General features: G+C 59.2%; 54 protein-coding genes and 1 pseudogene (1 of these 55 only partly in view). 29 read left to right on the plus strand and 26 right to left on the minus strand.

What is annotated here, in order from left to right; genetic code table 11:
• Window positions 1–172: 172 nt before the first annotated feature.
• On the minus strand, window positions 173–553 hold the full coding sequence (locus L0976_RS25895) for a hypothetical protein (RefSeq protein WP_234189799.1): 381 nt from the start codon (window positions 551–553) through the stop codon (window positions 173–175).
• Window positions 550–1,233 carry a ParA family protein gene (locus L0976_RS25900; protein ID WP_234189800.1) on the minus strand — a complete coding sequence of 228 codons (684 nt, stop codon included), beginning with the start codon at window positions 1,231–1,233 and terminating at the stop codon, window positions 550–552. The genes L0976_RS25895 and L0976_RS25900 overlap by 4 nt, the downstream gene beginning before the upstream one ends.
• A gap of 485 nt (window positions 1,234–1,718) precedes the next feature.
• Here L0976_RS25900 and L0976_RS25905 point away from each other — a divergent pair, with 485 nt between their 5' ends.
• The gene (locus L0976_RS25905) at window positions 1,719–2,087 is read left to right on the plus strand and encodes a MobC family plasmid mobilization relaxosome protein (RefSeq protein ID WP_137935216.1); all 369 of its coding nucleotides are present in this window, start codon (window positions 1,719–1,721) and stop codon (window positions 2,085–2,087) included.
• The gene (locus L0976_RS25910) at window positions 2,077–4,647 is read left to right on the plus strand and encodes a relaxase/mobilization nuclease domain-containing protein (protein WP_234189801.1); all 2,571 of its coding nucleotides are present in this window, start codon (window positions 2,077–2,079) and stop codon (window positions 4,645–4,647) included. The genes L0976_RS25905 and L0976_RS25910 overlap by 11 nt, the downstream gene beginning before the upstream one ends.
• Window positions 4,648–4,654: 7 nt before the next feature.
• Here the strand turns inward: L0976_RS25910 and L0976_RS25915 are convergent, their stop codons facing one another.
• The gene (locus tag L0976_RS25915; protein WP_137935218.1) at window positions 4,655–4,873 is read right to left on the minus strand and encodes a hypothetical protein; all 219 of its coding nucleotides are present in this window, start codon (window positions 4,871–4,873) and stop codon (window positions 4,655–4,657) included.
• 404 nt (window positions 4,874–5,277) lie between these two features.
• Here L0976_RS25915 and L0976_RS25920 point away from each other — a divergent pair, with 404 nt between their 5' ends.
• Together L0976_RS25920 and L0976_RS25925 are read left to right on the plus strand one after the other, a co-directional pair.
• Complete coding sequence (locus tag L0976_RS25920; protein WP_234189802.1) at window positions 5,278–5,580, plus strand: hypothetical protein; 303 nt, start codon at window positions 5,278–5,280, stop codon at window positions 5,578–5,580.
• Window positions 5,581–5,988 (plus strand): helix-turn-helix domain-containing protein, encoded by a 408-nt coding sequence (locus tag L0976_RS25925; protein WP_234189803.1) that lies wholly within the window; start codon window positions 5,581–5,583, stop codon window positions 5,986–5,988. It begins immediately after the preceding gene.
• A gap of 69 nt (window positions 5,989–6,057) precedes the next feature.
• Here the strand turns inward: L0976_RS25925 and L0976_RS25930 are convergent, their stop codons facing one another.
• Window positions 6,058–6,675 (minus strand): TetR/AcrR family transcriptional regulator, encoded by a 618-nt coding sequence (locus tag L0976_RS25930; protein WP_234189804.1) that lies wholly within the window; start codon window positions 6,673–6,675, stop codon window positions 6,058–6,060.
• Between the two features lie 333 nt (window positions 6,676–7,008).
• Between L0976_RS25930 and L0976_RS25935 the strand changes: the two genes are divergently transcribed.
• The 4 genes from L0976_RS25935 to L0976_RS25950 all read left to right on the plus strand — a co-directional run bounded on the left by L0976_RS25935 (window position 7,009) and on the right by L0976_RS25950 (window position 11,396).
• Entirely contained in the window at window positions 7,009–7,758 is a 750-nt protein-coding gene (locus tag L0976_RS25935) for an electron transfer flavoprotein subunit beta/FixA family protein (RefSeq protein ID WP_234189805.1), read from the plus strand.
• A gap of 22 nt (window positions 7,759–7,780) precedes the next feature.
• Complete coding sequence (locus L0976_RS25940) at window positions 7,781–8,713, plus strand: electron transfer flavoprotein subunit alpha/FixB family protein (protein WP_234189806.1); 933 nt, start codon at window positions 7,781–7,783, stop codon at window positions 8,711–8,713.
• Between the two features lie 49 nt (window positions 8,714–8,762).
• Window positions 8,763–9,638, plus strand: a complete 876-nt coding sequence (locus L0976_RS25945) for an aminotransferase class IV (RefSeq protein WP_234189807.1) — start codon at window positions 8,763–8,765, stop codon at window positions 9,636–9,638.
• Window positions 9,639–9,725: 87 nt separating this feature from the next.
• Window positions 9,726–11,396: an FMN-binding glutamate synthase family protein gene (locus L0976_RS25950; RefSeq protein ID WP_234189808.1), complete on the plus strand. Its 1,671-nt coding sequence runs from the start codon at window positions 9,726–9,728 to the stop codon at window positions 11,394–11,396.
• A 146-nt stretch (window positions 11,397–11,542) separates the two neighbouring features.
• Here the strand turns inward: L0976_RS25950 and pcaF are convergent, their stop codons facing one another.
• The 7 genes from pcaF to L0976_RS25985 form a co-directional block, all read right to left on the minus strand.
• On the minus strand, window positions 11,543–12,745 hold the full coding sequence (pcaF, locus tag L0976_RS25955; RefSeq protein WP_234189809.1) for a 3-oxoadipyl-CoA thiolase: 1,203 nt from the start codon (window positions 12,743–12,745) through the stop codon (window positions 11,543–11,545).
• A 28-nt stretch (window positions 12,746–12,773) separates the two neighbouring features.
• Entirely contained in the window at window positions 12,774–14,798 is a 2,025-nt protein-coding gene (locus L0976_RS25960; RefSeq protein ID WP_234189810.1) for a 3-hydroxyacyl-CoA dehydrogenase NAD-binding domain-containing protein, read from the minus strand.
• Window positions 14,799–14,896: 98 nt separating this feature from the next.
• A complete protein-coding gene (locus L0976_RS25965) occupies window positions 14,897–16,048 on the minus strand; it encodes an acyl-CoA dehydrogenase family protein (protein WP_234189811.1) in 1,152 nt (383 codons plus the stop codon).
• Window positions 16,049–16,266: 218 nt separating this feature from the next.
• Entirely contained in the window at window positions 16,267–17,637 is a 1,371-nt protein-coding gene (locus L0976_RS25970; RefSeq protein ID WP_234189855.1) for an aspartate aminotransferase family protein, read from the minus strand.
• 68 nt (window positions 17,638–17,705) lie between these two features.
• The gene (gene tcyJ / locus L0976_RS25975) at window positions 17,706–18,503 is read right to left on the minus strand and encodes a cystine ABC transporter substrate-binding protein (protein WP_234189812.1); all 798 of its coding nucleotides are present in this window, start codon (window positions 18,501–18,503) and stop codon (window positions 17,706–17,708) included.
• 87 nt (window positions 18,504–18,590) lie between these two features.
• Complete coding sequence (locus L0976_RS25980) at window positions 18,591–19,436, minus strand: transporter substrate-binding domain-containing protein (protein WP_137935352.1); 846 nt, start codon at window positions 19,434–19,436, stop codon at window positions 18,591–18,593.
• A 152-nt stretch (window positions 19,437–19,588) separates the two neighbouring features.
• Complete coding sequence (locus L0976_RS25985) at window positions 19,589–20,239, minus strand: TetR/AcrR family transcriptional regulator (protein ID WP_151652876.1); 651 nt, start codon at window positions 20,237–20,239, stop codon at window positions 19,589–19,591.
• Between the two features lie 386 nt (window positions 20,240–20,625).
• Between L0976_RS25985 and L0976_RS25990 the strand changes: the two genes are divergently transcribed.
• From L0976_RS25990 to L0976_RS26090, 21 genes and pseudogenes are all read left to right on the plus strand, one after another.
• Window positions 20,626–21,333: an ABC transporter permease gene (locus L0976_RS25990; protein WP_234189813.1), complete on the plus strand. Its 708-nt coding sequence runs from the start codon at window positions 20,626–20,628 to the stop codon at window positions 21,331–21,333.
• Between the two features lie 6 nt (window positions 21,334–21,339).
• Window positions 21,340–22,059, plus strand: coding sequence for an ABC transporter permease (locus L0976_RS25995; RefSeq protein WP_093744157.1), 720 nt, complete (start codon window positions 21,340–21,342; stop codon window positions 22,057–22,059).
• Window positions 22,056–22,850: an ABC transporter ATP-binding protein gene (locus L0976_RS26000; protein ID WP_234189814.1), complete on the plus strand. Its 795-nt coding sequence runs from the start codon at window positions 22,056–22,058 to the stop codon at window positions 22,848–22,850. Before L0976_RS25995 ends, L0976_RS26000 begins: the two co-directional genes overlap by 4 nt.
• Window positions 22,851–23,113: 263 nt before the next feature.
• Window positions 23,114–24,331: a CaiB/BaiF CoA-transferase family protein gene (locus L0976_RS26005; RefSeq protein ID WP_234189815.1), complete on the plus strand. Its 1,218-nt coding sequence runs from the start codon at window positions 23,114–23,116 to the stop codon at window positions 24,329–24,331.
• Window positions 24,332–24,336: 5 nt separating this feature from the next.
• The gene (locus tag L0976_RS26010; RefSeq protein WP_234189816.1) at window positions 24,337–25,092 is read left to right on the plus strand and encodes a TetR/AcrR family transcriptional regulator; all 756 of its coding nucleotides are present in this window, start codon (window positions 24,337–24,339) and stop codon (window positions 25,090–25,092) included.
• Between the two features lie 2 nt (window positions 25,093–25,094).
• Window positions 25,095–26,333 carry a pyridoxal phosphate-dependent aminotransferase gene (locus tag L0976_RS26015; protein WP_234189817.1) on the plus strand — a complete coding sequence of 413 codons (1,239 nt, stop codon included), beginning with the start codon at window positions 25,095–25,097 and terminating at the stop codon, window positions 26,331–26,333.
• A 116-nt stretch (window positions 26,334–26,449) separates the two neighbouring features.
• Entirely contained in the window at window positions 26,450–27,451 is a 1,002-nt protein-coding gene (locus tag L0976_RS26020) for an Ldh family oxidoreductase (protein WP_255696216.1), read from the plus strand.
• 167 nt (window positions 27,452–27,618) lie between these two features.
• A complete protein-coding gene (locus L0976_RS26025) occupies window positions 27,619–27,861 on the plus strand; it encodes a hypothetical protein (protein ID WP_234189818.1) in 243 nt (80 codons plus the stop codon).
• Window positions 27,825–28,418: pseudogene (locus L0976_RS26030) on the plus strand (transporter substrate-binding domain-containing protein); the annotation flags it as partial. The gene L0976_RS26025 and the pseudogene L0976_RS26030, both read left to right, overlap by 37 nt.
• 45 nt (window positions 28,419–28,463) lie before the next feature.
• Window positions 28,464–29,132, plus strand: coding sequence for a cystine ABC transporter permease (gene tcyL, locus L0976_RS26035; RefSeq protein WP_234189819.1), 669 nt, complete (start codon window positions 28,464–28,466; stop codon window positions 29,130–29,132).
• A 19-nt stretch (window positions 29,133–29,151) separates the two neighbouring features.
• On the plus strand, window positions 29,152–29,892 hold the full coding sequence (locus tag L0976_RS26040; RefSeq protein ID WP_234189857.1) for an amino acid ABC transporter ATP-binding protein: 741 nt from the start codon (window positions 29,152–29,154) through the stop codon (window positions 29,890–29,892).
• A gap of 265 nt (window positions 29,893–30,157) precedes the next feature.
• The gene (locus tag L0976_RS26045; protein WP_234189820.1) at window positions 30,158–31,441 is read left to right on the plus strand and encodes an FAD-binding oxidoreductase; all 1,284 of its coding nucleotides are present in this window, start codon (window positions 30,158–30,160) and stop codon (window positions 31,439–31,441) included.
• 17 nt (window positions 31,442–31,458) lie between these two features.
• A complete protein-coding gene (locus tag L0976_RS26050) occupies window positions 31,459–33,027 on the plus strand; it encodes an acetolactate synthase large subunit (RefSeq protein ID WP_234189821.1) in 1,569 nt (522 codons plus the stop codon).
• A 63-nt stretch (window positions 33,028–33,090) separates the two neighbouring features.
• Complete coding sequence (locus L0976_RS26055; protein WP_234189822.1) at window positions 33,091–34,539, plus strand: aldehyde dehydrogenase family protein; 1,449 nt, start codon at window positions 33,091–33,093, stop codon at window positions 34,537–34,539.
• A 73-nt stretch (window positions 34,540–34,612) separates the two neighbouring features.
• Window positions 34,613–35,863 (plus strand): sarcosine oxidase subunit beta family protein, encoded by a 1,251-nt coding sequence (locus L0976_RS26060; RefSeq protein WP_234189823.1) that lies wholly within the window; start codon window positions 34,613–34,615, stop codon window positions 35,861–35,863.
• 24 nt (window positions 35,864–35,887) lie between these two features.
• Window positions 35,888–36,160: a sarcosine oxidase subunit delta gene (locus L0976_RS26065; protein ID WP_234189824.1), complete on the plus strand. Its 273-nt coding sequence runs from the start codon at window positions 35,888–35,890 to the stop codon at window positions 36,158–36,160.
• The gene (locus L0976_RS26070) at window positions 36,157–39,117 is read left to right on the plus strand and encodes a sarcosine oxidase subunit alpha family protein (RefSeq protein WP_234189825.1); all 2,961 of its coding nucleotides are present in this window, start codon (window positions 36,157–36,159) and stop codon (window positions 39,115–39,117) included. The genes L0976_RS26065 and L0976_RS26070 overlap by 4 nt, the downstream gene beginning before the upstream one ends.
• Window positions 39,110–39,643, plus strand: a complete 534-nt coding sequence (locus L0976_RS26075) for a sarcosine oxidase subunit gamma family protein (protein WP_234189826.1) — start codon at window positions 39,110–39,112, stop codon at window positions 39,641–39,643. The genes L0976_RS26070 and L0976_RS26075 overlap by 8 nt, the downstream gene beginning before the upstream one ends.
• Before the next feature lie 29 nt (window positions 39,644–39,672).
• Window positions 39,673–40,833: a cystathionine beta-lyase gene (gene metC, locus L0976_RS26080; RefSeq protein WP_234189827.1), complete on the plus strand. Its 1,161-nt coding sequence runs from the start codon at window positions 39,673–39,675 to the stop codon at window positions 40,831–40,833.
• Window positions 40,830–42,494 carry an electron transfer flavoprotein-ubiquinone oxidoreductase gene (locus tag L0976_RS26085; RefSeq protein WP_234189828.1) on the plus strand — a complete coding sequence of 555 codons (1,665 nt, stop codon included), beginning with the start codon at window positions 40,830–40,832 and terminating at the stop codon, window positions 42,492–42,494. Before metC ends, L0976_RS26085 begins: the two co-directional genes overlap by 4 nt.
• Before the next feature lie 113 nt (window positions 42,495–42,607).
• Window positions 42,608–43,372: an SDR family NAD(P)-dependent oxidoreductase gene (locus tag L0976_RS26090; RefSeq protein ID WP_234189858.1), complete on the plus strand. Its 765-nt coding sequence runs from the start codon at window positions 42,608–42,610 to the stop codon at window positions 43,370–43,372.
• Between the two features lie 92 nt (window positions 43,373–43,464).
• Here the strand turns inward: L0976_RS26090 and L0976_RS26095 are convergent, their stop codons facing one another.
• The 15 genes from L0976_RS26095 to L0976_RS26165 all read right to left on the minus strand — a co-directional run.
• Window positions 43,465–45,588, minus strand: a complete 2,124-nt coding sequence (locus L0976_RS26095; RefSeq protein ID WP_234189829.1) for a type IV secretory system conjugative DNA transfer family protein — start codon at window positions 45,586–45,588, stop codon at window positions 43,465–43,467.
• Window positions 45,585–46,583, minus strand: coding sequence for a P-type DNA transfer ATPase VirB11 (gene virB11, locus L0976_RS26100; protein ID WP_234189830.1), 999 nt, complete (start codon window positions 46,581–46,583; stop codon window positions 45,585–45,587). The genes L0976_RS26095 and virB11 overlap by 4 nt, the downstream gene beginning before the upstream one ends.
• Window positions 46,580–47,998: a type IV secretion system protein VirB10 gene (gene virB10 / locus L0976_RS26105; protein ID WP_234189831.1), complete on the minus strand. Its 1,419-nt coding sequence runs from the start codon at window positions 47,996–47,998 to the stop codon at window positions 46,580–46,582. The genes virB11 and virB10 overlap by 4 nt, the downstream gene beginning before the upstream one ends.
• Window positions 47,995–48,780, minus strand: coding sequence for a TrbG/VirB9 family P-type conjugative transfer protein (locus L0976_RS26110; RefSeq protein ID WP_234189832.1), 786 nt, complete (start codon window positions 48,778–48,780; stop codon window positions 47,995–47,997). Before L0976_RS26110 ends, virB10 begins: the two co-directional genes overlap by 4 nt.
• Window positions 48,777–49,511: a virB8 family protein gene (locus L0976_RS26115; protein ID WP_234189833.1), complete on the minus strand. Its 735-nt coding sequence runs from the start codon at window positions 49,509–49,511 to the stop codon at window positions 48,777–48,779. Before L0976_RS26115 ends, L0976_RS26110 begins: the two co-directional genes overlap by 4 nt.
• Before the next feature lie 155 nt (window positions 49,512–49,666).
• Complete coding sequence (locus L0976_RS26120) at window positions 49,667–50,026, minus strand: hypothetical protein (protein WP_234189834.1); 360 nt, start codon at window positions 50,024–50,026, stop codon at window positions 49,667–49,669.
• Window positions 50,027–50,054: 28 nt separating this feature from the next.
• Complete coding sequence (locus tag L0976_RS26125) at window positions 50,055–50,288, minus strand: hypothetical protein (RefSeq protein ID WP_234189835.1); 234 nt, start codon at window positions 50,286–50,288, stop codon at window positions 50,055–50,057.
• Between the two features lie 55 nt (window positions 50,289–50,343).
• On the minus strand, window positions 50,344–51,363 hold the full coding sequence (locus L0976_RS26130) for a type IV secretion system protein (protein ID WP_234189836.1): 1,020 nt from the start codon (window positions 51,361–51,363) through the stop codon (window positions 50,344–50,346).
• Window positions 51,364–51,367: 4 nt separating this feature from the next.
• Entirely contained in the window at window positions 51,368–51,544 is a 177-nt protein-coding gene (locus tag L0976_RS26135; protein WP_234189837.1) for a hypothetical protein, read from the minus strand.
• Between the two features lie 6 nt (window positions 51,545–51,550).
• Entirely contained in the window at window positions 51,551–52,267 is a 717-nt protein-coding gene (locus L0976_RS26140) for a type IV secretion system protein (protein ID WP_234189838.1), read from the minus strand.
• Between the two features lie 12 nt (window positions 52,268–52,279).
• Window positions 52,280–53,506, minus strand: a complete 1,227-nt coding sequence (locus tag L0976_RS26145; RefSeq protein WP_234189839.1) for a transglycosylase SLT domain-containing protein — start codon at window positions 53,504–53,506, stop codon at window positions 52,280–52,282.
• Window positions 53,436–55,847, minus strand: coding sequence for a VirB4 family type IV secretion/conjugal transfer ATPase (locus L0976_RS26150; protein WP_234189840.1), 2,412 nt, complete (start codon window positions 55,845–55,847; stop codon window positions 53,436–53,438). Before L0976_RS26150 ends, L0976_RS26145 begins: the two co-directional genes overlap by 71 nt.
• Window positions 55,844–56,134: a type IV secretion system protein VirB3 gene (locus L0976_RS26155; RefSeq protein ID WP_160787225.1), complete on the minus strand. Its 291-nt coding sequence runs from the start codon at window positions 56,132–56,134 to the stop codon at window positions 55,844–55,846. The genes L0976_RS26150 and L0976_RS26155 overlap by 4 nt, the downstream gene beginning before the upstream one ends.
• A gap of 1 nt (window position 56,135) precedes the next feature.
• Entirely contained in the window at window positions 56,136–56,459 is a 324-nt protein-coding gene (locus tag L0976_RS26160; RefSeq protein WP_234189841.1) for a TrbC/VirB2 family protein, read from the minus strand.
• Between the two features lie 49 nt (window positions 56,460–56,508).
• On the minus strand, window positions 56,509–56,856 hold the 3' portion of the coding sequence (locus L0976_RS26165; RefSeq protein ID WP_234189842.1) for a lytic transglycosylase domain-containing protein. It continues 210 nt past the right edge of the window; only the last 348 of its 558 coding nucleotides appear in the window; the start codon falls outside the window, past its right edge — the gene reads right to left on this strand; it ends in the stop codon at window positions 56,509–56,511.

Consider the following 56,856-nt stretch of genomic DNA (forward strand, 5'->3'; position numbering starts at 1 on the left):
CACCGGCGATCAGGTTCCAGAATGTCCGGTCATAGATGCCCTTTTTGAAATGCGGTCAATCAAGCGTTCCCGCTCCGTTCAAGCTTAGCGTACGATTTCGAGCAGCTCTTGTTCTGACCCCGAATGGGGAGGCCGCGAAGCGAAGCGCGTGATGATCTCTCCCTTTTCCCGCTCAGGAAATATCTGGGATCCGGTCGGCGATTTTTTCGAGATAGTCGTCGATCGCCTCCTCGATGTAGGAGTTGAACTTCCGCCGCTCGATCGCGGCGAGGATCTTCAGCTTCTTGTGGACCTCGGCGCGGATATGGATGCCGGTGGTGACTTTCTCGGTGTCACGGAAGCGTTTGCCGGCGACCGGGTCGCGGCTTTCGCCCCTGGCCACCATGTCGCGGAGCTGGCCACGCGCCAGTGGCGGCTTCGCTGATGGCGCCGGCGCCTGGTCTTCGTCAGCAGGTTTTGAAACAGGCCCTGCCTTCTCGCGAACCGAAGGGCGGTCGCGGCCTGTCGAGATCAATCCGAGGACGAGGTTCTTGCTGTCTGCGCCGTCGCTCATTGCTTCGCCTCGCTGGTCTTCGACCGGTAGAGGGCAAGCAGCTCGCCAAGCAGCGTTTCCATTTCGGCGATCGCCTTCGGATCCGGCTTCGCTGATGTCTGGAGCGTGCCGGCGGCGCCAATCGATTGATAGGACGCCCGCCGCGCGATCGGTTGGGAGGCGAGTGCGACACCGCTCTCGCGTAAAATCTCCCGGAGCGGTTCATGCGCCTTGGCGCGGCCGGTCACCAGATCGTGCTGGTTGATGACGATCATCGTCGGGAGCTTGCGCTTCTGATCCTCCTCAACCACCGGCACATGGTTCAGCGCGAGTTGCATGCCGGCAACGACATCGTCCTGGGTCGTCTGCAGCGGGATCAGGACGACGTCGGCGCAGTAGAGGCCGGCGAACAGGTTTTCGTTGGTCGTGCCCTCGACATCGACGAAGACGATCTTGCCCTCCTGCTGCTGATGGAGAGCGAGCTTGTAGATCTGGTTGGGATCGAGGCAGCTTTCGGCTTCCAGCCGGTCGGGCCAGACGTCCATTTGTTTCGACATCGTGACCCAGCGCATCGTATTGGCGCGGCTGTCGGCGTCGATCAGGAAGACGTCGTTACCGGCATGGGCGGCCGTGCCGGAGAGAGCACGGACGAGGGTGGTCTTGCCGGTTCCGCCCTTCGGGTTGGCTATGGTGACGATCATGATGGCTCCTTCATTCTGCGCATAAATTATAGTTAGTTCCTCGTCTCTCTTTCCGCAATGCGGTCGTTGCCCATTGTTCGTTCACCATTGATGATTGTCGATTGATGATTGACCGCCGACAACGTGTAATGACCAACGGGCAATTGTCACTTGCCTGTTGTTAATGAGCAACCACAACACGGTTAACTGCTAGTGGCTAATGGGTAATTGGCAATTGCCAGTGATACCGCTGACAATGATCGCACGAACAACGGGCAACTGTTAACGGGACCGGATGACGTTGGAGCTGAGTTGTTGGAGTGGGAGCTTGGGCGAGGGAGTTTGTGTGGTGATGATGAATCGTGAATAAAATATAGTTTGTTTTTGGTGGCAGGATAGTCAAGTTTGTGGTACAAACTCGACGTCGCCCCGCCTCCGGCAGGGCTCAGGTTCGCGCCGGTGGCGCTCTGGGGTCGCCTCCGGCAACCTGGCGAGGAAGGAAAGCGATGCGCAGCGAAGTGGTCAGGGTCCGTCTAAGGCCGGAGGAGCGGCAAGCTCTTGCGGACCTTTGCGGTGAAGACCGCACCGCCAGCGATGTGATCCGGCTGCTGTTTCGCGACCGGGCTGGGCTTCCGCTTCCCGTTGGACCCGTCGAAGCCGACGCTTTACGCGCTACGAACGAGGAGCTTCGCCGCATCGGTATCAATCTCAACCAGGCAGTTCGGGGTATTAATGAAGGCCGCGTCGGCTATGAACCCCATCTTGACGCAGCACTTCGCAGCCTTCTCGAAGGTGTCTTCCGGCTGCGGGCCGACGTCGACCTGATGCTGCGGATCAGCCGACGGGGGCGGAGGAGAGATGGTCATGGCGTATGACTGGACGAGCCTGCTCAGTGATATCGAGGGCTTCCAGGTGCGTCGGACAAAGTCGCTCCTCGAAGAGGAAGACGAGCGCCACAGGCGCGCAGGAATGGTGCGGATGGCCATGACCGCCGAGGCGCCCCAGCAACGATACGTGCCAACGGGCATCGCCAGCAAAGCCCGGCCAGCTGCTGTCCTCTCACCAGAACCGACTATCGCCTCCATCCTCCAGCCTGCAAGTGCCTCCGAGCGGGACGTGATCACCCTTTTTGGCGCTCTTGGTGCTGGTTCGAAATCCGTAGAGGATGACGAGCTGCGGAGATCGGGCGGCGGCGGAGGAGGGGCTGGCGGGACGCCGCGCGTCGACCGGCCGCCGGTTATGCGATCTTCTTCCCGCAAGCGGTCATCGATGGAGACGGCGAGCCGGGCGGCGATCGCGGCCGGTGCGCAGGCAGTCGTCATCAAGGTCACATCGACTGTTTCGAGCAGGGCGTCGGCCGTGGGTCTGATGACCTATCTCGGTACGCGGGAGGTCGAAAAGGAAAACGGAGAGAAGGGAAAGGTCGACATCCCGATTATCGACCAGGAGGGTGTGACGATTGCGAGCCGCGAAGAACGGGCGGCCGTTCTGCAGGAATGGCTGTCAGAGTTTCGCGAAGCCTATGCGGTGAACGCAGTTGCCACCTTGTCGATCAATTTGCCGGAGGCGGTGAACGATGAGGATCTTCACGATGCGCTGAACTCGGCGTTCGGCTCCAAGCCCTTTCTCTATGCTCGCAATCCGGACGGTCAGGTTTCCGTCTTTGCTGTTACTGATCTTCCGGCAAGGAAGATTGTCGGTGCGCTCAGGATGCGCGAAAAGGGAGAAGGGCCGGGGCGGGCGGTTGAGAACGCCGAGACCGATATTGCGCGCCGTTTGTCGAACGCCGGTGTCTCGGCCGAGGTCCGCATTCTCGGCGCCGCGGTCTCTGAAAAGTCGGGCCGCTATTTCCTCGAGAAGTTCCTCCGCACGGAAAAGCATGCCATCACTAGCGCCGGCGAGCAGGTGCAGCGTGGCCCGGCGATCAAGAGCATGGTAGACAGCATCTGGCGGAATTGGTCGAGCGACATCCGGACCGTCGAGCCGCGCAATGCCTTCCATGTGATTTTCTCCGCCCGAGCCGGGACGGATGCGGAAGCGATGAATCGTGCCGTTCGTGACTTCCTTAGCGAGCAGGTGGCCGGCCATCGCTGGATCACGGCTCATCACCCCGATACCGGTCATGTGCATGTCCACACGATGATCTCGGCACGCGACGATATCGGCAAAGCATTGCGGCTAACGAAGCCGGAGCTTTATGCATGGCGGGAGCGGTTCGCAGCGAAGGCGCGCGAGCACGGCATCGCCATGGTCGCTACACGTCGCGCGGATGTTGCGGCGACCCGACCCTATAGCCAAGCACAGGCCGGCGCCTATGAGCGCGGCCGATCCGATCCACGTTATCTGAAGTCTGCTGCGGTCAATCAGCGTGTCGAGCGCAAGTGGGTGGGCGTTGTCGATCGAGCGACACTCTCCAATGGCAACCTCGCGCTCGCCCCGAAATGGCAGGCGACGGCCATCGCGCTGAAGGGGGCAGGGGCGAAGCACTCGGTCATCGCAGCAGCCGACAGGTTCGCAGCCGCGGCGACCACTCATGCACCGCATGCTGCTTTGCGTGCCAGCGGCTTCGTTCTTCTCCGGTTGGAAGTCGAACAGGCCATGGAACGCGAGACGGTGGCTGTTATTCTCGAAGGCGCTATCGGCGTCGAGGCCAAATTGATTTCCGTCGCGGGGAAGTCCGTCCAGGTCCTGGCGCCAACGACCGCGAGCGTCAGCAAGATTGAGCGCGAGTTGGCCAAGCAGGGCGAAGAGTTTGGTCCCGGTTCCGAGACACGGTCCGTTGCCAGAGGTTTTCAGACGCGGTTGCTGTCGCATGGATTGCGTGCCTCCGTCGTCGTCGAGGCGGCCGGCTCCGCGAAGCATAGTGCGCCGTCGCCTTGGCTGCAGAAGAAATTCGATACTTTGACCGAGCGGTCCGCTGCGCCGCCGGACGAGCCACTAGCGGAATTCAAGGCCCTGATCACAACCATTCAACAGCAGAAGGAAAACGCTATGCCCCTATCGCTGAAACAGTTCGACGAGCGCGTTTCGCGTGCCACCAAATCGATGGATCGCCTTGAAGGGATGGTTGATAGCAGCGCCGAGCGCCAGGCGGTCGAGGAAATGCGGCGCGAGATCTCTGCACTGTTCGCGGAGCAGCGTCGCGATATCGAGATGCAGCAGGTAAGGTCGGCTACGGAAACTAATGGGGGAGGGGGTACATCGGCGGCGGCACGTTCAGATGACGGTCAGGCGCAGGGCCGACCGGCCCCTTCTACCGTCGATCCCGCCATCGCGGCACAGCAGCAGGCTATTGCCACTGGCCGCGCCTCTCGGGCCGCCCGCGAGCAGGCAGGCGCGGCGAAAAATGCACAGGATGAACATCGCCAGCAGGTTCTCCACCAAGCGGAACAGGACCGCCAGCGAGACAATGGTCGCGACGGCGCGGAGCGTTAATCCGCCGCTATTCCTGCATCAGGCCATCGAAGACTTCAAGCAGGGCATCGACGATGGCCTGGCCAAGGGCGTTGGCCGTTGCGGCAACTTCGTCTTCGCCGTGGTCACGCGTGGCGATGGCGAGATTGCCGCCTTCGTCAGCAACAATCGCCTTAGCCCGTTCAATTGCCCAAAGGGCGAAATCGCTGCGGCTGGAAATCGTTATCGTCTCGCTCTGCTCGTCCATGGCGTTCACCTTCCGTCTGGCTGCACAACTGGCCGTCTGTTTCGCTGATACTGAAACGCAGCCATATCGCTGGGCGCATATCGGGGGAACCATCTTCAGCATCTATCGACTGAATTCATTCGGAATTTCTACTCTGAGTGTTTGCACCGCGCCGCGTGATCGCCTAGACTCACGGCTGAAGCAGTCACGCGCTGCTTTGGGGCGTGGAAACCCCTCATAGCTAGGCAGGTGCCGCGACATGGCACCACTCTTCGACCTTTGCGGTCGGGGATCCTGCGGCGTATGCAACAGGTTCCTCGGAGCTAAAGGCCGTAGGGCCGTGCTATGCGGTTTCCAACTCCCCGATCACCAGGGGTCAAAGAGCAGAAGCGGGGGCGTACCGCGTTGCTCTGGGAGGAAACCGAGTGTCAGCAGCACCTTCCTTCACATGCTACACCTATTCGCCCACCTTCCAGTCGGCCGGGTCGCGTTGGCGTGACGATGTGGTCCGAAATCCGTTTTTCGGTAGTGCGGAGAGTGCCCGCCAGGCGCTCGTTGATTTACGCGAAGCGGTTTCAAATGAACCGGACCACGATTTACCGCCAATGCATCTAGAGCGGGTCGTGACCGTCCCAGTGACCAAAGAGGTAATGGTCGCGCTGCTCAATAGTGGCGTCGGCGCGATCGTCAAAAAGTACGATATTATCGAAACGATCGGGGAAAATTGAATGGCGAAGACGCCTGACCCGATCGACGTGGAAGTCGGAAGCAAGATCAAAGCGCAGCGGCGCTTGAGGGGTATGAGCCAGGATACCCTGGCTGCCGCCCTCGGCGTCACTTTCCAGCAGATCCAGAAATACGAGAAGGGGACGAACCGGGTGAGTTCCAGCCGCCTCGCTGTGATTGCGAAGACGTTCGGCGTGCCGCCCTCGTATTTCTTTCCCGGTGCGGACGATACGGGGCAAGGTATGGTGGCTGCGGCGCCCGAGCTTGCCAGCTTTCTCGAGACGAACGAAGGGCGTGATCTCAACCTTGCATTCTCACGGATCAGTTCACATAGGATGCGCCGAAAGGTCGTCGGCCTTGTCACGGCCTTAGCAGATGCATTCCGGCGAGAAGACGTTTCCGACACCTGATGTCGGCGCGCACTAATGTTTGTACCGTGACTTCTTTAACAATGCGGCATACCCCCGCGGCTCTTTCTCTTATCTTTTGTAGAGGCCATTGGTAAGGAGATCAAAATATTCCGCTGCAACAGTTTCTGCGCGTTTTTGACCGCCTGGCTTGAACCAGCGGACCATCCAGTTGAGCATAGATAAGACCGAGTGAGATGATGTTGTCACATCCGCCTCACGGAAGGCGCCGGTTGCCATTCCTTCGCGAAGAATTCCGCGAAGTATACTCTCATACTCGATACGAAGCTGATTGGCCTCGGTTTTCAGCCCCGGATTTGCCATGCCGCCGTATCCGATCAGCATGCAGACAAAACCCCAATAGTTTTTTTCAAAGTATGCAGCGTGCGAAACCATGAATGATTTTAGTTTGTCTTCTGCGGTGGTGGACGCTGCAACAGCTCGACTGACGTGTTCGAGCAGTCCGCCCAACGTGCGTACGATAATGGCGTCATAGACAGATTGCTTGGTGTCGAAATAATGGTAGACGGCGGCCTTTGAGACGCCAAGCCGCTCGGCAACGACATTCATGGAGCCATTGTCGAAGCCGCCCTCTCCAAACAAGACTGCGGCCTCGTCAAGAATGCGATCGCGAGCATTTTCGAGAACGGGCGGTCGTCCCATGCGGGGCTTTGTCTTGGTCTGCTTCATTGGGCCTCTGATGTAGGTGTTTGCTCGCGCAGAGTGGGATTTCTCTTTTGCTACCACATTACCAATGCGCAACAAACACCAATACGCCGATCAAACTTCTTGTTGCCAACTTAACGACGGGTCGGAAGGGAAAAAAGAGTCCCTCCAGGAGTTCGGTGACCTAACTTGCTCTGATAACAGCTCTCGACGAGAGCAAGCGCGCCCCAAGATTTCTATTTACTTACCGACGGAACGGAATATAAGTATTTGCATCTGTTACGGAGTAGAGCGTAGGCCGTTATCACGCCCGCGTTGGGTGCGGTGCTGCGTCCTTAAATGGAAGGCAAGGCTGCTATGAAAATCTTGGTCCCAGTCAAGCGGGTCGTTGATTACAACGTTAAGATTCGCGTCAAGGCGGACGGCTCGGGCGTCGAGCTTGCCAATGTGAAGATGTCGATGAATCCGTTCGACGAAATCTCCGTGGAAGAGGCGCTTCGGCTGAAGGAAGCCGGCAAGGCCGAGGAAGTCGTGGTCGTCTCCATCGGCCCGGCCAAGGCCGAGGAAACGCTGCGCACCGCTCTCGCCATGGGCGCCGACCGCGCCGTGCTGGTCGAGACGGAAGACGCCGTCGAGCCGCTCGCCGTCGCCAAGATCCTCAAGGGCGTCGCCGAGGCCGAGCAGCCCGGCCTCGTCATCGTCGGCAAGCAGGCCATCGACGACGATTCGAACCAGACCGGCCAGATGCTGTCCGCTCTTCTCGGCTGGGCGCAGGCCACCTTCGCCTCCAAGGTCGAGATCGGCGACGGCAAGGCGACCGTGACGCGCGAAGTCGACGGCGGTCTCCAGACCATCGACGTGAAGCTTCCGGCCGTGGTCACCACCGACCTTCGCCTGAACGAGCCGCGCTATGCCTCGCTGCCGAACATCATGAAGGCGAAGAAGAAGCCGCTCGACAAGAAGACGCCTGCCGACTTCGGCGTCGACACGAGCCCGCGCCTGAAGGTGCTGAAGACCGAGGAGCCGTCGGGCCGCAAGGCGGGCGTCAAGGTCAAGAGCGTCGCCGAGCTGGTCGAAAAGCTCAAGACCGAAGCCGGCGTGCTCTAAGCAGGAAAGGGAGAACACAACCATGGCCATTCTTCTTCTGGCAGACCACGACAACGCAACCCTTTCCGACCAGACCGCCAAGGCGCTGACGGCCGCTTCCAAGATCGGCTCGGACGTGCATGTGCTCGTCGCCGGCTCGGGCGCCAAGGCGGCCGCCGAAGCCGCTGCAAAGCTCTCGGGCGTGACGAAGGTGCTCGTCGCCGACGATGCGAGCCTCGGCAACAACCTCGCCGAACCGCTGGCGGCGCTCATCGTGTCGCTTGCCGGCAACTACGACGCCATCGTCTCGGCCGCGACCTCGGTCGGCAAGAACGTGCTGCCGCGCGTTGCCGCCCTGCTCGACGTGGCGCAGATCTCGGAAATCGTCGAGGTCGTCTCGGCCGATACGTTCAAGCGTCCGATCTATGCCGGCAATGCCATCCAGACGGTGCAGTCCACCGACGCCAAGAAGGTGATCACCGTGCGCACGGCCTCTTTCGCCGCCGCCGACGAGGGCGGTAGCGCCTCGGTCGAGACGATCTCCGCCGCCGCCGATCCGGGCCTTTCGAGCCACGTCAAGGATGCGCTGTCCTCGTCGGACCGCCCGGAGCTGACGTCTGCCAAGATCATCATCTCGGGCGGCCGCGCGCTCGGCTCGTCTGAAAAATTCCAGGAAGTGATCCTTCCGGTCGCCGACAAGCTCGGTGCGGCCGTCGGCGCATCGCGCGCCGCCGTCGATGCCGGCTATGCGCCGAACGACTGGCAGGTCGGCCAAACCGGCAAGGTGGTTGCACCGCAGCTCTACATCGCCTGCGGCATCTCGGGCGCGATCCAGCATCTGGCGGGCATGAAGGACTCGAAGGTGATCGTGGCGATCAACAAGGACGAGGAGGCGCCGATCTTCCAAGTAGCGGACTACGGCCTTGTCGGGGATCTCTTTGAGGTCCTACCGGAGCTGCAAAAGGCAATTGGCTAACCGCGACTGCCCCACAATTTTTTCCAACGAAATGACAGGAACGCGCACAATGGGCAGGACAGTGTTCGTCAACGGCCAATGGCTGGACGAGACGGCAGCAACGATCTCGATCTTCGATCGCGGATTTCTTTTTGCGGATGCGATATATGAGGTAACTGCCGTTGCTGACGGCAAGTTGATCGATTTCAAGGGCCACACCGATCGACTGAAACGCTCGCTCGAAACGCTCGGAATTCCGATGCCGGTCGCGGAAGGTGAACTCTTGGCTTTGCACCAGGAGATCGCGCGCCGGAATGGCATTACGCATGGCTTAGTCTATTTGCAGATTTCCCGTGGCGCGGAAGACCGCAATTTTATCTACACCGATGGCCTCCGTCCGACGATCGTGATGTTCACGCAGCCGCGCACCATCCTGGCTAACCCTGGCTGGGAACGTGGCATCACAATGAAGACAGCACCTGATGGGCGATGGGCTCACCGGCAGATCAAAACGGTACAGCTTCTCTACTCGTCAATGGCCAAGACGGAGGCGTTGCGCGAAGGCTATGATGATGTGCTTTTCGTGGAGGATGGCCTCATAACGGAGTCAGGTTCAGCGAATTTCCACATCATCACCAAGGATGGCATTCTGATTACGCGGGACCTCTCAAACGCCCTACTGCATGGCATCACTCGCGCGTCGGTTCTGGATCTCGGGGCACGAGCGGGGCTTGAAACACGTCAGGCTGCGGTCACGCTCGAAGAAGCCAAGAATGCGGAAGAAGCGTTCATCACCGACTCCATCAGCTTCGTTATGCCTGTTGTTTCGATCGATGGTCATCCGGTTGGACTTGGCAAACCCGGTCCGGCGACTGCAAAGCTACGCAAGCTCTACATCGAAGATCGCCTCGCCACCGGCATAAACATCGCGGAAAGAGCGGCATAGCCGCTCCTCATTTTTCACCGACCTGTACTTCATCGCAATCTTCCGACCGCGTGCCCCGCTCGTCGACGAAGAATAGGGAATGGAATTATGATCCTGTACCAGCGGTACGCCATCTTCCTCGTAATTCTCTTGGGTTCACTCCTCTCGGTCATGGGCCTCGCGCTTTCGAGCCCTTGGTGGGCAGTCCCTGCCGTGGTTCTTGTTCCGCTCGCGCTGATTGGCGTTTACGACATCAAGCAAAGAAGGCATGCTATTCTTCGGAACTATCCGGTGATCGGCCATATCCGCTTTCTCATGGAAAGCATCCGTCCGGAAATCCGACAGTATATGATCGAGGCTGATCACGAGGAGGTTCCGTTCAGCCGGCAGGCGCGAGGGCTGGTCTATCAACGCGCAAAAGGTGTCGAGGACAAAAGACCGTTTGGGACGATCGAAAATGTTTATGGCGCCGGCTATTCGTGGCTCACCCACTCTGCCACGCCAACACATATCACCGACTTCGATTTCCGGGTGAGTATCGGTGGGAGCAGTTGTCGCCAGCCCTATGATGCCAGCCTCTATAATATTTCCGCAATGAGCTTCGGTGCCCTTTCCGGCAACGCGATTTCAGCTCTGAACCGGGGAGCCAAGAAGGGCGGCTTCGCCCATGACACCGGGGAAGGGGGGATCAGCCGCTACCACCGCGAAGGTGGTGGCGACCTAATTTATCAGGTCGCCTCCGGCTATTTCGGGTGTCGGGAAGACGATGGAAGCTTCTCAGAGGAGAAGTTTGCTGCAATCACTGCCGACCCTCAGATAAAGATGATCGAGGTCAAGCTAAGCCAAGGCGCGAAGCCTGGTCACGGCGGTATGCTTCCGGCGTCGAAAATCTCGCCTGAAATTGCCGAGGCGCGGGGCATTCCCATGGGTGTAGACTGCATCTCACCGCCAGCACACAGCACGTTCTCCACGCCTGTCGGTCTGATGGAATTTGTCGCCAGATTGCGCGAACTATCTGGCGGTAAGCCGGTAGGCTTCAAGCTCTGTATCGGTCATCGCCGTGAGTTTCTCGGCATGGTGAAGGCTATGGTGAAAACCGGAATCAAACCGGATTTCATCGTGATTGACGGTGCGGAAGGAGGAACAGGAGCCGCTCCGGTGGAATTCGCCAATCGGGTCGGCATGCCGATGCTTGAGGGCCTGACCTTCGTTCATAACGCGCTTCGTGGCGCGGGCATTCGCAACGATATCAGGCTCGGCGCAGCGGGGAAGATCATTTCCGCGTTCGATATCGCCCGCGCACTTGCTCTTGGTGCAGACTGGTGTAATTCCGGCCGGGGCTTTATGTTTGCCGTAGGCTGTATCCAGGCTCAGGCATGCCATACGAACAAGTGCCCGGTTGGGATCGCCACGCAAGATCAGGCCCGTCAGCGTGCTATTGATGTAGGTGATAAGAGCGACCGTGTCGCGCGTTTCCATCGCAATACGATGCGCGCCTTGAGCGAGATTGCCGGCGCCGCAGGCCTGACCGATCCTCGCGACTTCATGCCGTACCACTTCATGTTCCGCCAGTCGGACAACGAATTCCTTGATGGCAATGAGGCGTATCCATATTTGCCCGAAGGGTTTCTGCTGTCGGAGGAGGAAATTCCGGAGTTGGCGGATTGGTACGATCGCTGGGACCGGGCGAGCGCGGAGACCTTCGCGCCGCCGGAGATCCCCTTTGGGCCTTTTGCCTCGCGTCGAAAGCGTAAGCCTGACCTGCGGGCCATGGCGTAAAGCAATCTGAAAGTGATGGTTAAGGAAAAAGCCGCAGCCCGACCAGGTTGCGGCTTTTCTGTTCTGCACGCCAACGTTCATTCAGGTGACGAACAACAAGCTGGAATTCGGAAATGGGCGACGAGACGCCGCCCAGCCTTCAATGCTTATACTGACGCGAGGGCGATCGCGATGCCCTGACCAACGCCGATGCACATGGTCGCGAGGGCGAATTTGCCGCCGGTGTTCGCCAGCTCCAGCGCCGCCGTGCCCGTGATCCGAGCGCCCGACATACCCAATGGATGTCCTAGGGCGATGGCACCCCCATTTGGATTCACGCGAGGATCGTCGTCGACGATGCCAAGGTCACGCAACGTCGCAAGCCCTTGAGATGCGAACGCTTCGTTGAGCTCAATGACATCGAACTGCTCCTGGCGCATTCCAAGGCGGGACATCAGCTTTTTGGTCGCCGGCGCAGGGCCAAATCCCATGATCCTCGGTGCTACACCTGCGGTCGCGCCACCAAGAACGCGTGCGATCGGAGTCAGGCCGTATTTCTTGACGGCCGCTTCGGATGCTAGAAGGATCGCCGCTGCACCGTCATTAACGCCTGAAGCATTGCCGGCCGTAACAGTGCCGTCGGCGCGGACAATCGGTCGGAGCTTGCCGAGAGCATCGATGGTTGTCGCGCGGGGATGTTCGTCCGTGTCGACGATCAGTGCGTCGCCCTTCTTTTGCGGGATCGTGACCGGGGTGATCTCTTTAGCGAAGCGGCCATTTGCCTGGGCCTGGGCGGCTTTCGCTTGAGAACGTACAGCAAAAGCATCCTGGTCATCGCGGCTGATCTTGAATTCATCCGCCACGTTTTCAGCGGTCTCCGGCATCGAGTCGACCCCGTACTGCTTCTTCATGAGAGGATTGATGAAGCGCCAGCCTATCGTTGTGTCGTGGATCTCCATCGAGCGAGAGAAGGCCGTCTCGGCTTTCGGCACGATGAACGGCGCACGGCTCATGCTTTCGACGCCGCCGCTAATTACCAGATCAGCCTCACCCGAAACAATGGCGCGCGCACCGGTGATTGTGGCATCCATGCCGGAGCCGCACAGCCGGTTGATGGTCGTGCCGGGAACGCTGACAGGCAGGCCTGCGAGCAACGACGACATACGCGCGACATTCCGATTGTCCTCGCCCGCCTGGTTGGCGCATCCGAACACCACTTCATCAATGGCTTCGAAGTCGAGGTTGGGATTTTGCGCCATGATCGCCTTCAAGGGGATGGCGCCGAGATCGTCTGCCCGCACGGAAGAGAGCGAGCCACCGAAGCGGCCGATTGGCGTGCGGATATAGGCGCAGATGTAAGCTGCGGACATCGGATTCCTCCATAGAGTATGGGTTGATTCAGTCGAGCAACGCGAGATTCCCGACGCGGCCGTCGCCAGCCACGGTTGCGAGAATGCGTTCCAGCCGTTCGCGCGGCTGACGTTTCGCCCAGAAGAGCGGCCCGCCAAGATATTTCGGAAAGCCGTATCCGTTGATCAGGACGAGATCGATATCGGACGATCGCGCAGCAATGCCGTCCTCCAGAACGAGCAGCGCTTCGTTGACGATCGCGCAAAGCGCGCGCTCCTGGATCTCGTCCCGATCAAGCGACCGCGGCGCAGCGCCATATTGCGCCCGCGCCTTCGCGATGAGATTTCTCACGTCTGGGTCTGACGCACGCTGACCATCGTCATACCGATACCAGCCGGCACCAGTCTTTCGCCCGAGCCGCCCAGCTTCAACGAGCCATTCGAGAACCGGAACGTCACCGCTCTTTTCCCCGCGTGCCTCCTGCTTTCGCTTCCGGTTAGCCCAAGCAATATCGAGCCCTGACAGGTCCGATACGCTGAACGGCCCCATGGCAAAACCGAGCGCTTCAAGGGCGGTATCAATTTCATCCGGGCTAGCGCCATCGATGAGCATCGCTTCGCTCTGCGCGCGGTAAGCGTTGTATATGCGGTTGCCGATGAAGCCTTCTCCGACTCCGGAAACAACGGCGACCTTCCGAAGCCGTTTTGCGATCGCAAAAGCAGCCTGCAGGACTTCCGGCGATGTTTCATCGCCCCGAACAATTTCCAGAAGCTTCATGATGTGTGCCGGCGCGAAGAAATGCAGTCCAACAACGGATTGAGGGCGCGCCGTCGCGGCTGCTATGACATTGACATCCAGATAGGAAGTGTTGGTCGCGAGGATCGCGTTAGCCTTAGCGAAACTGTCGAAACGAGCCATGAGGTCGGTCTTCACCGCCAGATCCTCGAAGGCAGCTTCGAGGAGCAGATCACAATCTGAAAGTTCCTCGAAATTATCGACCAATGTAAGCTCGGCGGGATTCGAGGCTTTCGCGAGAAAACCTTCAATGCGGGTCCGAGCGCTTGCCAGAGCCTCTTTTTTGAGGTCCGTAAGCTTCACCGGATAGCCTGCTGCGAGAAAAGCGGCGGCGATCCCCGCGCCCATCGTTCCGGCTCCGACGACACCGACCGTCTTGACCGATAAGGGAGAAGCGTCCGCAAGGCCCTCAATACGCGCGGCCTGTCTTTCCGCAAAGAAAAGATGCCGCAGGGCCGCCGACTCATCGGAATCGCGAAGGCGCCGAAATGCGGTGCGGGCTGACGCGAGCGCGTCATCGAAGGGAACCGTGACTGCCTGCCAGATTGCTTCGGTCTGGTCGAAGACGAAGGGTCGCCCGCGACCGCGTTTCAAGACCTGCTGGACGGCAAGGTCAAACGCCTTGTGATCGAAGGGCTTTGGTTCTCTGTCCCTTAATCTGATCTTCGTGGTCCCGAAGGCACGAGCATAGGCTATCGCATCGTCTGGAATTTTCCCAACAATAGCGTCGATGAGGCCGAGGTTCTTGGCTTCTGGAGCTTTGACTTGACGGCAAGACGCGATCATGTCGAGTGCGGTGACGGCATCAGTCACCCGAGGCAGTCGGACGGTGCCCCCGGCACCTGGAATTATTCCGAAGGTTCCTTCCGGCAGTCCGACGGCAGCCTTTTCCGTCGCGATCCGCGCGTCGCAACCGAGGGCGATTTCGTAGCCACCGCCGAGTGCCGCCCCTTCGATTGCCGCGATGACTGGCTTCGAGCACTGCTCGATGGTTTCAATGACATCCGGCAATGTGGGATCGGTCAGGGGTTTGCCGAACTCCTTTAGGTCGGCTCCGGCGATGAACGTACCGTTTTTTCCAAGAAGGACGATCGACTGAACGTCGTGTTTCGCAGCGAGATGGTTGATGGCGTCGATCATAGCTTCGCGAAGATCGCGCGAGAGCGCATTGACAGGCGGATTGTCGATCGAAACCAGGCCGACACCATCAACGATTTCGGTGGTGGTAAGACCTGAGCCAAATTTCTGAACGAGGGGCGAGGGGGTCTCTGTAGTCATAGCGGGCTCCGTAAGGATTGTTCGAGCCGTCGGTCCAGCCTCCCTCCGACGCCGTGCTTGCAAGCCCGCCGAAGAACGAAGGCTGAGTGAGGGGACGCTTACGAGGCGGCCTTGATCATGTTCTTGGCGATCACAATCTGCTGGATCTGCGTGGTGCCCTCGTAGATGCGGAACAGCCGAGCATCGCGATAGAACCGTTCGATGCCGTATTCGGCCATATAGCCGGCTCCGCCATGAATCTGCACGGCGCGGTCGGCGACTCGACCGACCATCTCGCTTGCGAACATCTTGCAGCACGCGGCATCGGTCGTCACGTCCTGGCCTGCATCACGGCGCCGTGCAGTTTCCAGCACCATGCAACGTGCGGCGTAGGCTTCCGTGCGACTATCGGCGAGCATCGCCTGGATGAGCTGGAATTCGGCGATCGGTTGTCCGAACTGCTTGCGGTCCATTGCATAGCGCAAACTGTCCTCGATCAAGCGTTCGGCCATTGCAACACAGATCGACGAGATGTGCAGGCGACCGCGATCCAACGTCTTCATGGCTGTACGGAAGCCCTGGTTCTCAACGCCGCCGAGAAGCGCGTCGAACGGGACCAGGCAATCCTCCAAAATCACATCCGACGTATGAGAGCCCTTCTGACCCATCTTGCGGTCGATGGGGCCGAGCGAAAGGCCGGGCGTTCCTGCTTCGACCAGAAACGCCGAGACACCTTGGGCGCCGGGCTTCGAGGCGTCAGTGCGTGCGAAAACGGTGAAAAGACCGGCGTGAGGGGCGTTTGTGATGAAGCGTTTCGTGCCATTTATCACATAGCCGTTCTCAGTGCGCTTTGCAGTGGTTCGTACCGACGCAGCATCCGAGCCAGCTTCCGGCTCGGTCAGCGCGAATGAGCTGATGAGTTCGCCGGTGGCAAGGCGAGGCAAATACCGCTGCTTCTGCTCTTCCGTGCCGTCGAGAATGAGGCCGAGCGAGCCGATACCGTTATTGGTCCCGATAAGCGAGCGGAAGGCGGGAGAGGTCTTGCCCAGCTCCAGTGCGATCCGGACTTCTTCCTCCATATTGAGACCAAGGCCGCCGTACTCTTCGGGAATCGTCAGGCCGAATAGACCTAAATTCGCGATCTCCTGGCGGATTTCGACCGGGATAGCATCGTTATCGGCGACCTGTTCCTCGAGAGGACGAAGACGCTCTCTAACGAAACGCCCGACCGTATTCACCAGTTCATTCATCGTGTCTGAATCGAGAGCCATGTAGTCTCACCTGTTCGCTTGCGCCACCAATGGCATTTAAAGCATTTATATACTGTTTGGACGGTAAGTAAATAAGCCGGGAGACCCGATTCGAAAAATACCGAATGAATTCGAGCCGTTGGATCATCAGTCCCGTCAGCATCGCTGCGAATGCGGACCGGGGCATGAAACTCCGGTCCGCTACGCTATCGTGGTCTGCCATCCGTATTTCGCGTACGCTATGCGGCGAGTTCCGCTGTAACTCGATTGAGAACCTTGCCGATCTTCTCGATTAAGAAGTCTGCGTCCCCCACGGTGATCGTGAGAGGCGGGCAAATCGTGAGCGCGTCGACGGCTGCGCGCAAAAGCACGCCCTCCTCGGCGAGATACGCATTTGCCTTGGCGCCCAGTTCTCCGTTCTTGAGGCCGGCTGCATTTGGGAAATTCTGCTTGAACAGTTCCACGGCGGCGACCAATCCAACGCCACGAACCTCTCCCACCAACGGATGATCCGAGAAACGTTGCAGGCCGTCACGCAGGTATTGACCGACGCGTGATGCGTTGCCGACGAGGTCGCGATCTTCGATGACGGCGATGTTTTCGAGTGCCACGGCCGCCGCAACCGGATGCGCACCGCCGGTAAAGCCGTGGCCGAAGGTGCCTATGCGATGGCTCTCGTCAGCAATCGGTTGGTACACCTTGTCATTCACGAGCAGAGCGGAAATCGGAAGGTATGACGAGGAGAGCGCCTTCGAGAGAACCATAATGTCCGGTTTGATATCGTACGTCTGGGAACCGAACATGTTACCGGTTCGGCCGAAGCCGCACACGACCTCGTCAGCGACCAACAGTATATCGTATTTCCGCAGAACGGCCTGAATCTTCTCCCAGTAGGTCCGCGGAGGAACGACAACACCTCCGGCGCCGAGGACCGGCTCGCCGAAGAAGGCAGCGATTGTCTCCGGACCTTCATCGAGGATCAGCTTCTCCAGTTCGTTCGCCCTTCTGGATGCAAAATCCTCTTCGCTTTCACTAGGTTCCGCATCGCGCCAGAAATGGGGGCTGCCCGTACGTAGGACGTTGGCAATGGGCATGTCGAAGGATTCGTGATTGTAGGAGAAAGCGGTCAGGCTGCCCGAGGCCAGCGTGACACCATGATAGGCGCGTTCTCGGGCAATAAGCTTTTTCCGCTGGGACTGGCCGAGCGCATTCGACCTGTACCAGATCATCTTGATTGCGGTATCATTGGCTTCGGAACCGGAATTCGTGAAGAACACCTTGCTCATCGGGACCGGGGCGATCTCTACTAGCTTTTCCGCAAGATCGATCGCCGGCATATGCGTCCGGCTAGTAAAATTGTGGCCAAAGCTCAGGCGTTCCATCTGCCGTGCAGCGGCTTGCACGAGACGCCGCTCGCCGAAGCCGACGGCGACGCTCCAAAGGCCGGCCATGCCTTCAAGGTAGCGCTTCCCGTTGCTGTCGTAGACGTAAGCCCCCTCAGCCCGGTCAATGATAAGCGGCGTCGTCGCTTCATGCTTCCGGGCATCAGTATAGGCGTGGAAGTGGTACGCAATATCCCGCGCTTCATTGGAGTTGGGTATCATCGTCATCTTCATTCACTTTCTTTGTGGAGAGCTGCATTCGCAGCTCTCCTGCTTGATGGTAGGAACGCACGGTCTCACTTCGAGACATCGACACCGAGCCATTTGATCGACATGGCCGTCAAAGTGCCGTCGGCTTTCATTTCTTCGATGGCTTTGTCGATGGCAGCTTTCAGTGCCGGGTCTTTTCGCATTGCGACCGCCTGCTCTTGGGGGGCGAACGGTTCGCCCGCCGTGACGAAGCCCGAATCGGCTTTTTTGATCAGACTCGCCGCGACCATCGTGTCGTTGAGGGCCACGTCGATCCGGCCCGCCTTCAAATCGCGATACATGGTGGCGTCGAGGTCGTAGGTCTTGACGTCCGCGTCAGGGACGTTGGCACGAGCCCATTGCTCGAAGTTCGTGCCGAGCACCGCGCCAACGGCGCGCCCTGAAAGCTTTTCAGGTGCCGTCAGCTCGGCTGCGAGTTCTTTCCGAGTGACCATCTGGATCTTGGTGATCGTGTATGGAACCGAGAAATCGTAGTTCTTCTGACGTTCCGGAGTGATGGTGATCTGGTTGATCACGACGTCGAGCCTACCAGACGCGAGAGCCGCGAGAATGCCGTCAAACTGTGTCGGCACATATCTAGGCGTCAGTCCGAGCCTCTTGCAGAGATCGTTAGCAAAATCGACCTCGAACCCGACGAGATTGCCGGATTCATCCTGAAAATTAAAGGGGGGATAGGTCGACTCGAGACCAATCGCAAGTTCACCCTTTCCGGCGATTGTCGACGGCAAGACGTCGGCTGCGGCCGTGGCTTCCAGAGCGGTCAGGGATGTCAGGCAAAGCGCAGTTACTGCGAAAAATGCCCGTCGGTTTAAGTTGAAATACATGAAGAATCATCTCCATTGAGTTTGAATTATTAAGCGACTAGTCGGTATGTAAAGCCAACATGCGGTCTGAAGGAATATTCTGCAAGTTTACGTCGGCGAAAGATCCGCGCCGAACCATTTGATGGTGAGCGCCTTGATCGTTCCGTCCTTCTTCGCGTCCTCAATAGCCTTGTTGAACATTGCTTTGAGATCCGCATCGCTCTTGCGAAGGCCAACGCCGGCGCCAGCACCTAGCAGGCCGCCCGCAAGCTTCGGCCCGACGACAACCATATCGCCGCCATCCGCGCCCTTGAGAACACCCATCAGGTAGGGCAGTGTATCGAAAGCGATATCAATGCGGCCGGCTTGGAGGTCGAGTACGTATTGTTCGGCGGTCTTGTATTGCCGAATCTCCGCGACGTCGGCGAAGTTCTTCTCGACGAAGAGGGTGTTGGCGGAAGCGGTCAGCACGCCGAGCGTCGAGCCAGGGAGTTCGGAGCGGACCGCGTCGATCTGCTTGGTCGCGGAATCGGCGTCCTTTTCCAGATCAAGGATGGATTCGCCAAGCGGAAGATTTGCGAATTTGCTCGACTTCGTCGTCAGGAAAGCGCGCGGGCTCGCCGCATAAGAGACAGAGAAATCGATCTCCTTCAGCCGCTCCTCCGTGATGTTCATTCCCGCGATGATGGCGTCGAACTTCCCGGCCTGCAGGCTGGGAATGATCGTATCCCAAGGCTGCGATGTGAGTTCGCATTCGACCTCCATGCGTTTGCAGAGGTCATTCGCGAGGTCGACTTCGTATCCCAGGAATTTGCCGTTGGCATCGGTATATGCCCAGGGAGCATAACTAACGTCCATGCCGATCACGATCTTCTTCCACTCCCCGGCATGCGCCGGCATCGTGGGGAGTACAAAGGCCCCTACGATAAGTAGATTGGACAAGAATTTTTTCATCGATAGTCCTCCTCAGTGTGAATGTTGTTGCGTTGCCTTCACGTACATCCATGCAGGGCGTCAGAAAAAACGCACAGATGCACCGCTCCTGGTGAGACCTTTACGGACCCCATCCAAGGTCTTGATATCCATGATTTGCGGATGCGTAGGGGCTAAGCTCTTATCGCAATGCCAAACAGGACAGTCTTCAGGTCTTCTTCAAGCATGGCGGTGAGATCATCGACCGTTGCTTCCTCACTGGTTATGTAAAGGACAAATACGTGCCGTATGACGCTATGGATAATGCGGGCTGCGCTATCCAGATCAACATCATCATGGATCGAGCCTGTCCCACGAAGCTTGTTCAAAGCGACACGCACATGCTTTGCAGTAATCGAGAGGAGCTCACGGAACTGGCTGCGCTGCTCAGGGCCCATGTGTATCGATGCCCCCAGGATCTCCCTCCACACGCCTTTTCTTGAAATATCATATCCATCCAAAAGGACCGATTTGGCGATCAGCACCATCGCCTGGACAGGATCGTTTGGCAGCCGCTCCACAACGCGCGCCAAATTCGGCTCAAGGATATGCCTGTCCTCCTCAAGCAAGCCTAGCAGCAGATCGTGCTTCGATTTGAAAAAGGAGTAGATGGTGGGGACGGAGACGGTAGCGCGCGCGGCGACGGCTTCGAGACTAACCTCATTGAAGCTGTGTGCCGCGAACAAATCACTCGCCGCAGCGAGAATGTTCTCCCGCCTTATTAGGCGTTGGCGCTCCCGCAAGCCCATTCCTGCATGCCTCCCCCCAGACTTTTGATTGATCATGGCCTCACACCGTTTTGAGTTTCAACGCGCTGAAAACTTTTAACGGATGTAAATATTTATGCAATTCCGTGATGACCGCCGGCGGCTGGCGACGCCGACATACGGTCGTCCGACGGACTGTCTGATTGACCTGGCACACTTTCTCGACGCGTCCAAACTTCAATCGAACAAAAACTTTGTATCTAATAAAAATATTCCTTGCAATAAAAATATTTTGTGCGAACTGTGATGCCGCTGGAGGAGCGTGGCTGAGGGAGCGCGGCCGTGCAGGTGTCTCGTAGTTCGACAATTGGGCTATCCCCAATTCGATCAGGCCGCCACTGTGCCCTTCACATCAGTAATTTCTGAAAATGCGCAGTGTATTGGACAAGCTGTGGGTTGGCTGCATGAATTACATTGATCTTGTTGGTTTTGGTGAAGGAGGATGGGGTCGTGTCCTCATCGCTGGCGCGGGCGTCACGTCCGCTGTCGCCGTTTTGGGGTTCCTCATCGGGTCTATTCTTGGCAGCCTCGTTGCCTGGGCAAAAATGTCACCAATCCGTTTGGCTCGTGGCGTCGCCGACGCTTACACGACCACACTGCGAGGCGTGCCTGATCTTCTGGTCATCTATCTACTCTACTTCGGCGGAAACTCACTTTTGTCGACCTTCGCCGGCTTCTTCGGGGCGAACGGTTTTGTTGGAATGCCTACGTTCGCTACTGGGGTTCTCGCGATCGGGATCATTTCTGCCGCTTATCAAGCTGAAGTGCTTAGAGGCGCTTTCAACACTGTTGCCAAGGGCAGTATCGAGGCGGCTCATGCGGTTGGCATGGGCCGTTGGCTACTGTTCAGGCGCGTCGTTGCACCACAGGTACTGCACTACGCATTGCCGGGCCTCGGCAACACATGGCAATTGGCCCTGAAAGAGACGGCCCTCATCTCGGTCGTCGGGCTTGTGGAACTGCTTCGGCAAGCTCAAATGGCTTCGGGTTCAACGCGCCGACCGTTTGAGTTCTTTATCACGGCTGGACTGCTCTATCTGACAATCACCGTGGTCTCGTCGCTTCTCTTCCGCTTCGCCGAGTATCGCTCTGCGTGCAGGATGGGGGGCTAAACAGTGATCGATTTCGGTTTTCTCTGGCAGGCTTTCGTCAGGCTCATTGCCGGTTTGCCTATTACGCTCGAATTGGCTGCAACGGCGATACTTGTCGGGACAGTCCTGGCAACAGCCCTGGCGATTGTTGCGCACCTGCGGGTCCCCGTCGCTTCCCAATGCGTTGCCTTTTTCGTCTTTTGCATACGCGGCTCGCCGCTCCTCCTGCAGATGTTCATCATCTACTACGGCCTCGGACAGTTCCGTCACGAACTCCAGAGTTGGGGTGTCTGGCCGTTTTTCCGTGAACCTTACTGGTGCGCCATCACTGCTCTAGTGCTTAGCGTCGGCGCCTATGGAAGTGAGATCATCCGCGGAGGGCTAAAGTCCGTTTCGGCCGGATTGATTGAGGCGGCAAGGGCTTGCGGCATGTCCGGTTTTCTACTGTACAGGCGCATCATCCTTCCGATCGCATTCCGGCAGGCTTTGCCAGCCTACGGCAATGAAGTCATTCTCGCGGTAAAAGCAACTTCCCTCGCTTCCACCATCACCATCATGGAAGTAACTGGTATAGCTGCGGAGCTAATCTCCCAGACATTTCGCGCTTTCGAAGTGTTTATCGTCGCTGGTGCAATTTATCTGACGCTCAACTTCATAATAACCCGCCTGATCGCTCTACTTGAATACCGTCTGTCACCGCATCAGCGCGATCTCCCCGTCAAAACAAACATTGAGGCGCGGCCATGACGTCAATCGAGACGAATAACGTTCCCGTAATTTCCATTCGCGACCTCCATAAAAACTTTGGCGATCTTGAGGTGCTAAAGGGCATCACGTTCGAAGCACATGAAGGAGAGGTGGTCTCGATCCTTGGATCGTCGGGCTCTGGCAAGTCCACAATGCTCCGGTGCATCAACATGCTCGAAACCCCGAGCGCGGGAACAATCGCCATCCGGGGCGAGGAAATCGCCATGCGAACGACCAAGAATGGAACCCGTCCCGCGGATCGAAAACAGCTCGACCGGATTCGGTCAGACGTCGCGATGGTGTTCCAAGGCTTCAATCTATGGCCACACATGTCGATCCTCGAAAACGTCATTGAAGCGCCGGTCCATGTTCAGAAGCGTTCAAAAACGGAATGTGTGGACGAAGCAATGTCACTGTTGGCGAAGGTGGGGCTTTCCGACAAAGCCAACAGTTACCCCAGACACCTATCGGGCGGGCAGCAGCAACGCGCAGCGATTGCAAGGGCGCTTGCTCAGCGGCCAGCAGCCATCCTGTTCGATGAGCCGACATCGGCGCTAGACCCGGAGCTTGTCGGGGAGGTCCTGAAGGTCATTCGAGATCTGGCTAAAGAGGGACGAACAATGCTCATTGTCACCCACGAGATCAATTTCGCACGGGAGGTTTCGAACCGCATCATTTTTCTGGAAAAGGGTACGCTCATCGCGGACGCGCCGCCCGCAAAACTCTTCTCTGAAGATGCACCGGACCGCTTCAAAAAGTTTATCTCCAAAACCTTACACACTTCCTCCTAGGCCGTCCGCGGCTCCGGTTGTGCGGTGCGCCACAACGCTATCGTGTAGCCTCCAAGACACTAAATTCTGAGCGGCGTGGCGATTGACATGCCGCTATCAGTTATATACTGTTCGGACGGTAAGTAATTAGGTCGCTTCCGCCCGAGTAGTCTGGTGCATTAAGCGGCTCGATTCACCGTGAGGAGAAGAGCTGCCCCGCCTCATCCGCGTAGGCCTTTCTCCGATATTTTGTTGAAACGGATAGAGGAAGGATCGCGTTTCCGATGAGCGTCGCACTGAACGGAATCAAGGTTCTCGACCTGTCTCGCGTTTTGGCCGGCCCCTGGGCAACAATGACGTTGGGTGATCTCGGTGCTGACGTGCTGAAGATTGAGCAGCCTGGAACCGGGGACGACACCCGGACGTGGATGCCGCCGGCTGTGGAGGGTGTTTCAACCTACTATCTGGGCGCAAATCGCAACAAGAAGAGCGTTGCGATCGACATCGGCAAGCCGGAAGGAAGAGATCTGATCATTGAACTCGCAAAAAAGAGCGATGTCCTGATCGAGAACTTCCGCCCGGCCTCGCTCAAGAAATTCAAGCTCACCTATGACGATCTGAAGGACATCAACCCTCGGCTCATCTATTGTTCCATATCGGGTTATGGCCGCGGTCACGAGCTGGAGGAGCGTCCGGGTTACGACTTCATTATCCAGGCTGAATCTGGATTCATGTCGATTACGGGCGAAAAGGATGGCGAGCCGATGCGGCTCGGTGTCGCCTTCATCGATCTCATATCGGGCATGAATGCCGTGCAAGCAATTCTCGCTGCCCTGTTTATGCGCGAACGAACCGGAAAGGGCCAGTGGCTCGACATCAGCCTGACCGACAGCGCGATGTTCATGTTGGCCAACGTCGCGTCGGGTCATCTCAATACCGGAAGAGAAGCGTTGCGCTATGGCAACGCTCATCCGAGCATCGTACCATATCAACTGTTCGATTGCGTCGATGGCCGAATTGCACTCGCAGTCGGAAACGACGAACAGTTCCGGCGGTTCTGCAAGATCATCGGTCTGCCGGATCTCGCGATGGATGAGCGGTTCGTCACCAATAAAGGACGAACCGAGGCGCGTGATGAGTTACTGCCGATCATCGAGGACAAGTTGCGCGATCGTAAACTGCATGAGCTTCTCGCCGAACTTCGCGCCGTCGGAGTCCCGGCTGGCGAGCTTCGCACTGTCGGCCAGGCGTTCGCTAGCGATGTTGCAATCCTTCGGGACACTGTCGTTTCGGTTCCTTCCGAAAGGATCGGCACCTTCCGCTCCGTGCGCAGCCCGTTGCGCATGTCGGAAAGTCCGTTTGCTCCGCCGACAGTTCCACCCGAGGTCGGCGAGCATACCCGCCAAGTCCTTCAGGCCGAGCTGGATCTGAGCGCAGATCGGGTCGATCAGCTTTTGGAGATGGGCGTAGTTGCCGGTATCCCGGCGACGGGCGGAAAGTAGCTCCAATGCAGAAGGAGCGCGTCCGCCGCCAAGGTCGTCCACCGACGATGGAGAATGCGCGCGGCAAAATTCTCGATGAAGCGGCCGAGTTGTTTGCGCACGAAGGTTTCGATGGAGCCTCGCTGGGCAGTGTCGCGGAAGCTGTCGGTGTCACCAAAGCTGCTATTTATCACTACTTCCCGAACAAGAAAGAAATCTACGAGGCAATTATCGTCAGGACACTGCAAGGCCTTCTTGACGCAGTGACGATGGCCGTCGACGGCCAGCACGACGCGCCCGAAGCGCTTTGCCGCTTCATGACGGCACACGCCGACTACTTCGAGACCCACTACCATGGGTTTGTTACGATGCTGGTGGGTTATGGCGGGATGGAGAACAACGGACTTCTTGAGGAAGCCCAGGACCTACGCGATGCCTATGAGGAGCTTCTTCGGAGTATCGTGCTCGCCGGCATCGCCAACGGCCGCTATCGAAACACGGATTCCCGTGCGATCAGCCGAGCGATCCTTTCGATGCTTAATTGGATGGTTCGTTGGTTCAAGCCCGGACACGGGCGCCCCGCTTCCTCTTTCGCGATGGAATACTGCGAGATCATTCTCAACGGCCTCGGCACGAACGGTCAGGCCATGGATCACGACAAGCGTCAGGAGCCTTCGGACAGGCGCCGAGGTTACGAAAACGCATCGATAATCAAGCGAGCCGCCGACCCTGTTGGCGACTCGGTTTCGCAGCAACACCCCGTGAATTGGAAGAGGAATTAGACATGGCAGACATCCACACTTCGGCCGCTGCGGTCTTCAAGCCGTCGAACGCCCTGTCGAAGGTCGGACCTTCGGCAATCTCCCGCATGATGGCCGCGACGGCAGAGCTTAGCCGCCAAGGCCGCGATATTGTCGGTCTTCACGTCGGTGAGCCGGATTTCGATACACCTGAGAACATTCAGGAAGCGGCGATCAAAGCGATGCGTGCTGGGGATACCCACTATACCGCTCTCGATGGCTCGCCGGCGATCAAGGCTGCCGTGCGCGAGAAATTCAAACGCGAGAATGGACTCGACTTCACCGCAGATGAGATCGTGGTGACGACAGGCGCAAAAATGCTCCTTTTCAGTGCATTCTTTGCCACGATCCAGGCTGGTGACGAGGTCATCCTTCCGGCTCCGTATTGGGTCAGCTATAGCGACATCGTCGAGATGATGGGCGCGACGCCCATCATTCTCCAGACGCGTTCCGAAGATGGGTTCCGCCTTCGGGCAGAAGATCTGGAACGGGCCATCACGCCGCGTACGCGCTGGCTCCTAATCAACTCGCCGTCCAACCCGACCGGCTCCATCTATCGCAAGGAAGACTACGAACCGATCCTCGATGTGCTCGCACGCCATCCGCAGGTATGGTTCATGGTCGATGATATGTATGAACACCTCATCTATCAGGATGAGGCCTTCGTCACACCAGCTCAACTGCGGCCCAACCTGCGAGACCGGATTTTGACCGTGAACGGTGTGTCCAAAGCCTATGCGATGACGGGCTGGCGTATCGGTTACGGCGGCGGTCCGGCGCCGCTGATGAAGGCGATTCGTGCGGTTCTCAGCCAATCCACCTCTTGCACCTGCTCGATTGCGCAGGCCGCAGCGGCTGAAGCGCTGACCGGGCCACAGGAAAGCGTCAAGCAGTATCTCAGCGAATACCGCAAACGCCGTGATCTCGTGATGGCGGAACTCGCCACCATTCCGAATCTTGCATGCGAGGCACCGGCCGGTACGTTCTACGCTTTCGTCGACTGGCGTCAGCTTGTGGGCGGCAAGACTTCGTCGGGTCAGGTGATTGGCGATGACGAAGCGCTATGCAACTACCTTCTCAATGACTGGGGCGTGGCTGTCGTACCCGGCTCGGCGTTTGGCAGCTCCGGTTTCTTCCGGATTTCGTTTGCCAGTGCGGAGTCTGCCTTGCGTGAGGGCATGGCCCGCATTCGCAATGGCTGCGCTGCGCTCTCGCTCGCTTAATGCACGATAATCCTCCGGTCGCCTCCAGATCGCGGCGGCCGGATTGCATTCTGCGGATTTGCCGACGTTAACGCAGGTCTCTTCTATTTGCGCTGGCCTTTGGGGAGGGGCAAGCGATGTCAACTACGAGAGTGCCGGTCCACGAAATCACGGACCTCGCCATGGCGGCTTGTGTTGCGGCGGGGGCAACGGAGGAGATGGCGCGGTCGATTATTTGCGCGCTCATCTCAGCCGATCGGGCCGGACGCCATCAAATGGGAATTGCCCACCTGCCCACCTATCTGGACAGCTTGAAGGTGGGCCGCATTAACGGAAAAGCAACGCCTCGGTTTGACGGGTCGTTTCCAGCATTTCTCCACGCTGATGCGGACGGCGGTGTAGCGCAACACTGCTTCGACCTGGTGTTCAATACCCTCGTTCGAAGCGCCCGAACTTGCGGAATCGCCGCATTGGCCCAACGAAACAGCTACACTACTGGAGAACTCGGATATTATGTGCGAAGGCTCGCCGAGGTGGATTTAGTCGCATTGGCATTCACAAACGGGCCGGCTTTAATGGCAGCGCGCATTGGTGGCGAGCGGGTGTTTTGCACGAATCCACTCGCGTTCGGGGTGCCCCTACCGGCGCCAATGAGCCCCATGGTTATCGACCAGGCGTCGAGCGCGACAGCGTTTGTGAACATCAAGAAGGCAGCATTGGCTGGAGAAGCTATCCCTGGCGGGTGGGCTATCGATGCCGCAGGCGTTCCAACGACGGATCCCGCACAGGCGATATTAGGAGCACTCCTACCGTTTGGCGGTTACAAAGGCGCAAATCTTGCGCTCCTCGTCGAGATAATGTCGGCGGGTCTGTCTGGAGCTGCGTGGTCGCTTGACGCTGGCGATCTTTATGACGGCGACCGTCCGCTCGACACCGGACTTTCAATCATCGCGCTGGAACCTGAAGCAGCGACTAGTGGGTTTGGAGAGCGCGTCGCTGACCAACTTGAGCGCCTTCGCGCGAAAGGTGTGACAATCCCCGGCAAGCGGGATCCGCATGGAGGCATCACCTCACAGGAGTTTTTTGAGATTGAAGTCAACCTGAAGGAAAGGTTGGTCGCGCTCGCCGGCGAGTCGTGATCCATGTGTTCTTGCGCTAGCGCCGGCAGCGCAGGGGATGCGTAATTCCACGAGCATCCTTGAGAATCGAATCAACCCTGCTTGACGATCACACGTTATTTATATACCGTCCAGTCGGGAACTAAGTCGAATTGGCCAATCACGGCCGCAATATGGGAGAGTAGGCAATGAATCTTTTCAATCGGCGTCAATTCGGGGTTGTCGTCATGCTCGGCATGGCCGCGATCGCAGGTGCGGGCACTGCATTCGCGGAGCCGGCCAAGGGTGTGCCGGAAGCAATCGCGAAAAAAGGTGAGCTGGTCGTCGGCCTCGAGGGGACCTATCCCCCTTTAACTATCAGGACGAGTCCGGCAAACTCGTCGGCTTCGACGTCGATTTCGCCAACGCGCTTTGCGAACGCCTCGGCCTGAAGGCGAACTTCTCGCCGACGAAGTGGGACGGTATCCTCGCCGCACTCGGTTCCGGTCGTATCGACGTGGTCATCAATCAGGTGACGATCACCGAGGAGCGCCAGAAGTCCTATGATTTCTCGACGCCCTACACGATCTCCGGTATCCAGATCATCACCCGTCCGGAACTCAAGGACACCCTGACTTCGCCCGACAAGCTCGCTGGTCATGCTGTCGGCGTCGGTCTCGGCACCAACTTCGAACAGTATCTCAAGGAAAATGTCCCCGGCGCCGATATCCGCACCTATGACGACGAGCCGACGAAGTACAACGACCTGAAGTCGGGCCGTGTCGATGCCGTGCTCAACGACCGTGTGGTCGCTGCCGACTATATGAAGAAGACCGGCGGTATCTTCGTTCCGGGCGGCGAGTCGTTCGCCAAGCAGGAACAGGGCGTAGCGCTTCGCAAGGATCCTGAGTTCAAGGCAGCTATCGACAAGGCAATCGCCGACATGCAGGCCGACGGCACCATGAAGTCAATCTCTGAAAAGTGGTTCGGCATCGACATCACGAAGTAACCCAGCACGCCCTGCGGGCTCTCCAATCTTCGAGGATGTCTACGAATGCAATCTAGTATCGATCTCATCGTACAGTCCGCCCCGTATCTTCTGCGGGGTGTGGTCTACACCATCGGCCTGAGCGTTGCCTCGATGGCATTCGGCCTCGTTTTGGGTTTTCTGATCGCTTTGGCGCGTTTGTCGCCAAAGCGGATTCTCAGTATACCGGCGCGCATCTACGTGTCGTTCATCCGCGGCACTCCGTTGCTGGTGCAGCTGTTCATCATCTACTACGGCCTACCGGAATTCGGGATTACGCTCGGTCCCGTGCCGTCCGCATTGATCGGCTTTACACTTAGCGTGGCGGGCTACAATGCGGAAATCCTCCGTTCGGCAATCTCCGCCGTGGACCGCGGCCAGTGGGAGGCAGCTTCGACCATCGGGATGACGTGGACGCAGACGATGCGTCGCGTGATCCTTCCCCAAGCGAGCCGTATAGCCATTCCGCCCCTTTCCAATAGCTTCATCGCTTTGGTGAAGGACACCTCGCTTGCCGCGACGATCCAGGTTCCCGATCTTTTCCGCGAGGCCCAGCTCATCACGGCGCGAACCTTCCAGATTTTCGCAATGTATCTCGCGGCTGCCGGCATCTATTGGGTGATCTCCACGGTACTTTCGTCGTTGCAGTGGGATCTCGAACGCCGCGCGACGCGCCACATTCAACGAAAGGCGTAACGCGATGACCAACAAATCCATGATCGAAGTTCGCGGCCTTCATAAGTCTTATGGCACGTTGCAAGTTCTGAAGGGGATCGACCTGGAGATCGCTCGCGGCGAGGTCGTCGCGGTAATCGGGCGGTCCGGTTCAGGCAAAACCACCATGCTGCGGTGTCTGAATGGACTGGAAGAAGCACAGGTCGGCACCATCCGCCTCGGTGAGCATACGATCAACTGCACTGTGCCGCTAAGCCGGCAACAGGGCGAGCTTCGCGCCCTTCGCCTTCGTGCCGGCTTCGTATTCCAGAACTTCAACCTCTTCCCACACCGAACCGCTCTTGAGAATGTGATCGAGGGGCTGGTCATCGTCAAAGGCATGGCGAAAAAAGAAGCTGAAGCGCGAGGGATGGCTCTTCTGGAGAGGGTAGGGCTTGCCGCGAGAGCAGCGGCGTATCCTTCCCAGATGTCGGGCGGACAACAGCAGCGTGCGGCCATCGCGCGTGCGCTTGCGATGGAGCCGGAAGTCATCTTATTCGATGAGCCCACCTCCGCGCTCGATCCAGAGCTTGTCGGTGAAGTGCTTGATGTCATCCGCTCGCTGGCCCAAGAGCATCGGACGATGGTCATCGTCACCCATGAAATGAACTTCGCGCGGGACGTCGCCGACCGCACGATCTTCATGGATCAGGGTGTCGTTGTCGAGCAGGCTCCGTCCAAGGAACTCTTTGCCCAGCCAAGGGAAGAGGCGACCCGTCACTTCCTGCGTCGTCTGGGATAACTCTCCCCCTCAGGCTGGCTGATTTGCCGGGCTCGCCGCGAGGCAAGCTCGGCGATTTGCGTTGACAACCCTCGAAAGTCGGGTTTCCCCGGAGGCAGCTATTGTCCTCTTGCTGCTTCTCCTCGTCTTGGTATTTGCCGGTCAAGGCACTGAATTATCGATCAATACCAATTGACAACATACTTCCTGTTATTTACCTTCGGGACGGTAAATAAATGCGTTAGCACTATATGGTGTCAGTGCCGTGCGGAGAGGAGCGTAGGCTATGGCTCATCAGGTCGTGGTGATCGGCGCCGGCATCATTGGCGCATGCACTGCACTCGCCTTGGCGGAAGACGGATGCAAGGTGACGCTCGTCGAACCCGAGGAGCCTGGCGGCCCGCAGGCGGCGAGTTATGGGAACGGTACCTGGATCAGTCCGGGCTCGATCATTCCCGTCGCGACTCCGGGACTTTGGAGAAAGCTTCCGGCCCTTCTTGCCGATCCTTCCGGTCCGTTGGTCGTGCGCTGGAAGGCGCTGCCGAGCCATTTGTTCTTCCTGGCTGGTTTCCTTGCCGCCGGATCGACCAGAAAGCGTATGGCGATGATCGCAGAAGCTCTTGCTGGGCTACTTGCTGGCGCGCCCGCGCAATACGAGATGCTTGCAGTGAAGGTTGGGCGAGTTGACTTAATCAAAAGAAACGGCCTTCTCCATACCTTTTCCGATCGCGCCGCCTTTGAAGCGGAGGCGAGTTTCTGGCGGCTTCGGCGCGAGCATGGGATTCGCTGGATCGCTTTGGACGATGACGCGTTACGCGCTTGCGAACCCCAGCTCTCCGAGCGATATCGCTTCGGGGTGCTCGTGGAAGATGGGGCGCAGTGTGTCGATCCCGGCGCGTTTGTTGCTCAGATAGTGGCGACGGCGAAGCGGTCAGGTGCAGAACAACTGAGGGCACGCGCCCTCGGTTTCGATTTCACGCCGGCTGGTCTTGCCGCTGTTCGCACGCCTGAAGGATCAATTCCCTGCGATTACGCTGTCGTCGCAGCGGGTGTCCATTCGAAGACTTTTGCGTTGGAAGTTGGTGACCAGATTCCATTAAAGAGCGAGCGCGGCTACCACGCTGTTATCAAGAATCCGAAGATCCAGCCTTGTCAGGCGGTAATGCCCGCCGACGGTAAAATGGCAATCAACATGACACCCGCAGGTGTCAGGATAGCCGGGCAGGTGGAGATCGCGGGTGTCAAGGCTGCGCCTGATTGGCGTCGCGCGGAACTCCTTGTCCAACACGCGGTAAATGCGTTTCCAGGGCTGGGAAACCGCGACGACATGATTGTTGATCGATGGATGGGGCATCGGCCTTCGATTGCCGATGGCCTGCCGGTGATCGGCCGCTCTCGCTTTTCTCGCCATGTGATTCATGCGTTTGGTCACGGTCATGTCGGCATGACGGCGGCGCCCAGAACCGCGGAGATCGTCGCGGATCTTGTCGCCGGCCGAGAGCCGAGCGTCCCGATCGCGCCGTTCTCCCCGCAACGATTTCCCTACTACCACTACAACCCTTTGTCGTAACTAACAGGTGCAGAAATATGTCCTCTCAAGCAGCCACCAATCAGATGAACGGCGCTGAAAGCCTGGTTCATTCCCTCCTGAATTCCGGCGTCGACACATGCTTCGCCAATCCTGGCACCAGCGAGATGCACTTCGTCGGAGCGCTCGATCGCATCCCAGGCATGCATTGTGTTCTCGGCCTTCAGGAGAACATTGTCACTGGCATGGCTGACGGTTATTACCGGATTGCGCGCAAGCCAGCTTGCACACTGCTCCATTGTGGCCCTGGCCTCGCAAACGGCATGGGCAATCTCCACAATGCGCGGCGTGCTCGCGCCGGCATCGTGAACATCGTTGGCGATCAGGCGACCTATCATCGCCCCTTTGATGCGCCGCTAACCGCCGATACAGAAGGGATGGCGCGGACCGTGTCGCATTGGGTTCGCACCAGCACCGACGTTGCCGAGGTCGGTCGCGATGCGGCTGTCGCAGTCCAGAACGCTCGTGCTGTTTCCGGCCAGATCTCGACGCTCATTCTGCCCGCCGACGCGTCGTGGAACCCTGGCGGCCTTGTCGCTGATCCGCTGCCCGTTCCCGCCGCTCCGCCGATTGACCCTCATGCGGTCGAAAACGTGGCACGAGTCCTTCGCTCGAACCGCAATGTCTTGATCCTCCTCGCGGATCAGGCAACGCTTGCTCCCTCTCAGCTTCTTGCATGGCGTGTTGCCGAAGCGACTGGCGCGCACCTGCTCGCTACCTACACCAATGGTCACATGCAGCGCGGCCGTGGCCGTCTTGCACTCGAACGTGTGCCCTACGGGACGGACGCCGCGATACAGGCACTGAGCCAGTACAAGCATATCGTCCTCGTCAACGCGAAAGCGCCGGTCGGTTTCTTCGCTTATCCGGGCAAGCCATCGACGCAGTATCCTTCGAATGCCCAAATCCATGTCCTGTCCCGTTTCGACCAGGATTCGGTAGCAGCCCTGCAGGCGCTCGTCGACGAGCTTGGTGCTCCGGAAGTGGCGATCCCGGATGCAGGTCCGCGTCCAGAGCCTGCGCGCGGGGCTACGACACAGGAGAACCTGGCCGTCACCCTCGCGGCGCTGATGCCCGAAAACTCGATCGTATCCAACGAGAGCATCTCGTACGGCCGCGACTTCTACAAGCTCACACACAATGCCCCAGCGCACGACTGGCTGAATCTTGGCGGCGGCGCGATCGGTGACGGCCTTCCGGTTTCCACCGGCGCCGCGGTCGCTGGTGGTGGTGATCGGCGCGTCATTAGCCTGCAGGCGGATGGCTCCGCGATGTATTCGCTTCAGTCGCTCTGGACCCAGGCCCGCGAAAAGCTGCCCTGCACGACGATCCTGCTCAACAATCGGAAGTACAACATCCTGATCGGTGAGTATAAAAACGTCGGCGCCGTTCCCGGCCCGACGGCAATGGGGATGCTTGACCTCTCGAACCCCGACCTCGACTGGATCAAGCTGGCAAACGGCATGGGTGTCGAGGCGGCACGCGCGACAACGATGGAAGAGTGCGCCGACCTGATGCAGCAGAGCTTCAAGCAGAAGGCGCCGTTCCTCATCGACCTCATCATCTAACGCCATCGATGCCCGCTTTTTGCGGCGGGCAACAACCTTCCTTTCGAAAAATTGGAGACAACAATGCTGGAAAAGAAATTGTTTTACATCGATGGCGAATGGGTGGCACCGCTGGAAGCCCGCGAACTCGCCGTTATCGATCCGTCGACCGAAGAGGCCTGCGCAGTTATCAGCATCGGTAGCCCCGCCGACGCCGACCGGGCCGTCGCGGTCGCCAAGCGTGCGTTCGAGAGCTGGTCGAAGACTGCCCCCGCCGAACGTCTCAAGCTGGTCGAGCGCTTGCTCGAAATCTACAAGCGTCGCGCGCCGGAAATGGCCCAGGCAATCAGCCTGGAGATGGGCGCGCCTATCGACATGGCGCTGGAAAAGCAAGTCGGCGCCGGCACCTGGCACATCTCGAACTTCATCACCGCATTCAAGGACTTCGAGTTCATCCGGCCGCTCGGTCCGCATGCTCCCAACGACCGCATCCTCATGGACCCGATCGGCGTTGTCGGCCTCATCACTCCTTGGAACTGGCCGATGAATCAGGTGACCCTCAAGGTCATCCCCGCGCTGCTGGCGGGCTGCACCATGGTCCACAAGCCCTCCGAGATCGCGCCGCTTTCCTCGATGCTGTTCGCGGAATACATCGACGAGGCTGGTTTCCCCAAGGGGGTCTTCAATCTCGTCAACGGCGATGGTGCTGGCGTAGGCACGCGTCTGTCCTCGCATCCCGATGTGGAAATGATCAGCTTCACGGGCTCCACGCGCGCCGGCGTCGCGATTTCCAAGACCGCAGCAGAAACTCTGAAACGGGTCGTCCTCGAGCTTGGTGGAAAAGGTGCCAACTTGGTGTTTGCCGACGCGGATGCGGAAGCGGTGAAGCGCGGTGTCCTCCATTGCTTCAACAATACCGGGCAGAGCTGCAATGCGCCAACGCGTATGCTGGTCGAACGGTCCATCTACGATCGCGTCGTTGATGAGGCGAAGGCGGTTGCGGAAAGCCTCGTGGTCGATTCCAGCCACAAGCCCGGCAACCATATCGGACCGCTTGCCTCGGAGGCGCAGTTCCAGAAGGTCCAGGAAATGATCCAGAAGGGAATCGACGAAGGGGCGCGTCTCATCGCTGGTGGTCTCGGTCGTCCGGAAGGGCATGAACAGGGCTACTTCGTCCGTCCGACGATCTTTGCCGACGCCAACAATGATATGGCAATCGCACGGGAAGAAATCTTCGGACCGGTCCTGACGATCATCCCTTTCGACACCGAAGAAGAGGCTGTCCGGATCGCTAATGATACGCCTTATGGCTTGTCGAACTACGTCCAATCCACCGACGGCGAAAGGCGTAACCGCGTCGCCTCGCAGCTCCGCGCCGGGATGATCGAAATGAATGGCAATCCTCGCGGCGCGGGTTCGCCGTTCGGCGGTGTGAAGGCATCCGGCCGGGCTCGCGAAGGCGGCATTTGGGGGATTGAAGAATTCCTCGAAGCCAAGGCGATCTCGGGCTGGGCGGGTTCGAACCCGGCTTGATCGAATGTCCAGCAGCGCATCGCAGCATAATGCGATGCGCTGCATTTCCCCGCAGCATATTCGGGACCCTTCTATGCGCTACTCCGCCCTCTCCATTTTTGCGAACGGCCTCTTCGGTAACAGATGGTGGAAGCCAGCCTGGCGCAGCCCCGAACCGAAGCCGCATTATGATGTCATCATTGTCGGAGGCGGTGGTCACGGACTTGCGACGGCCTACTATCTCGCAAAGGAATTCGGGCTCTCGAACATAGCTGTATTGGAAAAGAGCTACATTGGGTCCGGCAATGTCGGACGCAACACGACCATCATCCGCTCGAACTATCTGCTTCCGGGAAATAATCCTTTCTACGAATTCTCGTTGAAACTCTGGGAAGGGCTGGAGCGGGAACTCAATTTCAACGCCATGGTTTCCCAACGCGGCGTGCTCAATCTCTTTCATACGGACGGCCAGCGCGACGCCTTCATTCGGAAGGGAAACGCCATGCACCTCCATGGCGTCGATGCAATGTTGCTCGATCTCGATGCAGTGAAGGCAATGGCACCGTACCTGGGCTTCAACAACACGCGTTTTCCTATTCTGGGCGGGTTCCTTCAGGGCCGTGGCGGCACGGTTCGCCACGATGCCGTCGCCTGGGGCTATGCCCGCGGCGCCGACAGCCGCGGCGTCGATATCATCCAGAACTGCGAGGTCAACGGAATACGCCGCCAGGGCGGAAAAGTCATTGGCGTTGAGACCAGCCGCGGCTTCATTGGCTGCGGCAAGCTGGCATTGGCCACGGCCGGCAATTCGTCAAGGCTTGCGGAGATGGCCGGCCTCAAGCTTCCGATCGAAAGCCATGTGTTGCAGGCGTTCGTGTCAGAGGGACTGAAACCCTTCATCGACTGCGTCGTATCGTTTGGAATGGGGCATTTCTACATATCGCAATCAGATAAGGGTGGCCTGGTCTTCGGCGGCGACATTGATGGTTACAATTCCTATGCTCAGCGCGGCAATCTGGCGACCGTCGAGCATGTCGCCGAGGCGGCGAAGACGATGATCCCTTCGCTTTCGCGCGTTCGTATTCTTCGGTCCTGGGGGGGTATCATGGATATGTCCATGGACGGTTCGCCCATCATCGATCGCGCGCCAATCGAAAATCTCTATCTCAACGCGGGCTGGTGCTACGGCGGATTCAAGGCGACGCCGGCATCCGGCTATTGCTTCGCCCACTTGCTCGCTCGCGGGACATCGCATGCGACCGCATCGGCATTTCGTCTCGACCGCTTCGAGCGCGGTTATCTGATTGATGAAACCGGAAGCGGCGCACAACCGAACCTGCACTAACCCCTGCCGATCTGGATTGAACGAATGGCAAGTCTTATTCCCTGCCCACATTGCGGCGGCCGCCCAAAGGAAGAGTTCACGGTGAAGGGGGCGGCCCTTCCACGCCCAGAAACGCTGGCCGGTCCGGAAGCGTGGTTCGAGTATGTCTATTTGCGCACGAATCCCCGCGGCCGTCATGACGAGTTTTGGCACCATACAGCCGGATGCCGCCGCTGGCTGATCGTCACCCGCGACACTGCAACCCATGAAATTGAGGCGAGCCGGGATGCTACGCTCGAAGGAGAATACCCTCGATGAGCACCCATCGTCTACCGGCCGGCGGTCTCATCGACCGTGCCGCACCACTAGCATTCACCTTCGACGGTAAGTCGATGCATGGCTTTGCCGGTGACACGTTGGCATCGGCGCTTCTGGCCAACGGTCGTCAACTTGTCGGTCGCAGCTTCAAATATCATCGTCCACGCGGCATCCTAACAGCCGGTGCCTCCGAGCCGAACGCGCTGGTTACGGTAGGCCGCGGCGGGCGCTCTGAGCCCAATACGCGGGCCACGACGCAGATGCTGTACGCCGGTCTGGAAGCCTCCAGCCAGAACCGGTGGCCCTCCCTTGAATTCGACTTTGGCGCGGTGAACGGCCTGCTCTCTCCCTTCCTGGGGGCCGGTTTCTACTACAAGACCTTCATGCGGCCGTCGTGGTTCTGGGAAATGGTCTACGAGCCGCTGATCCGGACAGCCGCGGGTCTCGGAAAAGCGTCGGGCAAAGCGGATCCAGATCGCTTTGAAAAGACCTGGACGCATTGCGATCTTTTGGTGATCGGCGGTGGTCCCACCGGAATAGCGGCGGCCTTGACTGCCGCGCGATCAGGTGCGCGCGTTGTGCTCGTCGATGAGCAGGCAATGATTGGCGGCTCGTTTCTTTCGGAAACCGCAACGATTGGCGGCGTGTCAGCTCCGGAATTCGTGCGGCAAGCCGTGGGCGAGCTGAACTCCTTCCCCAATGCGCGGGTGCTGGCCAGTACGACCGTATTCGGTTGGTATGATGGTAACGTTTTCGGCGCGGTGGAGCGCGTCCAAAGGGGGGATAGTGTTGCCGATGCCGGCCGGCTCGCGGAAAGGCTCTGGCGCATCGTTGCCAAGAAGGCGCTCTTGGCCAGCGGCTCGGAGGAGCGCCCACTCGTCTTCGGCGGGAATGACATTCCAGGCGTCATGATGGCGACGGCAATGCGAACCTATTTGAATCGCTTTGCTGTTGCACCGGGTACTCGAACTGCGATCTTCACGACGAATGATAGCGGCTATGCTCTCGCGCGCGATCTCGAAGCGAGGGGGCAACCGGTTGTTGCCGTTATCGACAGCCGAAGTGACGCGAACCCGCCATATTCCGGTGAATTCCGGGTCATCCGCGGTGCGGTGGTTTCGGACGCTCACGGCGGCAAGAGGTTATCTTCAGTCGATATCTGGAACGGCAATCGGAGAGAAAACCTGAAGGTCGATGCCTTGGCAATGGCTGGAGGTTTTAGCCCAATCATACACCTTGCCTGCCACCGCGGCGGCAAGCCCGATTGGTCTGATCAGTATGCGGCATTCCTCGCACCGGAATTGAGCGGGCTCGTCGTTGCGGGCTCTTGCGATGCTATTTCCGGGATCGCCGCATGTCTGGACGATGGTGCTGCAAAGGCAGCGAGTCTCGTCGGCGATCTTGGTTTTCGCGTAGGGCAGCAGGATTTTGGCACCATCGAGGATGATATTGTTGTCCCGCCGGCGCGCGCCTTGTGGTCGATTCCACGTATCCGCGGTAAAGCCTTCGTGGATTTTCAGAATGACGTTCACCACAGGGATCTCGGTCTTGCGGTCCAGGAAGGCTATGGCCATGTCGAGCACGCGAAGCGATACACGACCAATGGGATGGCAACAGATCAGGGCAAGCTGTCGAATGTGAACGCGATCGGTCTCCTTGCCGACGCGCGCGGCGTGTCCCCTAGAGAGGTCGGCACAACGACATTTCGCCCGTTCTATACGCCTGTCTCCTTCGGATCGCTAGCGGGTTCCTACCATGGGGAGCATTTCCAGCCGGTCCGGAAGTCGCCGCTCCACGATTGGGCGGCAAAGCACGGCGCCGTGTTTGTAGAATCCGGTCTATGGTATCGCTCCGCCTGGTTCCCGCGTGACTACGAAACGACCTGGCGGGAGAGCGTCGATCGAGAGGCAACCAATGTTCGGGCGAATGCCGGCCTTTGCGATGTTTCCATGCTTGGCAAAATAGAGGTCCTCGGAACAGATGCGGCGGAGTTTCTGGACAGGGTGTACTCGAATGGCATGCGCAAGCTGCCCATCGGGAAAGCGCGCTACGGCCTCATGCTGCGCGAAGACGGTATGATCTACGATGACGGAACCGTCAGCCGGTTCTCTGAAGACCATTTCTTCATCACCACCACGACAGCCTATGCAGCAGGCGTTCTGAACCATCTCGAATTTTGCGCCCAGGTTTTATGGCCGAATCTCGACGTTCATCTTTCGTCGTCTACCGACCATTGGGCGCAAATGGCGGTTGCTGGACCCCAGTCACGAAATATCCTGCAGCAGATCGTTGATGAAGACCTGTCGAATGCGGCGTTTCCTTTCCTCGGCGCTAGGGAGGTATCACTTTTCCAAGGTCAACTTCATGGGCGGCTGTTCCGCATCTCCTTCTCAGGGGAACTTGCCTATGAACTTGCGGTGCCCGCAGGTTACGGCGAGAGCGTCGCCGATGCGCTGATGATCGCCGGCCAGAACCACGGCCTTCAACCCTATGGGGTCGAGGCGCTCAGCGTGCTCAGGATCGAAAAAGGCCATGTAACCCATAGCGAGATTAACGGTACAGTCGTTCCGGCTGATCTCGGCTTTGCCAAGATGGTCTCGCCTTCCAAAGCGGATTTCATCGGCAAGCACATGCTGGCGCGCGAGGGCCTCCGTGACCCGGAGCGGCCGCAACTTGTCGGGATCGTTCCCCTTGATCACCAAGCGACAATCCGGAGTGGCGCGCACATCCTCGAAAAGAATGCGTCGTGGACGCTGGAGAACGATCAGGGCTATGTGACCTCGACGGCGTTCTCACCGCATGTCGGCTCCAAGATCGGGTTGGCCTTGGTCAAGCGTGGGGCGGCTCGACATGGGGAAGAGGTGATCGCCTACGACAGCCTTCAGCAAGAATTCACTCCCTGCCGGCTTTGCAGCCCGGTCTTCTACGATTCAGAAGGTGAAAGACTCCATGGCTGAGGCTGGTATCAAACATCGGGCCGTCCTTGCTGGTCTAAGACCGATCAACGTGAAGCAAGTCGATCTTCGTGCTTTGCCGGAGGGGTCGATCATTCAAATTCTAGCCCGAAAGGGAGCCGGTGATCTCGCACCGCTCCTGGCAGACCTCACGGCCGACAAAGAGTACGAGGTTCGACCGGCCGCGCCGGGCGAGTGGCTTCTCGTCGGGAATACTGCTTTGGCGCGGGAGGAACTGGACAGTCTTGAAGCAAGTATTCATGCGGTAGGATATGCCGTTGACCAGAGTCATGGGCGCGTTCGCCTATCGCTTGCCGGACCGGCCGTCGAGGACGTCCTTGCAAAGGGAAGCGCGGTCGACTTCGACGCCGCCGCATTTCCGATTGGGAACTCCACGGTGACGCTGATCGGTCATGTTTCCGTTCACCTTACCCGCATGAAGGACAGCGGATTCGAACTTATCGTCGGGCGCAGCCTTGCAGAGGGTCTTTGGCAGGACTTGGCTCGCATGTCCTCCGAACTCGTCTGATAACCCCATATCCCAGGAAGAGAATTTCAATGTCGCACTCGGGCAAGAAAATCGGAACCAATACGCAGCTTGGCCACGCCGGCTATGATCCGCTGTCATTTCATGGCTTCGTCAACCCGCCGATCGTGCGCGCCTCCACCGTTCTGTTTCCGGATGCCGAGACGCTTGCAAGCGAGAACCAGAAATACACCTACGCAACACATGGCACGCCGACGACTGATGCTCTTTGTGCGGCGCTGACGGAACTCGAAGGTGCTGCCGGAACAGTTTTGGTGCCGTCCGGACTGGCCGCGATCTCTGTCCCGCTTCTGACCTTTCTCTCGGCGGGGGATCATGTGCTTATCACCGATTCCGTCTATGGCCCGACCCGTCGGTTTGCGAACGAGGTGCTGCCGCGAATGGGGGTCGCGGTCGAATACTACGACCCGTTGATCGCCGGAGATATCGTCTCTCTGTTTCGCCCGGAAACGAAGGTTGTGTTCTTGGAGACGCCCGGCTCGAACACCTTTGAGATGCAGGACGTGCCGGCGATCGTCGCGGTGTGCAAAGAACGCGCTATCGTCACGATGATCGACAACACCTGGGCGACGCCCCTCTTTTTCAAGCCCATCGGCATCGGCGCGGATATCGTAATCCATGCGGCAACCAAGTATTTTGGAGGACATTCAGACGTTCTGATGGGAACGGTCTCCGCCAACGAGGCATGCTGGCCGAAACTCAATCGCGGGCACATGGTTCTCGGCATGTGCGTAGGGTCTGACGATGCATATCAAATCCTCCGCGGCTTGCGGGGGATGGGCCGAAGGCTCGACACGCACCAGCAGTCAACGCTTGCCATTGCCAATTGGCTCGAAGGCCACCCCAAAGTCGAGCAGGTCTACCACCCTGCTCTTGGAGGCAATCCTGGTCACGCAATTTGGCGACGCGACTTTTCCGGCTCTACCAGCCTTTTCTCGTTCGCCCTGCCGCGTGGAGCAAATCCAAAGAGCTTCCTGAATGCATTGGAGATCTTTGGCCTTGGCTATTCCTATGGTGGCTATGAGAGCCTTGCGGTTCAGGTCGGCCTCTCCGACCGAATTGTTCGACGGCCTGATTTTGAGATGTCGATCATCCGCCTCCAGGTGGGACTTGAGGATGTGAACGATCTGATCGACGACCTTGATCGTGGATTCGTGGCGGCTTTCACATGACCGAAACGGCGGAACTCCCCGAACGCGAGAGTATGGAATTCGACGTGGTGATCGTCGGTGCAGGGCCGGCGGGCCTGTCGGCGGCGATCCGTCTGAAGCAGGTCAATCCTGACCTGACGGTGGTGGTGCTGGAAAAGGGCTCGGAAGTCGGTGCCCATATCCTCTCCGGCGCGGTCGTCGATCCGATCGGCATCGATCGTCTGCTTCCCGACTGGCGCGAGGATGGCGACCATCCGTTCAAGACCGAGGTGACGGACGACCATTTCCTGTTCCTCGGCCCCGCCGGCTCCGTCCGCCTGCCGAATGCCTTCATGCCGCCCTTGATGAACAATCACGGCAACTACATCGTCTCGCTCGGCAATGTCTGTCGGTGGCTGGCGACCAAGGCGGAAGAACTCGGCGTCGAGATCTATCCCGGCTTTGCCGCGACTGAAGTGCTCTACAACGACGAGGGCGCGGTGATCGGCGTCGCCACCGGCGACATGGGCATCGAGCGCAATGGCGAGCCCGGCCCGAACTACACCCGCGGCATGGCGCTGCTGGGAAAATACACGCTGATCTCCGAGGGCGTGCGCGGCTCGCTCGCCAAGCAGCTCATCGCGAGGTTCGATCTCCAGAAGGACCGCGAGCCTCAAAAGTTCGGCATCGGCCTGAAGGAGCTCTGGCAGGTGAAGCCGGAGAACCACCGTCCCGGCCTCGTGCAGCACTCCTTCGGCTGGCCGCTCGGCATGAAGACCGGCGGCGGTTCCTTCCTCTACCATCTCGAAGACAACATGGTCGCCGTCGGCTTCGTGGTGCATCTCAATTACAAGAACCCCTATCTTTATCCTTTCGAGGAGTTCCAGCGCTTCAAGACGCATCCGGCGATCCGCGGCACCTTCGAGGGCGGCAAGCGGCTCTCCTACGGCGCGCGCGCCATCACCGAGGGCGGCTACCAGTCGGTGCCGAAGCTGTCCTTCCCCGGCGGCGCGCTGATCGGCTGCTCGGCCGGCTTCGTCAACGTGCCGCGCATCAAGGGCAGCCACAATGCGGTGCTGTCCGGCATGCTCGCGGCAGAGAAGCTCGCCGATGCCATCGCGGCCGGCCGCGCCAACGACGAGCCGATCGAGATCGAGCAGGGCTGGCGCGACAGCGCCATCGGCTCGGATCTCAGGAAGGTGCGCAACGTCAAGCCGCTTTGGTCGAAGTTCGGCACGGCCGTCGGCGTCGCGCTCGGCGGCCTCGACATGTGGACGAACACGCTTCTCGGCTTCTCCTTCTTCGGCACGCTGAAGCACGGCAAGACGGATGCGCAGAGCCTCGAACCGGCGGCGAAGCACAAGCGCATCGATTATCCCAAGCCGGATGGCGTGCTGACCTTCGACCGTCTGTCGTCGGTGTTCCTGTCGAACACCAATCACGAGGAGGACCAGCCGATCCATCTCCAGCTCAAGAACCCGGATCTGCAGAAGACGTCCGAGCTCGACGTCTATGCCGGCCCGTCCACCCGCTACTGTCCGGCGGGCGTCTACGAATGGGTGGAGAAGGACGGTGAGCAGGTCTACGTCATCAACGCGCAGAACTGCGTGCACTGCAAGACCTGCGACATCAAGGACCCCAACCAGAACATCAACTGGGTGCCGCCGCAGGGCGGCGAGGGGCCGGTCTATCCGAACATGTGAGCCAAACCCTGGCCGAAAAAGTGAATCCCACCAAGAATATGGTGGTCGCGTCTCACTCCATTGGAGATTTGCGTGCGATCACCAATTTGCGAAGGCGAATATCAACGAAGGATATGAACATGGACCAGTCTTTGCTTGGGCAGACGATCTTGGTTACTGGTGCCTCGGGAGGGATCGGAGCAGCGGTAGTGGAGCGACTCGCGTTGGAAGGTGCGAGACCGATCATTCACTACGGAAAGGATGAGGGCAGAGCGCAGAATCTGCTGGCCAGGATTGGAGGCAATGGTCTCATCGTGCAAGCAGACCTGTCTGAAGCCGAGGGAGCTTTCGCGCTTTGGCGGAAATCGGTTGATTTTGCAGGTCGTGTTCACGGCCTCGTCAACAATGCCGGAATCCGCTCAGAAATTTCCATAGAAAGTTCGGCGGCTGACTGGAGGGCCGTGTGGCAGAGGGAATTCCAAATCAATCTCTTCGCTGCGGCCGATCTTTGCAGGGAGGCAATCCTTCATTTCAAAACCGAAGGCGGTGGGCGCATCGTGAACATTGCCAGCCGTGCTGGCCAGCGCGGTGGTGCTGCGGATTCGATGCCTTACAGTGCTGCAAAGGCAGCAATGATCAATCTCACCAAGTCAATTGCCCGTAGTTTCGGCCAGGACGGCGCATCCGCGGTGTGCATCGCACCCGGTCTGGTCCGGACCGATATGGCCGAGCATTTCTTAGCCACGCAAAGCAGGGAAGCAGCGATAGGAGACATACCTATCGGCGACATAGCTGAACCCAAAGAAATCGCGGATCTTGTCGCCTTCGTTCTGCGCTATGGTCAGGACTCGCTGAACGGCGCAACGCTTGATGTCAATGGCGGTAGCTACATTCGTTGACTAACTGGAATATAGCAGTCGCACGCCATTACGATGAGAATAGATAGAATGTTAAACATCGCATTATCGGTTCGTCGGTGTGTGATGTCGATCTATTTGTCGGAGAATGCCGATGCGATATCTTTTTGAACTTTCTTGACCGCCCGTTTTTTTGCGGGCGTGTCGTCGAACAAGGTCAATATCCTGTCGAGTGACCTCTCAGCGTCTGCCTGTCGTTCTGCGCTCTTCATCATTGCAGATTTAAAGTCAGGTCCGTCGCCTCCAATATCACCATCAGGATGGTCGCCGTAGCTCTCTCCTTCCCGTGCAGCATTTGCACCATCAAGAGTTGGAGTAGGCATCGATTTCCTCTGTGGCAGGTTCGCGGCTCCGGAACTCCTCGCGACAAACTTTGCCCCGGCGATCGAAGGCGCTGGGAAGAGCTGATCAGAGGTTGGAGCAGCCTCGAAAATTTCATTGGCAGTGCCGGTCATGCCATTGATACTCTGCTCGCTATTCGGCATGCGCTCTCGCAACCATGCCCGCTTCGTCAATTCACGATCAGCGTAGTAAAAATTGCGAACGCCCAATATGGGCTGCTGGTTTCGCAGCTTGATAATGCACCGGGTCTCGTTCATCGCACCCAGCTCGTCGGGCCGCATGAGCGGACGCATCGAGGTCTTGTGAGACATTGTCGCGCCCTTGCGGTCGAACAGGGTCACGCCAGTCGAAATCGCCTTGTCGACCGTGACTTCCTTCCGTTCGCCGAGGAGCTGCGACACATATCGCTGATCCTCCGGATCCTGCGCTCCGAGAAAGATTTGAGCGCGGGCAGAGTTGACGAGAGTCTGTCGGCCCTCACGGGTATAAACATTGTCGATCGAGCGCAGGGACTGGACGAAGAACCAGCATGGAATGCCATAGCCGCCGAGGACGGTGGCAACGGTGAGGGCATTTTCCAATTTGCCGAGGTTCTGGAATTCATCGAGCAGGACAAGAACGCGGCGCTCGCCGCGCTTCATCATGTTGCGCGACATGTAATCCATGAACTGGACCATCAGCACGTTGAAGATCGGCCCGATCGAGGCGATCTGCTGAATACGGAAATCCAGATAGAGGCTCATGTTTTCGCGGCGCATCGCACGGATGTCGAAGGTCGATCGTGCAGTTGCACGCAAAATGCGGTTGTTCTTGAAGGGGCGCACCGCTGCCGCAAGCGAGCCATAGACCCCATCGAACTGCTTGCTTGCCATGACGGCGAAGCGGGCGAGGGTGGTATAGGTGAAGGAGCTGATCCATTTGGCGCGAAGCTCGGGATTAGCAACCTCCTCCAGCCATTCGCGGAGCGGCTGATCGCCACCCTCGACGACATTGAGGACGGTCCCAAGATTCTTGTCCTTGTCGAGAATATCGGGATTCTCCAGCACCCAGGACGTTACACCGGCGAACAGCGCACGGGCATCGGAGATCCAGTAGGCATCACCCTTGGGCGTCGGAAGCAGAGCGGTCGCAATCGAGTTGATGTCGATATCGCGCTGGTCCGGATCGATGGCCACGAAATCCAGCGGGTTGTAGCATTCGGTGTCGCCATTCTCATCCGCTGGCGAAAACCGCAGCACGCGCGAAAATTTCGACCGATAACCCGCTGTTGCCTCGTAGGTTTCGCCGCGCATGTCGAGCACGACAATGCTGTCGGGCCAGAGAAGGCAATTTGGGACGATCAGCGAGGCACCCTTGCCCGATCGCGGCGGACCGATCACAAAGCCGCCAACGTCATCGCCATCGATCCAGAGCTTCTTGCCGCCGAAGAGCATGGGTTTCACGAAACGGCGCCGGCCGGAGCCGCGTTGCGTGAAACCGCCCGGCACCTTGACCAGGCGGCCTCCGATCCGGCCGACGAACACGCCGCCCGTGCGGGTGAGCCCGAGAGCGCGGGCCTCCAGCGTGTTGAGGAAGCGTGCATCTGTCGACTTTTTCTTGCCGGTCATCGCGGCGATGAGAATTACGACGCCGGCGATCATGCCTGTAGCGCCCGCGATCGCAGGCCGCTGCCAGTCGCCAACGGCGAGATCGAGGCGCGCCGCCCGATAGGATGCCAGCAGATCGTCCTGTAGCGCCCGGAACATCCAGGTCGAATTATCGAAGGCATAGTAGAGACCGGCATAGGCAAGAGAGGAAACGAATGCCGCGATTGCCACGGCAATAACCAGGCCGAACAGCAGGATTGCCGGGTTCACAGCACATCCCCCTTGGTGAACACGATTTCCGAGACGACGCGCCGCCCATCGGGAAAGCGATACAGCTGGACGACGATAGGTATGACCTCCTTCAGGTAGTCGATGATTTCTCGCTTCCTCAGCGCTACGCCACTTTGCATGACCATAAGCGCCAGGCGATCATAGGCGTCGCGAGCAGAATTGGCATGAACCGTGGTCAGGGAACCCGGATGTCCGGTATTGATTGCCTGGAGGAAAGAGAAAGCTTCCTCGCCGCGAAGCTCTCCCAACATCACCCGGTCCGGCCGCATGCGCAATGACGCTTCCAGCAACTGTTGCGGCGTCACCTTGGCGCGGCCCTGATCACCCTTTGATGCGAGCAAGGCGACCGTATTCGGGGTGGTGGGTTTCAATTCACGCGTATCTTCGATCGTGACAATACGCTCCTCGTCGGGAATTTCCTTGAGCAGGGCATTGAGGAAGGTCGATTTGCCGGTGGAGGTGCCACCCGAGACCGCAATGGATACACGCGAGCGCACCGCGGTCCGAAGAAACAGCATGACGTCGATATCGCCCTGCATCATGGCGGCAAGAGTCTCTTCGGCCGGTGAAAGCCGGAGCTGCCGACCGACTCGTGTATTCTCGAAGGCGCCGCGCTTCTTATAGACCTCCAAGCCGATGTCATGAAACACTTGCTTGCGAATAGAAATCGCGCCGCCGTCGGGCGCCGCCGGCGGCAGCACGCACTGGAAGCGTTCGCCGGACGGGAGCGAGGCTGAGAGGATCGGGTGTTCGTCGTTGACGACCTGGTTGGTGGAGCCTGCGACGCGCTCGCTCAATGTCCTGATCCATTCGACGGAAAACTGCGCGTCGACGACACGCTCCATTCCGCTGACGCCGAGGCGCTCAATGAACAATTCTCCGGGCCGATTCACCGAGATTTCCGAGACGCGCTCATCGGTTAGAAAGGGCTTCAGCCGCTCCAGAGCTTTGTCGAGAAACGGGAACTGCTTCATTTGTAAACCGGGGCAGCAGGATAATAGGGAGTCGGATCGATGGCGCGGCGTATTTGCCCGCCACGCTTCAGCCGCATCAATTCCTGCCGGACCGGATCGGCATAAAAGGCTGAGAAGTCGAGATCGCGCCGCAGAAATACGATGATGGACTCGCCTTGGGCGACATAGATCGTCGGCGGGATCTTCGAGCTTTCCTTGAAGGCTTCGTTGGCGATGTCCTGGAGGATGGCCGAGGATTTTTCGGCGGCGATCGAGCGGGCTTCAGCGGCCGTGCGGCTCGGCTCGGTGGTGATGGTCGTGACCGCGCCGGTGATCGGATCGACCGTCGATATGGAACGGGCGCTTTCCGTGGTGGAGTTGCCGAGAGACGAGACGTATTCCGCCGCGCCGCCGATCACCGACAACATGATCGCCGAACCGAACCGCTCCCAGAAATGCGTGTCGATTTCGCCGGTGAGCCCGGCGCGGCCGAGGCGGTCAGCTCCGGGAGAGGCGATCTCGACAGAGACTCCGTCGGAGCGGATGACGCGAGACCAAACGATGAAGATCCGCTTCTGGCCGCGCGCCAGCCCGGACTTGTATTCCCCAATCAGGCGCGAACCCTTCGGAATGAGGATGCGGCCACCATCAAGAGAGCGGACGTCCTCACGCACGACGGCGCGCACCATACCGGGCAGATCGGTATTGATCGCCGTCTCGAGGAAACCCCGGATCATGGTGCCCTGGGCGATGAGCGCATCCGTCCGGTCGAAGCGGGTCGCCTTCACGATGCCGGCCGTCTGCTTTTCCGACTGGGCGAGGAAAGCCTTGTTGGCGTCGCTTTCCGCGCCGGGGACAGCGACGAGTTGGCCATCGTCGGCGATGGTCACCGCCTGGTCGCCGGAAAGTGTCTCTCGGTTCGAGCCGTCAAGAACGATCTGCTCGGAGCGCAGCCGCTCCCACCGTGCCTTTTCCTCGTCCTCCCGGCGTTTGGCCTCAAGTTCGGCAAGCCGTGCTTCCTCTTCGGCCCGCCGGCGTGCTTCTTCCATTCGAAGACGCTCTTCCTCAGCGCGGCGACGCGCCTCCTCGATCTGGCGGAGCTTTTCAAGATCATCGCCCTCATTGACCTTGACGTCGACCGTTGCGGGATCGACTGGCTTCTTTTCCTCGACAGGAAGCTGAACGAGGTTCGGATCGGCGGCCTGCTTGACGGGTTCATCGGGGAAATTGCGGATGCTGGAATTGGAGGTCTCGAAGGTCTCGCCGGTTCCGTCTGTCACAGTCGGGTTCTGCGGTCCAGCGGGCCAGTTGACATAGGCAAGCACGCCGACGCCGGCGACAAGGAGGAGCGGCAAGGCCAGCTTCCCGAGGCGGCCATTGCGATCGCTCGCCACGCTGCTTTGTCCATCGAGGTGGTCGAAGTCGATCTTGCTCAACGCTGGCGCTCCTCTTTGTGGCCGAGGCGCTTCGGCCCGTAGGCGTCCTCGATGAGGTCGAAGGATTGGCGATTGGCCTGCCGGTTATAGAGGCAAAGCCATTTGTCGCCGGCGCGCAGGGTGAACTGCGCCGCGATCTTGTCGACGACGACATACTTGCCTTGCGTGCGCAGATTGACTAGCGACTCCTGACGCCTGCCTTCGACGACGAAGATTGCGGGGATTTCGTCGGGGAACTCCAGATACATATGCGTGCCGTCATCGAAGGCGACGCGCGGCTTCAGGCTGGTGTCTCCCTTGAAGACATAATCGTAGTTCAGGCGGTTCGGATCGAGGTCCTTCAGCAATGGATCCTTGGCGCTCTCCTGCGCGGCGGCCAGCAGCCGGGCATTGACGTCTTCATCAGGATATTTGAAGCGTACCTGAAAGGCGGCGCGCAGGTCGGCCGCAGCGGAGCCTTTCAGGAGCAAGGCATAGACGCGCTGGTTGGTGACGATGTTGACGTTGGTCTCGGCATTTTCGCGCAGGGGCTTCACGAAGAGGATGCCGGAGCCCTTCTTCGGCACGATCGACCAGCTGGCTGTATCGCCGGCGGAGATGGTCTCGATCACCTCGGAGCTGCCAAGCTGGATCATCGTGGAGACGCCGAGGCCGGCCGGCACGGTGACCACGGCATTGTTGTTGAAGGTGATGTAACGGATACGGGGATCGGCTGCGGACGAGCTGGTCGCCGTGGCGAGAAGCGCGAGCGCCGCGAGGGCGAGAAGAGATTTCCGCATCATCGCGCCGCCCTGTCCGCTGGCAGCACCTCTGGCAGCGATTCTTGGTCGCGCCTATATTCGACGACCTGGAAGCCGAGCGGATTGTCGAAGCGATATTCGTTCTTCAAAGGCGCCGTCGTATAGCGGAAGCGAACCACGGAGACCCAGTGCTCGCGGCGAAGGGTGTTGTCGCGGCGGGTCTCGGTCGAGAATCGGACAGTCGCCGTGGAGGCGTTGAGGAACGAAACTGACTTGATGGTGACGGCGACGCGCGTGTTGCGCCCGAGCACCTTGTCCTTGGACTGCGGGTTCGACGGCTCGAAGTCATGGCGGAGGTCGGCTGCGGCCTGCCCGGTCGAATAGAGCTGGGCGAGATCGTAATTGTCCTTCAGCGCCCGTGGGTCGTAGGTCTCGCGCGCCCGGATATAGCGGACGATGTTGGCAGTCTTGATGGCATCGTTCTCGGAAAGCTTGCTTTCGTCCAGGGAACGGGCGACCTCAACGAAGCCGGTGGTCTTGTCGGCGATTACGACCACGGCCTCGAACTGCTTCAGCGGCACAAGGAGATTGAGCGCCGACAGGCTGAGCAGCGTGGAAATTCCGGCGGCGGTGGCGACCGTCCAGGCGATCTTTCGCGAGCGGCGTTCCTTGCGATAAAGTTCAGCCTCCCAGGATGCGCCGGCTTTCCAATAGGCGGTGAGGTCGATCGGCGGGGTTTCGGGCGTATTTTCGGCTGGCTCTGCGTTCGTCATCTGGGGTATCCGGTGGTCGCCATCGGTGGCGAGGAAACTATAGTTTATTCACTTGGCCAAGCGATCTCCTCGACCGAGCAAGTCGGTGATTAGGATCGATCTGCCAAGCCTGGGTGTAAGGAGCGTTCAGCTCCTCGGTGCAGCCGAACGAGGTCTTAGCTGCACAAGCGCATCAGCGTTTTCTTGGACGCCGTGTTGGAGAAGATGAAAGAGCGATCGTTCTTCACGTCGATCTTGACGGTATCGCGATCGCCATCTGCCTCGTCCGATCCGGCCTCGATCCACAAGACATCGAGAACATACGAGCTGCCGTCCTGCTTGACGGAAAGAACCTTGCCGGCGGTCTTGTTGGCGCCGATGGCCTTATCCTCGATATAGATGAACGCGGCGGCCGCAGCTTCGCAGCCACCTTCGGCCGGTGCATAGGCGCCCGTCAGCACGGGCAGGATCGAACTAGGCGTTTGCGACCAAGCCGCGCCGGGGATCAGCAGGCCGAGCGCGAGCATCGTCGACACTATTTTCTTCATACCGAAGCCTCCTCGCTCAGAACCCGAACAACCCGCCAAGGCTTTGCGCGTAGCCGGCGAGCGTGTTGTAGAGATCGATGCAATAGTCAGCGATCGGCTTGATGAGAATGACGATCAGGATGAAGAGAATAGCCCACTTGGCTTCTCCCGGTTTCGCGTCAGATTTGGATTGCTCCGCGATCTCTTCGTTGATCCGGATCTGCTCGTGCATGGCGCCGTTCAGGCGCCGAGCTTCATCGAGATTCCGCATGCCGGCCTCCTTGTGTTGAAACTATATTTAACTCTCCCAGCCGGCATCTTCCACCTCAAAGTTGACCATTTTTCTCGGTCTCGCGTTGGATCGCTCTCGCTCGGGCGGCCTTCACGTCCGAGGCGGTACGGCGCTTGGCAAGTCCAGCCGACATGATTCTGGCGCGCCCTGTTACCTGCCTTGTCGCCCATAGGGTCGAGCGCCAACCGCCGAGGGCTGGTGTATCTCCCTGACCAAGTGGCATGCCGCCGACGATCGCACTCGCAAAGGACGGAATGAAACGGAAGACCACGATCCCCAGAAGGCAGACGATCACGAATGGCGCGACATAGGAGAGCTTACTTTCCGTCGCCGTGTTGTTGGCCGTGTTGATGGCGAGTTCGATGAGCTGATAGAGGAAGGCAAGGAACGCCATCATCAAGGTCTGCGTCACCATCAGGTTGACCATCAGCAGCAGCCACCCGTCGGTGAAGCGGAAGGTCCAGCGGTAAAGCGCCAGGATGATGAACACCGGCGCAAGCGCCAGCGTGATGAACAGCATGAGCTTGGCGGCGAGGATCGCAGCCGCTGCGACGGCGATGAAGATCATCGCGACGACGAAGACCACCGCGCCGATCAATGCGCCGACATATTCGAAGGTGCCGGTCGCCACCTGCTCATAGACCTTGCCAGCCGTCTCAAACACGGCATCGAGGATCTTCACCACGCCGGTCGTGTCGTCCGTTCCGCCGTCGAGGATACCGCCGGCTCCGGCGATCGACTCGATGATCGTGTCGGAGATCAGGTTCGGAACGGCCTGCACGAGCTTGTAGAGGGTGGCGGAAAACGCTCCCCAATTTGTCGCCATATAGTAGATAAAAAAGGCGCGGCCGAGCCTCCAAGCCGCGTCCGGTACGGAAAAACCCTCCCGACCGGCGAGGATCATGTAGCCCCACCAGATGACATAGAGGGTGAGCATCGCCCCGAACAGGACATTCACCTGAAGCGCAAGGCCGTCATAGGCGTTCTTGATGAACGTCTCACCAATGGCGTCGAGCTTGGAGAAGATGTCCGAGATGATCGTGGTCGCGGCCAACAGCTCACTCCTTCAGCACAGGCGCGAAGGCGTCATTGACCTGCATAGCTGGGCCGCACAGGTCATCGGCGGGCGCCGCATACCCCGATATCGGCGGGCAGGGGGCTTTCTTCTCGCCCTTCGTCTGGCAACCGGCGAGCAAGACAAGGCCCGCCAGCGTCGTGGCAACGATCAAACGCATGTGGCCTCACTTGAACGGGTTGATGTCTTTGTATTGCAGCATCTTTGCGGTTTCCGATTGCTGCGTCAGCCGCATCTGCATCTCGGTGTTGAGGGCCGAGACCGCGCCATTCGAGACGCCGATCAACTCGTTGATCGTGCGCGCGGTCTCCAGCTGCATTCGGGTGTTGGCGTCGACCGAGCCCTTGACGTCCTCGGCAGAGCCGATCTGGCCGGTGGCCGATTGCAGCGATTGCTCGCGCTGCGTCACGCCTTTCGTCGCCTGCTGGGTCAGAGCCGAGAGCAGCGCGACCGTGTTGACGGCACCCGAGAACGCATTGTTCATCGCTCCGGCGTCGTCGCCCTCGACAATCGCCTTGACCTGCTTCACGAGCTGAAGGCCGTTGATCAGGGTGGCGGCGATGTTCTGCGCGTCGGAGCCAAGGCCGCCGAAGGAGAGCGTGCCGCCGTTCATGATCGACGAGAAGGACGGCGCGGCCGATACCGACATATTTCCGCCGAGGCCGGTCGAGGAAATCCCCATCGACCCGTCGCGGCTGCCGGATAGCGCGCCGAGGATTTCCTTGGTCTTTTCCAGGATGTTGGTGTTGGTCTTCATGATCTCGCCGGTGTTTTCGGCATTCTTTTTGGCAATCGCGAGATTGGTGTTGTCGATCACCGGAATGTCGGCGAGCGCCGGCGTCGAGAAGGCGAGGGCGGCGGTGACGACGAGAAGTTTGTTCATGAATTACCCCCTTTAATCTGCCGCGTTTGCGGCATTCTGGATAGATGAAAGATTGTCGCCGATCGAGCGATTGGAGCCACCGGACGACAGAAACTCGGTATCAGCGTCCTCTGCCGCGACAACGGCGCAGCGCGGCCAATCCTTGCGCGGCACCTTCATTTCTTCGAGGATGACGGGGTCGCAGCTATACGGATTGACCTTCGAATCCGATTTCAGCGTCTTGGCCGTTTCGGACGTCTTCGAGAGGCGCATCTGCATGCGCGCCTGCAGCAGCTCGTTGAAGAGATTGCGGGCAGTGATCAGGTTGTTCAGAAGCTCGGCGTTGACGGCGCGCGCCTGCGTGTTGTCATCCCAGGCATCCTGGTAGATCTCGGAGGCGCCAACGGAGACCGACAGCGCATCGATACGCCGGCCCGCCTCCTGGACGCGCGCCGAACTCGCGTCGATCCCTGAAACGGCCCGGTCGACCGCGCCGGCCGCGGCGCTGTTCGAGCTGCGCGTCGCGCCCGAGCCATAGTCGACATAGGATTTGTACGAGGGCGAGGCGATATCCTCGATATTCGAGCCGCCGGCATAGGCGTTGAACCAGGTGTGGTTCCGTCCAACTTTTCCCGCCCAGTTCTTCTGCTCGGCTGCGGTCGATCCGTTGTACCAGGAGGCGAGGCATGCATAGTCGGTGCTGCCGCATTTGTTGACGCCCATCCCGAGATATTTGACGCCGCCCTCGATGTTTTCCTCGTTAATGTCGCGGTCGAAGCCCATGCCCTTGCCAGTCCGCTTCGTCAGCTGCATCACGCCCTTGACGCCGGTAGGTGAACCCGAGCACGTCGAAATCCCGGATTCGGCGTGCGCCACCGAAAGAGCGAGGCCGACGGGCACATTGTATTTTTCCGCATAGTGCTTGATCAGCTCGACGTTCTTCGCGTCCTCTTTCACGGCCTGCGCCGGCGAACGATAGAGTCGCCGGTTCTTCTCCTTCTGGGAGATGTTGCAGTTGGTGATCTCCTGTTCTTCGAGCTGGTCGGCTTGCGTTTCCGTGTCCTTCTTCGAGTGCTCCTCGTCCTCGGCACGTTTGTCCTTCACATCGTCATCGATGACAGGAATATCGGCCCAGGCCAACGGCGCAGGCGCTCCGGCCATTGTCGCAGACAGCAGGAGAATGATCGCTCTACGCATCGGTTGCCTCCTGGATCGTCCAGCCGCAGAAATGTGGGAGCCAGGCGGCCGGCGCCTCGCCATAGGTTTCGCGGAGCGTCTGGCACTCGCGCACCGTCTCCGGTCGGCCGGACAGCACCTTCACCAGGTCCGGCATTGCCGAGAGATCGAGCCGGGCAATAATTGAGTCCTGCGCATGCTTGATGAGAAAGGTCCGGCTTGTTTTGTCGGCTTGTTTGACGAAGCGGAATTCCTTCTCCGACAGACCGAATGCCTTGCGGTAGCTTTCCTCGTCGGCGGAGGCGTTCGGGAAGAAGATGTTTGTCATCGTCTGTTCGATAATCGTGTTGCGCAGATCGGATCTCACGACGTCGGCCGCCGACTGCGTGCCGAAGCCAACGATGCCGTTCATTTTGCGGATGGTTTTAAGCCAGTCCTTGATGAAGACGGAAAACACCTCGTCATCGAGCAGCCGCCAGCCCTCATCGAGAAAGATCATAGATGGACGGCCGTCGAGGATCTCCTGGATGCGGTGGAACATATAAAGCAGGGCCGCCGATCGCGTGCGCTTGTCAGATAAGATATCGGTCATGTCGAAACCGATCACAGAGCCTGAGAAGTCGAGCTTGTCCGTGGGGTTGTTGAAGAGCCAACCCTTGTCACCCGTGGTCCATTCCTTCAACCTGTCGGCAAGGTCGCCGATGCCGGACCGCATGCGCCCGCTCAGTGCTTCGGTGAGCATATCGAGACGACGCTGCGGGCGCTCGAAGTCGGTATAGATGCTATCGACGGCATCGGATATGACCGCCATCTCCTCGGCGTTGAGCACGCGATCCGATGGTGTGACGAGATAGGAAATCAGGGTCTTGCCGAAGCTCCGGTTGGCCGGGGTATCGTCGAGCTGCAACGGCGCAAAGCCGGTCGGCTCGCCCGGCGAAAGCCGCTCGTAGCGCCCGCCCATGGCCCGAACGAAGATCTCACCGCCCCTGTCTTTGTCGATAAAAACGCAGCGCGGGCGCGGCTGGACACGCATACCCTGGGCGAGCAGGAAGGAAAGCGCCACCGTCTTGCCCGAGCCGGTCGGCCCGATAGCGGTGAAGTTCCCGACATCGGCCTCATGGAAATTGAAGAAGTAAGCCGTCTGGCTGGTGGTCTCCAGGAGTGAGATCGGCAATCCCCAATGCACCTTATGCGTCTGCCCGGACGGGAAATTGTGCGCGGAAAACAGCCCGGCGAAATTCACCGACGAGATCAGGCCCTGCCGGGCGATGTAGGAGAAGTTGGTCGGCAGCTGCGCCCACCAGGACGCTTCCTGATTGAGGTCCTCGCGGACGGCGACGACGCCCATGCGGGCCAGCTCCGCAGTGACGTCGGCGACGGCGCGATTAAGCCGTGCAAGGTCGCGCTCGAGCACCGCGACCGTCATATGATGTTTGCCGAACACGACCTCACCGGAGGCGAGCCGGTCACGCGCTGTCTCGATATCGTCTTCGACCGCCGTGCCGCCGTCGTCGGAGTTCGCGATCTGCCGGCTGATGGTGGAGATCGCCTCCGTGACCGTCGTTCGGTCTTCCGGCGCGAAAGAGTGGGTGACGATGAATTCGTAAGGCAGGCGAAGTAGGCCGTCGAGCTGGCCGGGCGTCGTCATCGGCGGATATTCCTTGATCGACACCATGGCCGCGACCTTCGACGTCGCGCCGTCGGACGACCAGATTTCCGTAGCCTTCCGGCCAAACATGATCCGGCCCGTCCCGACATAATCGGCGAGCGACATGCGGGGCAGGGGCATCGACCGCTCGTCACCGGCGGCGAGGATCTTGGCGAAGAATTCGGCGGGCTCGGAATAGAGGCCGCCGTCGCGGGTGACGCAGGAGAGGATTTCCGGGCGATAGGAGCGGAAGTCGCCGGCGATGCCCGAGACCATGTCCTTGAGGTCGCGCAGTGCCTCGCCCCTGGCCTCGACCTCATTGTCGGCCATGCGGAAGACGTCGAACATGCGGTCGACCTTGCCGGCGCGTCCGGTCATCGGGCGGCGGATCACCGTGAGGTACAGCTCGTTGACGAACATCGTCCGGCGCTTCAGCCCGTCCATGTAGCGGGCGTTCAATTCGTCGGCGAAGGGGTTGTCGAAATCGCCCTCGATGGCCGGGGCGATCTTGCGCCGGATGATGGTGGCATAGAGCGCGAAACGCGACGATCCGAGGGATCGGACCGTCATGTTACGGTTCGCGAGCCGCGCGTTGATCTCGGCCTGGTCCATGGTCTGGTAGGGGAGGCCGGATAGCCGGATCACCTGTAGCAACAGGCCGGACTTGGTGACGATCGTTTCCTCGTCGACATGGCGAAGGTAGGGAACGTGTGTGCCGATCCCTAGATCGCGGGCGCGTTCGCGTCCGAACTTCAGGTCGTGATTGACGATGTTCATGGGGTGTAGCTCCCCGCCTTCCAGAAGCGTCTGTTGCGGATCGCCCGGCGCATCGACAGGAACACCTGCACCACGCGGACGATGTGGATGTCCCGCTGGCAAAGGTAGAGCGCGATAAAATGGATGGGCAGGACGACGAGAGGCGCCAGAAAATTTGATGATGCGATGAAGATGACGATCCCGAACATGCCATTGAGCACGAACACGATGATGTCGACGCCGAAATACAAGGGCGGGCGCGTCAATGGCAGGATCAGCGGTTCTACGTCGGGCGCGTCGTCATGCATGTCACATGCCCGCCGAGGACCGCATTGCGTCGACCAATTCGCCTGCGCCGAAGATGATCGCAATGCCGATGATGATGGAGAATGCCCATTGCCAAGCCATGCGGCCGGTGAGGAACAGGAAACCCATGGCGCAAACCGCGATGATCATGCACGACCTTGCGACGTTGCCCTGAAGAACCGTGACACCCCAGTCAAGAACGCTCTCGATTGGCGTTGCGGATTGCGCATGCGCGAATTCGGGGACCAGTGCGAGTGAAGTCGCAAGTACCGCCAACGATAGGGCGGTCTTACCGCCCGAGCGCGGCCTGATGGGGAAAATGCTCATTCGAATGTCCTTCATGCTTGGGAGGATGGAATGGGGAGGGACGACCATGCTAGTCGGCCGTCCAGACGTGCTCGTCGCGCCAGGGCGATGAGGCCATCGCGACCGTCTCTTTGTGAGCACTTTGACCGCCGCGCCGCTCTTTCGCAGCCGAAGCCTTTGCGGTCAGGGTCCAGCGGTTCATCACCTTGACGATGTACTGGGCGGTCTCGTTGAATTCGGGAATGCCTTCCTTGCGATAGACCCGCTCGGGACCGGCATTGTAGGCGGCGAGCATCAGGAGGGGATCGTCGAATTCGCCATAGAGCTTCTTGAGGTAGCGGACGCCGGCGCGGATATTCGACTCGGGATCGCAACGGTCCGTCACGCCATAGTCGGAGGCGGTTTCCGGCATTAACTG

The organism is Shinella sp. NM-101 (assembly GCF_021401195.1).
Taxonomy (GTDB): Bacteria; Pseudomonadota; Alphaproteobacteria; order Rhizobiales; family Rhizobiaceae; genus Shinella.

What these genes read in the sequence shown, in the direction of transcription:
- L0976_RS25895 (WP_234189799.1), bottom strand. Translation starts at nt 553, where the DNA reads ATGAGCGACGGCGCAGACAGCAAGAACCTCGTCCTCGGATTGATCTCG.
- L0976_RS25900 (WP_234189800.1), bottom strand. Translation starts at nt 1,233, where the DNA reads ATGATCGTCACCATAGCCAACCCGAAGGGCGGAACCGGCAAGACCACC.
- L0976_RS25905 (WP_137935216.1), top strand. Translation starts at nt 1,719, where the DNA reads ATGCGCAGCGAAGTGGTCAGGGTCCGTCTAAGGCCGGAGGAGCGGCAA.
- L0976_RS25910 (WP_234189801.1), top strand. Translation starts at nt 2,077, where the DNA reads ATGGCGTATGACTGGACGAGCCTGCTCAGTGATATCGAGGGCTTCCAG.
- L0976_RS25915 (WP_137935218.1), bottom strand. Translation starts at nt 4,873, where the DNA reads ATGGACGAGCAGAGCGAGACGATAACGATTTCCAGCCGCAGCGATTTC.
- L0976_RS25925 (WP_234189803.1), top strand. Translation starts at nt 5,581, where the DNA reads ATGGCGAAGACGCCTGACCCGATCGACGTGGAAGTCGGAAGCAAGATC.
- L0976_RS25930 (WP_234189804.1), bottom strand. Translation starts at nt 6,675, where the DNA reads ATGAAGCAGACCAAGACAAAGCCCCGCATGGGACGACCGCCCGTTCTC.
- L0976_RS25935 (WP_234189805.1), top strand. Translation starts at nt 7,009, where the DNA reads ATGAAAATCTTGGTCCCAGTCAAGCGGGTCGTTGATTACAACGTTAAG.
- L0976_RS25940 (WP_234189806.1), top strand. Translation starts at nt 7,781, where the DNA reads ATGGCCATTCTTCTTCTGGCAGACCACGACAACGCAACCCTTTCCGAC.
- L0976_RS25945 (WP_234189807.1), top strand. Translation starts at nt 8,763, where the DNA reads ATGGGCAGGACAGTGTTCGTCAACGGCCAATGGCTGGACGAGACGGCA.
- L0976_RS25950 (WP_234189808.1), top strand. Translation starts at nt 9,726, where the DNA reads ATGATCCTGTACCAGCGGTACGCCATCTTCCTCGTAATTCTCTTGGGT.
- pcaF (WP_234189809.1), bottom strand. Translation starts at nt 12,745, where the DNA reads ATGTCCGCAGCTTACATCTGCGCCTATATCCGCACGCCAATCGGCCGC.
- L0976_RS25960 (WP_234189810.1), bottom strand. Translation starts at nt 14,798, where the DNA reads ATGACTACAGAGACCCCCTCGCCCCTCGTTCAGAAATTTGGCTCAGGT.
- L0976_RS25965 (WP_234189811.1), bottom strand. Translation starts at nt 16,048, where the DNA reads ATGGCTCTCGATTCAGACACGATGAATGAACTGGTGAATACGGTCGGG.
- L0976_RS25970 (WP_234189855.1), bottom strand. Translation starts at nt 17,637, where the DNA reads ATGACGATGATACCCAACTCCAATGAAGCGCGGGATATTGCGTACCAC.
- tcyJ (WP_234189812.1), bottom strand. Translation starts at nt 18,503, where the DNA reads ATGTATTTCAACTTAAACCGACGGGCATTTTTCGCAGTAACTGCGCTT.
- L0976_RS25980 (WP_137935352.1), bottom strand. Translation starts at nt 19,436, where the DNA reads ATGAAAAAATTCTTGTCCAATCTACTTATCGTAGGGGCCTTTGTACTC.
- L0976_RS25985 (WP_151652876.1), bottom strand. Translation starts at nt 20,239, where the DNA reads ATGATCAATCAAAAGTCTGGGGGGAGGCATGCAGGAATGGGCTTGCGG.
- L0976_RS25990 (WP_234189813.1), top strand. Translation starts at nt 20,626, where the DNA reads ATGAATTACATTGATCTTGTTGGTTTTGGTGAAGGAGGATGGGGTCGT.
- L0976_RS26000 (WP_234189814.1), top strand. Translation starts at nt 22,056, where the DNA reads ATGACGTCAATCGAGACGAATAACGTTCCCGTAATTTCCATTCGCGAC.
- L0976_RS26005 (WP_234189815.1), top strand. Translation starts at nt 23,114, where the DNA reads ATGAGCGTCGCACTGAACGGAATCAAGGTTCTCGACCTGTCTCGCGTT.
- L0976_RS26010 (WP_234189816.1), top strand. Translation starts at nt 24,337, where the DNA reads ATGCAGAAGGAGCGCGTCCGCCGCCAAGGTCGTCCACCGACGATGGAG.
- L0976_RS26015 (WP_234189817.1), top strand. Translation starts at nt 25,095, where the DNA reads ATGGCAGACATCCACACTTCGGCCGCTGCGGTCTTCAAGCCGTCGAAC.
- L0976_RS26020 (WP_255696216.1), top strand. Translation starts at nt 26,450, where the DNA reads ATGTCAACTACGAGAGTGCCGGTCCACGAAATCACGGACCTCGCCATG.
- L0976_RS26025 (WP_234189818.1), top strand. Translation starts at nt 27,619, where the DNA reads ATGAATCTTTTCAATCGGCGTCAATTCGGGGTTGTCGTCATGCTCGGC.
- tcyL (WP_234189819.1), top strand. Translation starts at nt 28,464, where the DNA reads ATGCAATCTAGTATCGATCTCATCGTACAGTCCGCCCCGTATCTTCTG.
- L0976_RS26040 (WP_234189857.1), top strand. Translation starts at nt 29,152, where the DNA reads ATGATCGAAGTTCGCGGCCTTCATAAGTCTTATGGCACGTTGCAAGTT.
- L0976_RS26045 (WP_234189820.1), top strand. Translation starts at nt 30,158, where the DNA reads ATGGCTCATCAGGTCGTGGTGATCGGCGCCGGCATCATTGGCGCATGC.
- L0976_RS26050 (WP_234189821.1), top strand. Translation starts at nt 31,459, where the DNA reads ATGTCCTCTCAAGCAGCCACCAATCAGATGAACGGCGCTGAAAGCCTG.
- L0976_RS26055 (WP_234189822.1), top strand. Translation starts at nt 33,091, where the DNA reads ATGCTGGAAAAGAAATTGTTTTACATCGATGGCGAATGGGTGGCACCG.
- L0976_RS26060 (WP_234189823.1), top strand. Translation starts at nt 34,613, where the DNA reads ATGCGCTACTCCGCCCTCTCCATTTTTGCGAACGGCCTCTTCGGTAAC.
- L0976_RS26065 (WP_234189824.1), top strand. Translation starts at nt 35,888, where the DNA reads ATGGCAAGTCTTATTCCCTGCCCACATTGCGGCGGCCGCCCAAAGGAA.
- L0976_RS26070 (WP_234189825.1), top strand. Translation starts at nt 36,157, where the DNA reads ATGAGCACCCATCGTCTACCGGCCGGCGGTCTCATCGACCGTGCCGCA.
- L0976_RS26075 (WP_234189826.1), top strand. Translation starts at nt 39,110, where the DNA reads ATGGCTGAGGCTGGTATCAAACATCGGGCCGTCCTTGCTGGTCTAAGA.
- metC (WP_234189827.1), top strand. Translation starts at nt 39,673, where the DNA reads ATGTCGCACTCGGGCAAGAAAATCGGAACCAATACGCAGCTTGGCCAC.
- L0976_RS26085 (WP_234189828.1), top strand. Translation starts at nt 40,830, where the DNA reads ATGACCGAAACGGCGGAACTCCCCGAACGCGAGAGTATGGAATTCGAC.
- L0976_RS26090 (WP_234189858.1), top strand. Translation starts at nt 42,608, where the DNA reads ATGAACATGGACCAGTCTTTGCTTGGGCAGACGATCTTGGTTACTGGT.
- virB11 (WP_234189830.1), bottom strand. Translation starts at nt 46,583, where the DNA reads ATGAAGCAGTTCCCGTTTCTCGACAAAGCTCTGGAGCGGCTGAAGCCC.
- L0976_RS26110 (WP_234189832.1), bottom strand. Translation starts at nt 48,780, where the DNA reads ATGATGCGGAAATCTCTTCTCGCCCTCGCGGCGCTCGCGCTTCTCGCC.
- L0976_RS26115 (WP_234189833.1), bottom strand. Translation starts at nt 49,511, where the DNA reads ATGACGAACGCAGAGCCAGCCGAAAATACGCCCGAAACCCCGCCGATC.
- L0976_RS26125 (WP_234189835.1), bottom strand. Translation starts at nt 50,288, where the DNA reads ATGCGGAATCTCGATGAAGCTCGGCGCCTGAACGGCGCCATGCACGAG.
- L0976_RS26135 (WP_234189837.1), bottom strand. Translation starts at nt 51,544, where the DNA reads ATGCGTTTGATCGTTGCCACGACGCTGGCGGGCCTTGTCTTGCTCGCC.
- L0976_RS26140 (WP_234189838.1), bottom strand. Translation starts at nt 52,267, where the DNA reads ATGAACAAACTTCTCGTCGTCACCGCCGCCCTCGCCTTCTCGACGCCG.
- L0976_RS26145 (WP_234189839.1), bottom strand. Translation starts at nt 53,506, where the DNA reads ATGGCGAGGCGCCGGCCGCCTGGCTCCCACATTTCTGCGGCTGGACGA.
- L0976_RS26150 (WP_234189840.1), bottom strand. Translation starts at nt 55,847, where the DNA reads ATGAACATCGTCAATCACGACCTGAAGTTCGGACGCGAACGCGCCCGC.
- L0976_RS26155 (WP_160787225.1), bottom strand. Translation starts at nt 56,134, where the DNA reads ATGCATGACGACGCGCCCGACGTAGAACCGCTGATCCTGCCATTGACG.
- L0976_RS26160 (WP_234189841.1), bottom strand. Translation starts at nt 56,459, where the DNA reads ATGAGCATTTTCCCCATCAGGCCGCGCTCGGGCGGTAAGACCGCCCTA.